We start from the raw sequence: 56,196 nt of genomic DNA, 5'->3' as shown, positions 1-56,196 counted from the left end.
GAAGAGCTGCTCCACCGGATCAGCAGGATCGGCCACGACAGGGCGCTGGAGATCCTTTCCGCCGCCTACGAGGCCGACGGCACCCCCACCGAGCGGCTCGCCGGCGCCGTACGGTCCTTCGTCCGCTGGCACGCCGGCCGCTACACCACGGCGCGGGTGGTGCAGTACGAACTGGACGCACTCGGCGAGGCCCACCGTGCCGAGATCATCGAGCTGCGGCGCGAGACGGACGCCGTGGTGCGCCGCCTCCTCGAAGAGGGCGTGGCGGCCGGCGAGTTCGAGGTGCCGGACGTGCCCGGCACCGCCGTCGCCGTGCTGTCGCTCTGCATCGACGTGGCCCGGTGGTTCAACACCCAGGGGAGGCGGACGCCGGACGAGGTCGGCGTGTTCTACGCCGACCTCGTCCTGCGGATGGTGGGCGCTCAGAAGAAGTAGCGGGACACGGACTCCGCCACGCACACCGGCTTGTCGCCGCCCTCGCGCTCGATGGTGACGAGGGCGGTCACCTGCACGCCGCCGCCCGCCTCCTCGACGCTCTGCAGCACGGCCGTGGCGCGCAGCCGCGAGCCGACCGGGACGGGCGCGGGGAAGCGCACCTTGTTGGTGCCGTAGTTGATGCCCATCTTCATGCCCTCGACCCGCAGCACCTGCGGCACCAGGGCCGGCAGCAGCGACAGCGTCAGATAGCCGTGGGCGATCGTCGTGCCGAAGGGGCCGCTCGCCGCGCGCTCCGGATCGATGTGAATCCACTGGTGGTCGCCGGTGGCGTCGGCGAAGAGGTCGATCCGCTTCTGGTCGACCTCCAGCCAGTCGCTGTGCCCGAGCTGCTCGCCGACCCCGGCGCGCAGCTCCTCGGGGGAGGTGAAGATCCTCGGCTCTGCCATGTCCCTGGTCCCTGCCTCTCACATCTGTCGAACGCCCAATGTCTAAGCGCTTGCTCAGAATGGTGGGCGTAGGCGCTCCTGTCAACGGACGGCCGCTAGGGTTCGAGGAGTGCCACAGATTCCTGAGAAGATCCACGAGCTCACGGTCGGCCAGCTCTCCGCGCGCAGTGGCGCGGCCGTGTCCGCCCTGCACTTCTACGAGTCCAAGGGCCTCATCAGCAGTCGCCGCACCGCGGGGAACCAGCGCCGTTACAGCAGGGACGCGCTGCGGCGCGTCGCCTTCGTACGGGCCGCACAGCGCGTGGGCATTCCGCTCGCCACCATCCGCGAGGCGCTCGCCGAGCTGCCGGAGGAGCGCACGCCCGACCGCGAGGACTGGGCCCGCCTGTCGGTGGCCTGGCGCGGCGAACTCGACGAGCGGATCAAACAGCTCGGCCGGCTCCGCGACCACCTGACCGACTGCATCGGCTGCGGCTGTCTGTCCCTGGAGACGTGTGTGCTCTCCAACCCGGACGATGTCTTCGGCGACCAACTGACCGGCTCCCGCCTGCTACCGGAACGACGCCGCGCGGGGCGGACCGGCACCTGAGCCGGGCGACGCCCGGCGGAACCGGGCCTCACGCCCGGGCGGTGCCTCCGCGGTCCGTGCGGGGTACGGACCGCGCCGGGCGCGGCGGACCGCGTCGCCTGCCGCCTGAAGGGCGATGGGACTCGGGGGCTGTGCCGGTGTCGTGCCGCGTGCGCCGGTTCGGTGGGATGTGCGGGCCGCGTCCGGCGGGATGGTGCGAGCGCGAACCGCGCCGTGTGTCGGTGGTGTCTTCGGCGGGCGGTGCCCGCCGCGCCCATGCCGTGCGGTGCCTGCGCGTCGGTCGGGCGTCGGACGTCGGCCGGGGCCGGGGCCGACGGCTTTCACCGCGGGGCCCGCCGGGAACGGGCCCGGCCCCGGGCGCGCGGGCCTTGCCTCACCGCCCGCCCCGCCCCGCCCCGCACCGGACCACGCCCGCTCCCGCCACCGCCGCCTACTCGAACTCCGTGCCGCCCTTGCGGGTCAGGTATGCCGGGCTCACCGCCTTGGCGATCGCCCGGCCGCCCACGACCGGGCTGTAGCGCTCCACCGCCGGGCGGATCACCACGCCCTCGCGCAGGTGCAGCTCGCGCCCCGAGACCGTCTCCCGGCCGGTCGCCAGGCGCAGCACCTCGTCGGTGTCGTACGGGCCCTCGTACAGCCGTGGTACCAGCGGCAGTTCGCCTGCCAGCAGCGCGGTCGCGTCCAGCCAGCGGAGCCGCCCGTCGATCTCCGCCGACACATCGAACACGGCGTACCCCAGGCCGTCCTCGGCGCGGGCGTTCGCCCCGTACGCGAGATCCTGCACCCCCGCCCCGTACACCTCGCCGAAGACGCCGACCCGGCTCGCACCCAGCTTCTCGGCCAGGCGCGCGGCGGCCGACGGCACGTCGTGCGTCAGGACGGCCCGCCAGTACAGGTTGCTCGGGTCCTGCCTGATGGCGAGGCCCTTGGCACCGAAGCCCTTGGACGAGACCTGCACTTTTCCGCCCTCAGCCGCGGAGTACGTCAACAGGCAGGCCGAGCCGTGCAGCTTCTCCGTCAGCACGACCGGCTCGCCGGGCTCGAAGATGCCCGGGTAGCGCTGCAGGTTCTCCATGTCCACCCACGGCAGCAGGTCCGGTGCCGCCTCCACGTCGCCGTTCATCCGGGGCGGGATCGGCGGCGCCCACTTGGTGATCGCGAGCCGCTCGGCGAAGTCCGTGCCGTCCGCGGCCGCCTGCGCCAGGTCCACGTCCGCGAGCGCACGCGGCCGGCAGACGATGCCCTGCGACAGCTCGCCGCGCAGCCGGACCGCCTTGACCCGGTTGGCCTCGCCGCCCGCGAGCCGGCCGGTCAGGCCGAGCTCGTCGATCAGCCCGGTCGGGAGCACGGCCTGCTCGGGGATGTAGAGGGCGGCGTCACCGGTGCGATAGACGCCCTTGGCGACGACGGCGCGGTACAGGCCCACTTGGGCCAGCTCCAGGGCGTCGGCGTTCGGGTGCTCGTGCACGGTCAGGACTTCGGCGGTGACGCGCAGCGTCGACATCAGGGCTCCTCGGTCGTGGTCCTACTCGCCCTCTACTGTCGGCCCCGTAATCCTGCTGGGCCACGGGATTTGGCCTCTGGTAGCGTCGGGATCTTCGGCCGGCGCGAGCCGCGAGCCGCGAGCCCTTGACGGGACGTGGCGCACATGGCCTCCCCAGCACTCACCGCGGCGGCGGACCGCGTTCGCACGGTCTTCGCAGGCATGGCCAGCCCTCACGAGACGGGCTGCGGCGGCTGTCATCTCCCCGAGGAGACGGCGCTGTTGCGCGTGGCCGACGCGGAACTGCCCGACGACGTCCCGCGGATGTACGCACACGAGGTGGACCGCGGGTCACCGACGCCGCGTGGGACGCAACACCGCCCGCGCGCCGACGGAAAGGTCCCGGGCCCCCGACCCGGAACCCCGTGTCCCTCACGCGACCGACGCGAGCTCCCGGGACCCCGCGCGCTTCGCCGCGGCCACCGCCTCCGGTGTCAGGACGGGTTGCGGCACCACGATCCCGCAGTCGGTGCAGACCGGGCCGAACCACGGCTCGTGCTCCAGGTCCTGGCGCCACACGATGTGCGTTCCCCTGCACACCGGGCAGGCATCCCCGGGTTCCGCCTCCAGCGCGCCGATCAGTCGGCGCAGCACCTCGTCCAGCGGCTCGGAGGGATGTGTGGCGGGGCTGTCGCAGCGGGCGACCCCGTTCCCGCCCCAGGTCCGGCGATGCCAGTCGTCGATGTGTCCGGGCCGCCGCAGCCCCTCGTGCTTCTCCCGTTTGCGGCGGTCCGCGAAGTTCTCCTCGTACGCGAGCCATACCGCCCGCGCCTGTTCCAACTCCTCAAGCGCGGCCACCAGCCGCGCCGGATCCGGGGCCCTGTCCTCGGGCTCGATGCTGTGCCTGGCGCACAGATGATCCCAAGTGGCCCTGTGCCCGTAAGGGGCGAACCTCTCCAGGCACTTGCGCAGTGAGTAGCGCCGCAGCGCCAAGTCACACCGCGCGTCACGCACCTGTCTCGCAAGACTTCGGAAACCGGCCATCGCGTCGACACCTCCGTCGCTGGTACATCGGCGTTGAAGAATGGACGTAGGAGTGCCCGTTTCGGCTCCATCCAAAATCGCGAGCGGTGATGTCGACCGGATCACGCCCCCGTTTCAGCGGCCGACACGGCCCGCCGCCAGTACCACCCGGGCCAGTTCCTCGTGGCAGATGTCGCTGTGCGCACCCGCAGGCGGGCCACCGCGGCGCACCACCTGCGCCGCGTCGACGCTGACGCATCCCGAGTCCGGCAGGCCGTCGCGCAGCGCCTCTTCCAGAGTCAGCCGCGGCGTGCCGTCGACGGCCTGTATGCCGTCGTGGCCCATCGCCCACCACCGCCGGTCGCTGCCCACGGCCGATACGGAGTCCCCGGCAAGGGCGGATGCCAGCGGGTAGAACACGCCGAGCGCGCTGTCGTGGCGTGAGTAGCAGGCCACGACCGGCCCGTCGACCCGCTCCTGCACGGCGGCGAGCGCGCCCGCGCTGTGCGGGGCGTGCGGCAGCCCACACGCGAACGCGTAGTGGGACAGGCCCCCTTGCAGCAGCGTCACCGACTTCACGTTGTCCGCGCCCTCCGGCAGACCACGCAGCGCGAAGGCCACCAGCCGTGCGCCCTGGCTGTGTCCGACGAGGTGCACCCGCAGCCGCGGCGCCGAGCGGGCCAGCCGGCCGAGCAGCGGGCCGAGCCCCAGCTCGCCGACCGTCCCCGCGCGGCGCTTCATCGCGTAGTAGGTCGTCTGCCGCAGCAACTCCTTGGCGCCCAGCCACGCGGAGCGCAGCCCGCCGCCGAACGGGATCGCGCCGTACAGCGAGCCGGACTCCGCGTCCAGCGCGGCGGCCAGCCTGCGGCACAGGGTGAGCGTGTCCTCGTACAGCACCGCGGGCGGGCTCTGCTCGTCGTGGGGCAGGTCCTCGGCGAAGCCCGTCTCCAGACCGCCCGGGGGCGCGGCCGCCAACTGCCGTGCCAGCATGCCGAACTCGGCGAACGCGGCACGTGACTCCGGCTGTTCGTCCAGCAGCAGCGCCAGTCTGTCCACGGTGTCGCGATGGCCGGGGAACAGCTCCGCGAGCACCGCACGCGTCGCCCCGTCCAGGCCCGGGCCCGACGGCTGAGCGCCCGCGGCCGGCGGCTCGACGTCGGGGATCGGCTCGTCCGAGAACCGCATGGAGGGCCAGACGACGCCCGCGTATCCCAGCCGTGCCTGCGGGGTCTGGGCCACCAGCTTGGGGAAGGGCGCGAAGAACGACGCGTAGAGCCGCCGGGCCGTCCCCGGAGAGTTGTTCCATCCGTGGGCGAACATCACCAGGTCCGTGACGTCCTGGTCCACGAGACCGCCGTACGGCCCCAGTACATCGCCGTCCGCGTCGAAAGTGATCTCCCCGTACGGCCGCACACCCGTCCCCGACATGCCTGTCCCTCCCCTTGGCCCCTGACCCCAGGATCCTGCGCAAGGGCAGAAACGGCCATACCCCGGGAGCGGTCAGAGCCTGTCGGCTGCCGCGACCCGGTGCAGATGGACCAGGAGGTCATACGACGTGACCAGGCGTACGGGTTCGGGCTCGGCCGGCCACGCGTTGCCGATGTCCCGCGTCGGACGGGTCACTCCCAGCCACTCGCGGGCCGCCCGGGGCGCGGTGCGCATGTCCAGGTAGTAGTCCTTCCGCGCCACCCGCCGCAGCGTGTCCTCATTGCTCCCGGGCTCGGGCGCGCCCACCGAGAAGGTGCGCAGCGGTTCGGCGGGGTCGGTGGTGTCGAGCGCGTTGAACGATCCCCGGCCGAAGGTGAAGCCGACACTGACGTAGGCGTCGCCGACCATCTCGCGCAGGAACGTGCCCTGGACCTTCGGGTACTGCTCCGGGCTGGTCGTCACGAGCCGGACGTGCCCGTTGTGGGCGGACACCAGCACTCGGTGTCCCGTGTGCCGCTGCCACCACACGGTGTTCTCGGCCATCACCTGGTCGCGGTAGCGCATGGCCGCACCCACCTGGGCCGGGTCGAACAGATCGTAGGAGAACTCGGTGCCGGTCTGGGCGATGGCCCGGGCGTGCTGGACCACCCAGGCGTGCCGTTCGCGGTCCGGCCCGGGCCGCTGCCGCTCCAGGAGCGCCAGCGCCCGCCGTACGTCTTCGGCCATGGCCTTCCGCTCGGGCAGCGGCCGGAACAGATACCTCTTGATGGCGTCGTGGACGCTGCCGGTGGGCCGGGACGCCTGATACAGCCGCTCGAACTCGGGCAGAAGCCTTGGGTAGTGCTCGCCCACATAGCCGGTCACCTCGTCGAAGAGGCGGGGTCCCGCGTAGGCGAGGTCATTGCCCATGAACTGGACGGGGCGGTGCGGATGACGGAGGTTGTACTGCCGCATCCAGCGGATCAGACCCAGGTACTCACGGGTGTGCCAGATCAGGTACGACTCCTGGAACTCCTCCCGCATGATCGTGCCCGGGTCACCCTTGCCGTGCAGCACGTAGTCGTTGAGCCGCAGGCCGGTGCTCCAGTTCGCCTCCAGGGCGTACGTGGTGAAGCCTTGTGCTCGACGAGGTGGCGGAACATCCGGTGCTTGGTGGTGAAGAACTCCGCGGAGCCGTGGGTGGCCTCGCCCGCGCCGACGATGGTCGCGGAGCCGACCATGCGCTCCAGCGGCCGCAGGTCCGCGAGCGGTTCGGCGCCTCGCGCGAGCGCGCGGACCGGATCGTCGGTGTGCTGCTGGGCCCGGGCGGGCGCGGTGACCGCCATGGCGGCGAGGGCCGGCAGGAGCAGCAGCAGATGCCGTAACGGAGGCCGTTCGAGGTGAGTCATGGATCAAGCGTGTCCGCGCGCCCGGGGGCACGGCCAGTCGGCCGGCCCCCGCTTCCCGGTGGGGCGAGCCCCGCCAACGACGATGCTCAGTACCGCAGATAGCGCCGCCGTACGGCGCGGAACGCGGCGAGTTCGTCCCGCCACGCCCCCACCACCTCGTCGGTGTCCGCGCCCGCGTCGATCAGTGTGCGCACCTTCGTGGATCCGGTCAGCTTGTCGATCCAGTTGTCGGCGCGCCAGGCGAAGCCGCTCCAGCTGCGCTTCGCCGTCACCAGCAGGGCGATGCCCGTGCGGACGGGGTCGTAGGACTCCCGGTCGTGGACGTGGAGTTGGACCCCGCCGACGGTTTTTCCCTGGAACTTGGAGAACGTCGGCGCGAAGTACGCCTCACGGAAGTGGACCCCCGGCAGGCGCAGTTCGTTCGCGGCCTCGGCCCAGCGGCGGTCGATGCCCTCGGCGCCCAGCAGTTCGAAGGGGCGGGTCGTGCCCCGGCCCTCGGACAGGTTCGTGCCCTCGAACAGGCAGGTGCCGGAGTAGACCAGGGCGGTGTCGGGCGTGGGCATGTTGGGGCTCGGCGGGACCCAGGGAAGCCCCGTTGCGTCGTAGAAGTCGGAGCGGCGCCAGCCCGTCATGGTCACGGTCGTCAGCTCGACCGGCCGGGCCAGGAACTCCCCGTTGAAGAGCAGGGCCAGCTCGGCGACGGTCATACCGTGCGCCTGTGAGATCGGCTCGCGGCCCACGAAGGTCGCGAACGCCTTGTCCAGAACGGGCCCGAGAGCCGCGCGGCCCGTCACCGGATTCGGCCGGTCGAGCACCACGAACCGCTTGCCCGCCAGCTCGGCGGCCTGCATGCAGTCGAAGAGGGTCCAGATGTAGGTGTAGAAGCGGGCTCCGGCGTCCTGGATGTCGAAGACGATCGTGTCGACGCCGGAGGCGCTGAAGATGTCGGCGAGCGGCCGGCCGCTCTTGAGATACGTGTCGTACACCGGCAGACCGGTCGCCGGGTCGTCGTAGCGGCCCTCGGAGCCGCCCGCCTGCGCCGTGCCGCGGAAGCCGTGCTCGGGTCCGAAGACCGCGACCAGGTTCACCTGGTCGTCGGCGTGCATGACGTCCACGATGTGGCGTACGTCGCGCGTGATGCCGGTCGGGTTGGTGACCACGCCGACCCGCTCGCCTGCGAGGAGGGCGTACCCGTCGGCGGCCAGCCGTTCGAAACCGGTGCGCGCCCGGCCGCGGCCCGTATGCGCGGCGGCGGGTGCCGCGGATGTCGCGGCCAGCGCCCCCACCGCGCCGCCGGCGGCCAGCAAACCCCGTCTGGACAGGCTCATCGAGCTACCTCCGTGATCGCTGTCTGTCATGACCACGCAGGCTAGCGCTCCTGACGCCCGCCGGGAACGACCCCGGCGCGACCATCGCGCCGCCCTCTTCCCCCGGCACATACCGACCGGTTAGTCTGCCCGCACGGCCGGGACGCTGCGAAAGGCGGAGCTTGATGAGTACGGTGCAGGGCGCACGGGTTGTTGTCACGGGCGCGGGCGGCGGAATCGGCGCCGCGCTTGCCCGCCGGTTCGCCGCCGAGGGTGCCCGGGTGGTGGTCAACGACATCGACGCGGGCAAGGCCAAGGCGGTCGCCGACGAGATCGGCGGCACCGCAGTGCCCGGCGACGCCTCGCTTGTCGTGGACGAGGCCCGTGACGCGCTCGACGGCGTCATCGACGTCTACTGCGCCAACGCCGGCCTCGCCTCGCCGGGCAACGCCTTCGCGGACGAGGACATCTGGGCCTCGGCCTGGGACGTCAACGTCATGGCGCACGTCCGGGCGAGCCGCGCCCTGCTGCCGGACTGGCTGGAGCGCGGCAGCGGCCGCTTCGTCTCCACCGTCTCCGCCGCCGGACTGCTCACCATGATCGGCGCCGCCCCCTACAGCGTCACCAAGCACGGAGCGCTCGCCTATGCCGAGTGGCTCTCCCTGACCTACCGCCACCGCGGCCTCAAGGTCCACGCCATCTGCCCGCAGGGCGTACGGACCGACATGCTCGCCGCCAGCGGATCAGCCGGCGACATCGTCCTCCAGCCGACCGCGATCGAGCCCGAGGACGTCGCCGAAGCCCTCTTCGACGCGATGGAGGCGGACCGCTTCCTCGTCCTGCCCCACCCCGAGGTCGCCGACTTCTACGCGGCGCGGGCCGGCGAGCCCGACCGCTGGCTCGAGGGCATGAACCACCTCCAGCGGAAGTGGGAGGAGACGCGCCGATGAGCTCCGTGTACGCCGCACAGCCGTGGCTCGGACAGCTGACCGACGCCCAGCGCGCCCCGGTGACCCCGGCCGCGACCGTCGTGCACTCCTTCCGTGCCGCCGTCGCCCGTGCCCCGGAACACCCCGCGCTCGCCTACTTCGACGGCCGGCTCAGCTACCGGGAGACCGACGCGCTCTCAGACTCCGTCGCCGCCCACCTCGCGGACCGCGGTGTGGCCCGCGGCGACCGCGTCGCGATCATGCTCCAGAACACCCCGCACTTCGTGCTCGCCCTGCTCGGCGCGTGGAAGGCCGGGGCGACCGTCGTCCCGCTGAACCCGATGTACAAGTCGGGCGAGGTCGCCCACGTCCTCGCCGACTCCGAGGTCGCGGCGCTGATCTGCTCCGACCGGGCGTGGGAGGCGTATCTGCGCGATTGCGCGGCGGCTTCGTCCGTGCGCATCGCGCTCACCGCCTGTGAGCTCGACCTCCAGACCCGTCACGACGAGCGGGTCCTCGCCTTCGAGCGGCTGCCGCAGGCGGCCGACGCCGACGACCTGCTCACGGTCGCCCGGAAGGGCCTCCCGGCACCCGCCGACCGTGAACTCGGCCCGGCCGACGTGGCGTTGATCAGCTACACCTCGGGCACCAGCGGCACCCCCAAGGGGGCGATGAACCTCCACGGCGGCATCACCTACAACGCCGAACGCCAGCGAACCGGTCATCCCGTCCCCGAGGGCGCCTGCTACTTCGCACTCGCGCCCCTGTTCCACATCACCGGCATGGTCTGCCAGCTCGCCGCCTGCGTCGCCAACGCGGGCACTCTCGCCCTCGCCTACCGCTTCGAGGCGGGCGTCGTCCTCGACGCCTTCACCGAGCACCGGCCGGCGTACACGGTCGGCCCCTCGACCGCCTTCATGGCACTGGCCGCCCATCCCTCCGCCACCCGCGAGCACTTCGCCTCCTTCGACGTGATCTCCTCGGGCGGAGCGCCGGTTCCGCCCGCGCTGGTGGAGAAGTTCCGCGCCGGGTTCGGCCCGTACATCCGCAACGGCTACGGGCTCACCGAGTGCACCGCGCCCTGCGCCTCCGTGCCCCCCGAGAAGGAGGCACCGGTCGACCCGGCCTCCGGCACCCTCTCCGTGGGCCTGCCGGGACCGGACACGATGGTGCGGATCATCGACGAGAACGGCGACGACGTGCCCCTCGGCGAGCAGGGCGAGATCGCGGTCCGCGGGCCCCAGGTGGTGCCCGGCTACTGGCGCATGCCGGAGGCGACGGCCGAGACGTTCCCCGACGGCGAGCTGCGCACCGGCGACATCGGCTTCATGGACGCCGACGGCTGGCTCTACGTCGTGGACCGCAAGAAGGACATGATCAACGCCTCCGGGTTCAAGGTCTGGCCGCGTGAGGTGGAGGACGTCCTCTACACGCACCCGGCGGTCCGTGAGGCGGCCGTCGTCGGCGTGCCCGACTCCTACCGCGGCGAGACCGTCAAGGCGTACGTCAGTCTCCGTCACGGGGCATCCGTCGGGCCCGACGAGCTCTCCGCCTACTGTGAGCAGCGGCTCGCCGCCTACAAATACCCCCGGGAAGTGGCGGTCCTGCCGGAGCTCCCGAAGACCACAAGTGGGAAGATCCTCAGACGGGAACTGCGTTCCCAGGTGTAGGACAAGGAAACTCTGCGGGAAAGGCGGGTGTCGGCGATGGCCAGGACGACGGACGGGGAGGCGACCCCCGTACCGCAGAGGCTGCTTGCCGCCGCCACCCGCCTGTTCGCCGAGCACGGTTACGACCGCACCTCGGTCCAGGAGATCGTGGAGGCGGCCGGCGTCACCAAGGGCGCGCTCTACCACTACTTCGGCTCCAAGGAGGACCTCCTGCAGGAGGTCTACGCGCGGGTGCTACGCGTCCAGCAGGAGCGGCTCGACGCCTTCGCGGACGCGGACGAGCCCGTGGAGGACCGGTTGCGCGGGGCCGCTGCGGACGTCGTCGTGACCACCATCGACAACCTGGACGACGCCGCCATCTTCTTCCGTTCCATGCACCACCTCAGCCCGGAGAAGCACAAGCAGGTGCGTGCCGAGCGGCGCCGCTACCACGAGCGGTTCCGGGCGCTGGTGGAGGAGGGACAGAAGAGCGGCGTCTTCTCCACGGCGACCCCGGCGGACCTTGTGGTGGACTACCACTTCGGTTCGGTGCACCACCTGTCGACGTGGTACCGCCCGGACGGGCCGATGACCAAGCAAGAGGTGGCGGACCACTTGGCGGACCTGCTGCTGAGGGCGCTGCGCCCGTAGCCCCCTGGGGGGCGCTGCGCCCGTGCGCCCCGCGCCCGCCGCCTCAATCGCCGCCGGGGCGTCTTGTCCGTGACGCTCCCGTTGGGGCACCGCGCCTCGATCGCTCGCTGGGCTGAGTTGCCTGGGGCGCTGGTGCCCGTGCGTCCGCCGCCTCAATCGCCGGCGATGTCCGGGCTCCGCCCGAGCCCCGCGCCCCAATCGTCGGCGGGCTGGATGTCCGGGCTCCACCTCAAGTCCGCGGCCGCACGCCCGCGGAGCTGAGGTTTCCGGGGCGCTGCGCCCGTGCCTCCGCCGGTCCACTCGTCGGCGGGGCTGTTGTTCAGGGGTGCTGCCCCTGTCCTTCGCCGGCCCAATCGCCATCGGGGGGGGCTGGATGTCTGGGCTCCGCCCGAGACCCCGCGGATCAGTCGCCGGTGGGGCTGAGGTTTCCGGGGCGCTGCGCCCGTGCCTCCGCCGGCCCACTCGGTCGGCGGGGCTGTTGTTCGGGCGTGCTGCCCCTGTCCTTCGCCGGCCCAATCGCCGTCCGCGGGGTTGGTTTTCCGGGCTCCGCCCCAAGCCCCGTGCCTCAAACGCCGACGGGGCTGAGTTGCCTGGGGCGCTGGCCCCCGTGCCCCACTCGCCGTCGGCGAGGCTGGGATCCGGGCTTCGCCCCGAGCCCGCGCCTCAGTCCCCGGTTGGGCTGAGTCGCCCGCTGCGCGGAGGCCTGGGGGCGGAGTCCCCAGTTACGGGGGAGGCCCCGCGCGCCCCCCGCCTCACACGTACTTCTTCAGCTCCCGCCTCGCCAGCGACCGCTGGTGCACCTCGTCCGGTCCGTCCGCCAGCTTCAGCGTCCGCGCCGCCGCCCACAGTTCCGCGAGCGGGAAGTCCTGGCTCACACCGCCCGCGCCGTGGACCTGCACCGCCTTGTCCAGGATGTCCACCACCGCGCGCGGTGTCGCGATCTTGATCGCCTGGATCTCGGTGTGCGCGCCCCGGTTGCCGACCGTGTCCATCAGCCACGCGGTCTTCAGCACCAGCAGCCGCAGCTGCTCCACCGTGACCCGCGCGTCAGCGATCCAGTTCTGCACGACGCCCTGCTGGGCGATCGCCTTGCCGAACGCCTCGCGGGACACCGCCCGGCGGCACATCAGCTCGATCGCGCGCTCGGCCATGCCGATCAGCCGCATGCAGTGGTGGATCCGGCCCGGCCCGAGCCGCGCCTGGGCGATGGCGAAGCCGCTGCCGACCTCGTCGATGAGGTTCGACGCGGGCACCCGGACGTCGGTGAAGACGACCTCGGCGTGGCCTCCGTGGGAGTGGTCCTCGTAGCCGTACACCTGCATGGCGCGCCGGACCTCGACGCCCGGGGTGTCGCGCGGGACCAGGATCATCGACTGCTGGCGGCGGATGTCTTCGCCGTCCGGGTCGGTCTTGCCCATCACGATGAAGATCTTGCAGTCCGGGTTCATCGCGCCGGAGATGTACCACTTGCGGCCGTTGACGACGTAGTCGTCGCCGTCGCGGTCGATCCGGGTCCGGATGTTCGTCGCGTCGGACGAGGCGACCTCGGGCTCCGTCATGGCGAAGGCGGAGCGGATCTCACCCGCGAGCAGCGGCTCCAGCCACTGCTTCTTCTGCTCGTCGTTCCCGAACTGCGCCAGGACCTCCATGTTCCCCGTGTCGGGGGCGGCGCAGTTCAGCGCGGTCGGCGCCAGGTGAGGGCTGCGGCCGGTGATCTCGGCGAGCGGCGCGTACTGCAGGTTCGTCAGGCCGGCGCCGTGCTCCGCGTCGGGCAGGAAGAGGTTCCACAGGCCCTGCTTGCGCGCCTCGGCCTTCAACTCCTCGACGATCGCCGGTGTGTCCCACGGGGACGCCAGCCGCGCGCGCTGCTCGTGCTCGATCTGCTCGGCCGGATAGACGTGTTCGTCCATGAACGCGAGCAGCTTGGCGCGAAGCTCTTCCGTGCGGGCGTCGAATGCGAAGTCCATGAGGTTCTCAGCCTTCCTGCAGAGTGGTGCGGCCGTGCTCGATGAAGAGGGGGACGAGATCGCCGATGCGGTCGAATCCGGCGCCCACGGTCTGGCCGAGGGTGTAGCGGTAGTGGATGCCCTCGAGGATCACGGCGAGCTTGAACCAGGCGAACGCCGTGTACCAGGCGATCGCCGACGCGTCCCGGCCGGAACGCGTCGCGTAGCGCTCGATCAGTTCCCCGGGAGAGGGATGGCCGGGGGCGCCCGCCGTGGTGCTGATGGGGGAGCCGGGCAGGTCCAGCCGGTGGCTGTACATCACCAGCAGGCCGAGGTCCGTCAGTGGATCGCCGAGCGTGGACATCTCCCAGTCCAGCACGGCCGTGATCCGGTCGTCCTCGCCGATCAGAACGTTGTCGAGGCGGTAGTCGCCGTGGATGACGGTGGCCGCGGGAGAGTCCGGCAGTGCGCGGCCGAGCGCGGCGTGCAGCTCGTCGATGCCGGGCAGCTCCCTGTTGCGCGAGGCGTCCAGCTGCTTGCCCCAGCGGCGCAGCTGCCGGTCGAGGAAGCCCTCGGGCCGCCCGAAGTCGCCGAGGCCGACCGCGTCGGGCTCGACGGCGTGCAGGTCGACGAGCGTGTCGACGAGCGAGAGCACCGCGTCACGAGTGCGGGCCGGGCCGAGAGCGGCGAGCTGGTCCGCCGTGCGGTAGGGCGTGCCCTCGACGAACTCCATCACGTAGAACGGCGACCCCATGACCGACTCGTCCTCGCACAGCAGCACCGGCCGGGGGACAGGGACCCCGGTCGGCGCGAGCGCGCTGATCACCCGGTGCTCGCGCTTCATGTCATGGGCGGTCGCCAGGACATGGCCCAGCGGCGGCCTGCGTACGACCCAGCGGCCGGTGCCGTCGGTGACCGCGTACGTGAGGTTGGAGCGGCCGCCCTGGATCAGTCGCGCGCTGAGCGGTCCGCTCACCAGCCCCGGCCGCTCGCGGTCGAGATGCCCGCGCAGCTGCTCGGGATCGAGGCCCTGTGGGGCTGGGCTCATGGTGCGCACCTCCGGAGGCGGTCCTGGTCGTCGTCCTGACGATCGCGTTCATGATGACCGACCAGTCGGTATGTCGTCCAGTGCGCCCGCTGAACCGATGCGTGGATCACATGCAAAGGCGCGCCCGGGCCGGGGCGCATACCCGGGCCGGGCGCGTCCGGCGAGGCCGGGGGCGCGGTCAGGCGTGGCAGGCCACCGCGATCCCGCCGTTCATCGCCTCCATGTCCGCGAAGACGACCGCGGGATCGAGCGGCGAGCCCTCCGGGAGTCCGTCGAGCTCGGCGTACGCCCGGTGCAGATTCGCCACCAGCCGCTCGCTCTCGCGTAGTTCCCCGAACGCGCCCAGATCGGCCCCGCGCGCGGTCTGCAGCGGGGTGAGTCCCTCGGCGTGCCCCTCCTCGGCCAGCTCGGCCACGAACCGGAGGTAGCGCTCGGTCGCGTCGTACGCCGACGGGTCGGTGATCGGGCCGTGCCCGGGGACGACCGTCTCCGCGTCGAGGGAGCGCAGCACGTCGAGTGCCCGCAGAGAACCGCTCAGCGACCCCATGGGGATGAACGGCGTGCCGCCCTGAAAGATCAGATCGCCCGTGAACACCACCTTCTGCCGGGGCAGATGCGCGACCGTGTCGCCCGGTGTGTGGGCGACACCGCCCGGGTGGATCAGCCGCACCTCGATGTGCCCGACGTGGACGGTGAGCCGGTCGCGGTAGGTCACGGTGGGCGCGGTGATCCGGATGTCGCCGAAATCGGTCTGCGGCCAGATCAGATGCAGTTGATGGCCCGCGGCCAGCACCTCGCGGCGACAGGCGTCGTGCCCGATCACCACGGCCTCGGGCAGGAACACCCCGTTGCCGTAGGTGTGGTCGCCGTGGTGGTGGGTGTTGACGACGGTGCGGGGGAGCGGCGCGCCGGTCGCCAGCAGCGCCTCCCGCAGGGCGCGGGCACGCCGCTCGGTGGCCGCCGTGTCGACGAGGAGGGTCGATTCCCCGTCGGTGACGAATCCCGCGTTGTTCAGGCACCAGCCCCCGTCGGGCTGGACGTAGGCGTGGACCTCTGGTGCGAGCTGGACGGTGTACGGCTCAGTGGCAGGCAACCCTGGACCCCCCTGTCGGACTGGTCGAAGTGACGTTCAGAGCCTGCCAGTGGGCGCCCGTCCGGGGAACAGTCGAACGTCGGTCAGTGATCGTCCCAGTGGCCGTCGTGCTCGGCGTGCCGGTGCCCGTCGTGGATGTAGTCGACGTGGTCCCCGTGCGCCACGGCGGGATGCCCGCAGTCGGCGCCGTGCCCATGGGTGTGGCCGCTGTGCGTGACGTGCTCGCCGGGCTCGCATTCGTCCCAGTGTCCGGAGTGCTCGCGGTGCAGATGTCCGTCGTGCGCGTAGTCGACGTGGTCGCCGTGCGGTACCTCGGTGTGTCCGCAGGACGGCCCGTGTGTGTGCTCGTGGGTGGGGTGCTCGTGGTGGAGGACGGTCATGGCGCTCCCCTTGAAGTCCGGTTTGCGGTGATCTGCACATTCCAGGCTAGTCGCCGCCCCCCGCCCGGGGCCGGACAACGGGCCGTACGAACGCGTCACCGAACCCGCCCGGGGCCGGACACCGCGCGCTCCGGGCCCTCAGGTCACGATCGCGACGGCGAACGCGGCCAGCGCCAGGACGCACCCCACCGCGGCGACCGCGCCCCGCAGCGACAGCGCGGGCGGCCGGGCGGCGTCCATCGCCCCGATGCGCCGGTGCGCCACCGCCAGGAAACCGAGCCACGCGGCGACGCTCAGTCCGGCCGCCGGCCATACGTCCCCCGTGGCCTGCCGGGCAGCGAGGACCGCCACTACCGTGCAGGCCAAGGTGGTCCGCCGCCACGCGAGGCGGGTCCGCTCAGGCTGCAGCCCCGGATCCCGCTCAGGGGCCGTCACACGTCGCCCCAGGAAACGACCACCACCATGGCAAGGGACACGACCGCGACCAGCAGCGCCAGCAGCGCCGGGAAGCGGGACACCGGCAGGTCCTCGCCCCGGCGCATCGCCCGCTCGCAGCGCACCCAGTGGTTCACGGCGCGCACGGCGCACGCTGCGCCCGTCCCGATCAGCGCGAGCGCGAGACCCGCCCGGACGCCCCAGCGCAGATCCGGCAGGAACTGGTCGACGGCGAAGCCGCCGCCGATGAGCGCCAGGGCCGTGCGGATCCATGCCAGGAACGTCCGCTCGTTGGCGAGCGAGAAGCGGTAGTCGGGCGTCTCGCCCTCCTCCCGTATCCGCCGGGGTGCGAACCAGAGGCGCAGGCTCTGTACGAAGTCGCTCACGCTCGGCACCCTACCCGCGGCGTCACGCCGCCCGGTGGGCCCTCAGCCGCTCGTACGCGGCGAGGCCGTCCGGCACCCACTCCCACTCGCGCAGGCGTGCCTCCAGCTCGGCGTCCGTGAGGAAGCCGTGCCAGGCGACCTCCTCCACCTGCGGATTCACCGGGAGGGTGCACCGCACCTCGTAGAGGTACGACCACCAGGTCTGCACGGGGTCGCCGGACCCCTCGTACAGGAACGTGAACAGCGGTACGGGGCGCGGCAGGCCGCTCACCCCGAGCTCCTCCTCGGCCTCGCGCAGCGCGGCGTCGTCGTACGTCTCACCCGCGCCCACGACACCGCCGACGAACATGTCGTACAGGGAGGGGAAGACGAGCTTGGTGGCGGTGCGCCGGTGCACGAAGACCCGCCCGTCCCCGTCCCGTGCGAGGACGAACACGCACCGGTGCCGCAGGCCCCGCGCGTACGCCTCGCCGCGCGGGGCCCGTCCGATCACCCGGTCCTGTTCGTCGACGATGTCGAGGATCTCTTCCGCGGGATTGTCTGCCGGAGCCATGGAGCCATCCAAGCACTGCGCGAGGCCGCACCGGTGCGGCGGGTGCGGCCTCGCGGGACGTCAGCGGAAGGTGGCCCGCGCCGTGCCGCCGGGAGGCAGACCGGAACGTAGCAGAGGAGGTGGCATGCATACGAGAGGTCGGAGGGGAAACGGAGGTTCCCACTCCGGGCGGCCGGGAGGAGGCCCTCCCGTACCGTCCGCCCACACCCGAGCCGACACGCCCCGGCCGACGGGAGGAGTGTGACGGAAGTCTGACGTACCGCGTGATCCCCTGGCCCCTGGGCCGGCGACGTGCTCGAATCGAAGGGTGACCACACACGAGGGGGACCCCGATCGCGCCCGGCCCGGCGAGGATGCCGACGGCACGACAGGCACGCCCGTCGGTCGCCGCCTGGTGCTCGGCATGCTCGGCCTCGGCGCCGCATCGGTCGCCGCCGCGCCCCAACTCCAGCGCGGGCTCGAATCGTTCCTCGGCTCCGCGGCCGACAGGGACCCCACCGGTCTCACCCAGTTGCTGCCCAACGGCGGAGGCTTCCGCTACTACTCGGTCGCCTCATCCGTCCCCCACCGGGACGGCGCCGATTACCGCCTCGCCGTCGACGGCCTCGTCGAACGCCCCGCCACCTACACCCTCGCCGGCCTTCGGGCCCTCCCGCAGACCCGGATCGTTCGCGATGTGCAGTGCGTGACCGGCTGGCGTGTGCCCGACACACCGTTCGAAGGCGTGCGGCTGTCGCTGCTGCTGGAGGCTGCCGGGGTCCGCCCGGAGGGCAGGGCCGTCCGGTTCACCTGCTTCGACGGCACGTACAGCGAGAGCCTCACCCTCCCGCAGGCCCGCCGCGACGACGTGCTGGTCGCCCTGCGTATGCAGGACAAGCCGCTCAGTCATGCACACGGCGGCCCCGCCCGCCTCTATGTCGCGCCGATGTACTTCTACAAGTCGGCGAAATGGCTCTCCGGGATCACCGTCACCTCGCGTGTACGACCCGGTTACTGGGAGGAGCGCGGCTATGACGTCGACGCCTGGGTCGGCCGGTCCAACGGCCGCAGCGACACCCCCACCGGCTGAACCACCCGTCCGCGTACGCCGGTTCAGCCGCGCCGAGCGCTGGGTGCACCGCACCACCGCCGCGCTGATGCTCACCTGCGTCGTGACCGCCGCCGCCCTGTACGTGCCGCAGATCGCCGAACTCGTCGGCCGCCGCCACCTCGTGGTCACCGTCCATGAGTGGGCGGGGGTTCTGCTCCCGGTGCCGTTCCTGTTCGGCCTCGCCTCGCCCGCGTTCCGCGCGGACCTGCGCCGGCTGAACCGCTTCGGCCCGCACGACCGCACCTGGCTGCGTGCCGTACGCCGCCGGGACCACCGGCCCGCGTCCCGCCCGGCGGGGAAGTTCAACGCCGGACAGAAGATCTACGCGGCCTGGATCGCGGGCGCGATCCTGGTCATGCTCGGCACCGGACTTCTGATGGGGTTCACCGATCTCGCCCCGCTGGTGTGGCGCACCGGCGCGACGTTCGTGCACGACTGGCTTTCGCTGGCGGTCGGGATCGCACTGGCCGGACACATCGCGATGGCGCTCGCCGACCCGGAGGCACGCCGAGGCATGCGCACCGGGTCGGTCGAGCGCCGGTGGGCCCGCGACCACCACTCCAGGTGGCTGAAGGACGAGTGACATCGCGGTAACGGCTCAGGCGGCGTCCGGAGTGGTTGTCCCCGTCCGAGGTGGGGGCCGGTTCACGATCCCGCGGTCCGTTCCAGTCCAGTCCACCGGATTGTGTTCTGGGGTGCTCCGGCACCTCGCACGTCGCGATCAGGAACCACCTGCCGTTCCGGCACACCAGGTCCGACTCGCCTCGCCGATACCGGGTGAGCATTTTGAGCTGGTCCGGGCTGCCAGTGAACCTACCGCCCAGACCTCGCTCGGAAGACGACCGGTTTCGAACGGCCACGCTGCGTCCGTAATCGTGTCCGTACGCTCAACAGGTCAACAGGTCAACAGGTCAGCACGTCACCCGCAGGAGTGACTCTCGCCGAGTCGGCGCAGCGCGGCGAGAGCCCGCTCAGTGACCTCTTCCGGGGTGCCGCCGACATCGACGGCGACGCCCGGCTCGTCCCGCTCGAGCGGCTGCAGGGTGGCGAACTGTGATTCCAGCAGCTCGGTCGGCATGAAGTGGCCCTTGCGCTCATGCATTCGCAGTTCGATCAGCTCACGGTCGCCAGTGAGGTGGAGGAAGACGGCATCCGGGGCGGCGGACCTCAGCCTGTCACGGTAGACCCGCTTGAGCGCGGAGCTGGAGACCACTCCGCCGAGGCCCGCCCTGCCCTGCGCCCACTGCCCGATCGCGTCGAGCCAGGGCTCCCGGTCCGAGTCGTTCAACGGGACACCGGCCGACATCTTGGCGATATTGGGCTCGGGGTGGAAGTCGTCGCCCTCGGCGTAGGGAACGTCGAGCTGTTCGGCGAGCAGGCGCCCGATTGTGGTCTTGCCGGTCCCTGCCGCGCCCATCACCACAACCACGTGGGGGGTGCTCATGGGTGCCTCGCTGTCTTCATCGGCATTGCGTCAATGAAACCGATGAAGTACGACGTATTCAAGATCCTGAGATTTGGGCGTCACGCTTTTGTCCCGGGCATCCGTACCCGCTCCCCATGACCACAGAAGGCCGAGGGCTTCACACACAGGCGGCCACCAGCTTCAGGGCTGCCTCCAGCACGACATCGCCTTCGACCGGATCGTGCTCAATGCCTCGGGCAACGAGATGTTCGCCCGGCTCGGCGACGTCGTCGCCGAGGTCCTGGCCGGCCGGACCCCCCCACCATGTGATGTCCGACGACCCCGACCCGGCGGCCGTGACGCTCCATGCGCGGCTCGCCGAAGCCGTTCGCGAAGGCGATGCGCCCCGGGCGGGGAACCTGACGAGAGAGATCGCCGCGGGGGCGCTGGAAGAGCTGGATGGGCTGGCTGCCTGAGCCCGTGGCATCCTTGCTTCACCTTGTCGAAACCTCTGAAATACCTCAGATATGTATCTGAGTGAGGTTGGCCACTGCCAGAATCCCAGGGTTGCCCTGACCATGAGCCATTGAGGCCCCCTGGGCTTCGAGGCCATGCCCCGGCGACCGCCCTCCCCACCAGGGAAGGCCGCCGGCAGTTCGGCCGGGTACCGCACATCCCCTCACGAAGGCGAACACCTCAATGCTTGACCGCACCATGGCTGCGGCCGATACGCCTGTCGCCGCCGCGACGGGCGCCCCCCACGTAGACGCCGGTGACGCCGGGTACCGCAAGGACCTCAAATCGCGTCACATCAACATGATCGCCATCGGCGGCGCCATCGGTACGGGGCTCTTCCTCGGCGCCGGCGGCCGTATGGCCAACGCGGGTCCGTCCCTCTTCATCGCGTACGCGGTCTGTGGCGTCTTCGCCTTCTTCGTCGTCCGCGCGCTCGGCGAGCTGGTGCTCTACCGGCCCTCCTCCGGTGCCTTCGTCTCCTATGCCCGTGAGTTCATGGGCGAGAAGGGCGCCTACACGGCCGGCTGGCTGTACTTCCTCAACTGGTCGACGACCGCCATCGCCGACATCACCGCGGCCGCGACCTACGCCCACTTCTGGGCCATGTTCAGCGACGTCCCGCAGTGGGTCCTCGCCCTGATCGCGCTCGCCGTCGTCCTCGCCGCCAACCTCATCTCGGTGAAGTACTTCGGCGAGATGGAGTTCTGGTTCGCGATCATCAAGGTCGCCGCGCTCGTCGTCTTCATGCTCGTCGGCATCTTCCTCGTCGTGACCTCGCACGACATCGGCGGCCACACCCCGGGCCTCGCGACCATCGGCGACAACGGCGGCATCTTCCCCAGCGGCGTCATGCCCATGCTGCTGCTGATCCAGGGCGTCGTCTTCGCCTACGCCTCCGTCGAGCTGTGCGGTGTCGCCGCCGGCGAGACCGAGAACCCCGAGAAGATCATGCCGAAGGCGATCAACTCGATCATGTGGCGTGTCGGTCTCTTCTACGTCGGCTCGGTCGTGCTGCTCGCTCTGCTGCTGCCGTACACCGCGTACTCCGGCGACGAGAGCCCCTTCGTCACCGTCTTCGACAAGCTCGGCATCCCGGGCGCGGCCGGCGTCATGAACCTCGTCGTCCTCACCGCGGCCCTGTCCAGCCTGAACTCGGGCCTGTACTCGACCGGCCGCATCCTGCGCTCCATGTCGATGTCCGGTTCCGCGCCGAAGTTCACCGGCGTGATGAACAAGGGTGGTGTGCCCTACGGCGGCATCCTGCTCACCGCGGCCTTCGGCGTGCTCGGCGTCGTCCTGAACTACGTCATGCCCGGCGACGCCTTCGAGCTCGTGCTGAACTTCGCCTCCATCGGCATCATCGGCACCTGGGCCATGATCATGGTCTGCTCACTGCTGTTCTGGCACCGTTCCAAGGACGGCCGGGTCACCCGCCCCGGCTACCAGCTGCCCTGGGCGCCCTACACCCAGCTCGTCACGCTGTTCTTCCTCGCCTCCGTCCTCGTACTGATGTGGATGGACGGCGGCATCAGCCGCACCACCGTCAACTGCCTGCCGCTGATCGCGGCCGCGCTGGTCGGCGGCTGGTACCTGGTGCGCAAGCGCGCGGGCAGCATTGCCGCCGAGCGCTAGGTCGTGCCCGCAAGTGAAGGCCGGGCCCCGCGGGACATCCCGCGGGGCCCGGCCTTCGCCGTGCCTCAGCCGTGGTGGCCGCCGTGGCCCGCGCCGTGGTCGAACATCAGCGCCTCCTTGGGCATGACCACGAACGGGCGCATCATGCCCATGTCCTCGTGCTCCAGCAGATGGCAGTGGTACATGAACCGCCCGTGTGCCCCGTCGAACCGGCCCATCACCTTCACCAGCTCCGCCTCCGCGACCCGGAAGACGTCCTTCCAGCCCTGCTCGTTCGCCGGTACCCCGAGCGTGCGGTCCGGGTCGGGCGCGACCGGCGTCCGCGTACCGCCGAGCTCCGGGTCGAAGCCGTCCACCCGGTACGCCTCCCGGCTCATGACCTGGAAGTCGGCGAGGTGGATGTGCATCGGGTGCACGGGCGCGCCCAGGTTGAGGAACGACCACTGCTCGTACGATCCCTCGCCGATCGTGAAGCCGAGCGCGTCGTTGAACGTCCGTGAGGTGCGCCGGTAGGTCCGCACCGTGCCGTCCGGGCCCCGGAGCTGGATCACCCCCTCCGCCGGCACCCGGACGCCGGAGTCCTTCACCTCCGTCATCTCCCAGATCTCCGGATGACCACCGCCGCCGACCGTCTGTGGCGGCGTCAGCACGATCAGCCGGTGCCCGTGGTCGACCAGAGCATGGTCGAACCGGCGGAACGACCCGGACAGCACCGGCGGCAGTACGAACGGATCCGGCTCGCACGTCTCACGCACCCGGAACTCCATCACCTGCGGATACGGCACACTGTCGGCCAGGTCCGGCACGCCCGCAGGCGCGTTGCGCCCCTTGTTCACCAGCCGCACCCGACGTCCGGCCAGCGCCCGGAAGTCGATCAGCAGGTCGAACCGCTCCGCGGGGGCGATGGTCAGCGGCTGCCCGCCGGGGAAGTCCACCGGCACGGGCCGCGGCAGCAGCCCTCCGTCGCTGCCGATCTGCCGCACCACGCCGGGCACCGGACGGTCGTGCTCGTCCACCAGCACCAGGTTGTAGATCCGGGCGTTGGAGGCGTTCACCAGCCGGAAGCGGTACCAGGCGTCGTCCACGTCGAGGTGCGGCCAGATCGTCCCGTTGACCGTGGAGTACGGCCCGAAGAACGGCAGCGACACCGGCTTGCCCGTCTCCGGATGGCTCGCGATCAGCACTGATGTCTTGTGCAGCAGGCGGCCGTTCAGCCGCCCGTCCTCGTCCGTGTCGAGGTTGCGGTCGGCGAGGATCAGCGGCACCTCACGCGCGCCGGACGGCAGCCCCAGCGCGTCCTCCTCGTCGTCGCGGACGAGGTACGTGCCCACCAGACCGGCGTAGACGTTCCACCGGGTGATGTTCATGGCGTGGTCGTGGTACCACCACTGAGCCGCGTGATGGTCGTTCGGGTACTCCGACAGCTGTGCGTCCCCGTAGGTGACGGCGTTGTCCGCCCAGCCGTCGTTGCCGCCGCCGGTCTGCGCGCCGTGCAGATGCGTCACCGACCACGCGGGCAGGGCCGCCACGTTCTCGTCCGGCTTCACGCCCTCGCGCCCCGGCCGGTTGTGCGGCAGCGGCTGTCCCGCGGGCGTGGGGCCGACCTCCACCGCGGTGACCGGATAGGCACTGCCCGGCGGGATGCGGTTGGTCCAGGCGATCCTGATCCGCTGCCCGCGCCGCACCTCGATGGTGGGCCCCGGGACGCTGCCCTCGTACCCCCACATCAGCGTCGGCGGCAGCTGGGAGTGCATCCGCACCCAGGTGGGGCGCAGCGCGATCTCGATCTCCTGACGGACATCGGCCACGTCGGGCCGCAGCACCGGCGGAATCGTCAGCGGATCGGCGTAGGGCGTCAGCGCGCCGGGCCGGCCGGGACGGCGCCCGGCCTCCTCCATCGCTTCGGCAGCGGCGGCGCGCTCGATGATCTCGGTCAAGGTTTTCTCCCCCGTACAGCTCTTCTGCGCGGAACCCCTCCTGCACCCGGTAGGACTCCGTCCCTCCCTCCGTAGTTGCCGTATCCGTGTCCTCTGGCCGAAATCGTCCTCTTGGACGGCGTCTTCGGCATACCGTTCGAGCCATCGCGGCGCGCCGCCGTGACAGCCGCGGCGGTGAAGACGCCACGTCGAGGAAGGGCGGGTCCAGCGATGCCCCAGCAGGTGCAAGGCGTGATCGCACCCGGGAAGAACGAGCCGGTGCGGGTCGAGACGATCACCGTCCCCGACCCTGGGCCGGGCGAGGCGGTCGTGAAGGTGCAGGCATGCGGCGTCTGCCACACCGATCTGCACTACAAGCAGGGCGGGATCAACGACGAGTTCCCCTTCCTGCTCGGCCACGAGGCGGCCGGCGTCGTCGAGTCGGTCGGCGACGGCGTCACCGACGTCGCGCCGGGCGACTTCGTGATCCTCAACTGGCGGGCCGTGTGCGGCCGGTGCCGCGCCTGCCTGCGCGGCAGGCCCTGGTACTGCTTCGACACGCACAACGCCGGGCAGCGGATGACGCTCACCGCCTCCGGCACCGAGCTGTCACCCGCCCTGGGCATCGGCGCCTTCGCCGAGAAGACCCTCGTCGCCGCCGGCCAGTGCACCAAGGTCGACCCCGCTGTGTCCCCGGCCGTGGCCGGACTGCTCGGCTGCGGCGTCATGGCGGGCATCGGTGCGGCCGTCAACACGGGCGCCGTCGGCCGCGGCGACACGGTCGCCGTCATCGGCTGCGGCGGCGTCGGTGACGCGGCCGTCGTCGGCGCACGGCTCGCGGGCGCAGCGAAGATCATCGCGGTCGACATCGACGACCGCAAGCTGGAGACCGCGCGGACGATGGGCGCCACCCACACCGTCAACTCGCGCTCCGCGGACCCGGTCGAGGCGATCCGCGAACTCACCGGCGGTTTCGGCGCGGACGTCGTGATCGAGGCCGTCGGCCGCCCGGAGACGTACCGGCAGGCCTTCTACGCCCGTGACCTGGCCGGCACGGTCGTCCTCGTCGGTGTACCCACCCCCGACATGATGCTGGAACTGCCCCTGCTGGACGTCTTCGGCCGCGGCGGCGCCCTCAAGTCGTCCTGGTACGGCGACTGCCTGCCCTCCCGGGACTTCCCCATGCTCATCGACCTGCACCAGCAGGGCCGCATCGACCTCGGGGCGTTCGTCACCGAGACCATCGCCATCGGCGACATCGAGGCCGCCTTCGCCCGGATGCACGAGGGCGATGTCCTGCGTTCGGTCGTCCTGCTGTGATCACCAGGCGGACAGCCGCAGCCGGCTCTCGAAACGGCACGGCTCACCCGACATCGGGTCGGTGAATTCCAGGCTGCGGGCGAGGAGCTGAAGCGGACGCGAGTAGTCCTCGGGCCCCGGGCCCAGCACCTGTGGATAGACCGGGTCGTACAGGAGGGGCAGGCCCAGGGAATTCATGTGGACCCGCAGTTGATGCGTGCGGCCGGTGGCCGGCAGCAGCCGGTACCGGCCGAGCGTGCCGCGCACCTCCATCAGCTCGATCCGGCTCTCGCTGTTCGGCTCGCCCGGCACCTCCCGGGCGGCGAGCACGCCGCGCTCCTTCTCGATCCGGCTGCGTACGGTGCGGGGCAGGGCGACCCCCGGGTCGTACGGCGCGATCGCCTCGTACTCCTTGCGCACCCGCCGGTCCCGGAACAGCGTCTGGTAGGCGCCGCGGTCCCCGGGCCGCACGACGAACAGCACCAGCCCCGCGGTCAGCCGGTCGAGCCGGTGCGCGGGCTGGAGCTCGGTCAGCCCCAGCTCCCTGCGCAGGCGGGCGAGCGCGGTCTCGGTGATGTGGCTGCCGCGCGGGACCGTGGCGAGGAAGTGCGGCTTGTCGGCGATCACGACGCGCTCGTCGCGGTGCACGATGCCGACCTCGAAGGGGACCCGTTCCTCGGCGGCGAAATCCCGGTGGAAGAACAGATACCGCCCGGCCTCGTAGGGCTCGTCGGCCGTGACGGGGCCGTCCGCCGAGACGACACGGCCCTGATCGAGCATGGCGTCGACCTGCTCGGCGCCGATGGCGTTGGCGTACCGCTCCACGAGATGGTCCCGCACGGTGGCCCACAGCCCGTCCGGATCGGCGGGCAGCCGCAGCCGCACCGGGTCGATGCCGTCGCGCTGCGGGAGGGGCGACGGCGGTGCCTTGTGTCTGCGTCTCACCGACGAGACTGTATGCCCACGCAGGACCTGCGGTGCGGCCCGGCCGACCTGGCGCCACGGCACCCGGAAGAGCCTCATGGCACCCCGGAAAAACAAAGATCCCCACGGCGGACCGTGGGGATCTTGCTGGTGTCCGAGGGGGGACTTGAACCCCCACGCCCGATAAAGGGCACTAGCACCTCAAGCTAGCGCGTCTGCCATTCCGCCACCCGGACAAGGTGTCTGTCTCTCGGCCCTAGGCCGTTCCGACGTGGAAAACCATAGCAAACATTCGGCCCCCCTCGATCACACCCCTGGCCCAGTGAACGCCCCATGACGTCCGGAGCCGCCCTTGGGCAATGAGCACCGGGGCGGGAGGATGAGGACGGACCAGCAGCAGCGACAGTGGGAGGAATCAGCGTGAGCGAGTCCAACACGGGCCCGGCCGTCTCTGGGGAGGACGAGGTCGTCGACCTCTGTCGTGAGCTGATCCGGATCGACACCAGCAACTACGGCGACCACTCGGGACCCGGCGAGCGCGCCGCGGCCGAGTACGTCGCCGAGAAGCTCGCCGAGGTCGGCCTGGAGCCGCAGATCTTCGAGTCGCACAAGGGCAGGGCCTCCACCGTGGCCCGCATCGAGGGAGAGGACCCCTCCCGGCCCGCGCTGCTCATCCACGGTCACACCGACGTCGTCCCCGCCAACGCCACCGACTGGACGCACCACCCGTTCTCGGGCGAGATCGCCGACGGATGCGTCTGGGGCCGGGGCGCGGTGGACATGAAGGACATGGACGCGATGACGCTGGCGGTCGTACGCGACAGGCTGCGCAGCGGTCGCAAGCCGCCGCGCGACATCGTGCTGGCGTTCCTCGCCGACGAGGAGGCCGGCGGCACGTACGGCGCCCGCCACCTGGTCGACAAGCACCCCGGCCTGTTCGAGGGCGTCACCGAGGCCATCGGCGAGGTCGGCGGCTTCTCCTTCACCGTCAACGAGAATCTGCGCCTCTATCTGGTCGAGACGGCGCAGAAGGGCATGCACTGGATGCGCCTGACCGTCGAGGGCACGGCGGGCCACGGCTCGATGACCAACAACGACAACGCCATCACCGAACTGTGCGAGGCCGTCGGGCGGCTCGGCCGCCACCACTGGCCGGTCAGGATGACCAAGACCGTCCGCTCCTTCCTCGACGAGCTGTCCGACGCGCTCGGCACCCCGCTCGACCCCGAGGACATGGACGCCACGCTCGCGAAGCTCGGCGGCATCGCCAAGATGGTCGGGGCCACCCTGCGCAACTCGGCCGCCCCCACCATGCTCGGCGCCGGCTACAAGGTGAACGTCATCCCCGGCCAGGCGACCGCGCACGTCGACGGGCGCTTCCTGCCCGGTTACGAGGAGGAGTTCCTCGCCGACCTGGACCGGCTGCTCGGCCCCCGGGTCCGGCGGGAGGACGTCCACGGCGACAAGGCGCTGGAGACCAGCTTCGACGGTGCCCTCGTGGACGCCATGCAGGTGGCACTCAAGGCCGAGGATCCGATCGCCCGTGCCGTGCCGTACATGCTGTCCGGAGGCACCGACGCCAAGTCCTTCGACGACCTCGGCATCCGCTGCTTCGGCTTCGCGCCGCTGAAGCTGCCGCCGGAGCTGGACTTCGCGGGCATGTTCCACGGGGTCGACGAGCGGGTTCCCGTCGACGGCCTGAAGTTCGGCGTCCGTGTGCTCGACCGATTCCTCGACCACTGCTGAATGCCCCGGAACCGGGTCGATCGAGGGACGCTGCCATTAATCGTCAGCATGTGCACTCCTGACCGGAAAGAGTGAATGGGGGTTTCGGCTCGTAGCCCCCCTGCTTCCTCCTCGTTACAGGTGATGCGGTCCGCGGCTGGGATCGTATTTGCCAACAAGGAGGAATGATGATCAAGAAGGTCGTCGCTGCTGCGGCTGCCACCGGTGGTCTGGTGCTGGCGGGTGCGGGGGTGGCCATGGCCGACGCCGGCACCCAGGGCACTGCCACCGACTCCCCGGGCGTGCTCTCGGGCAACGTCGTCCAGGCGCCCGTCCACGTGCCGTTGAACCTGTGTGGCAACACGGTCGACGTCATCGGGCTGCTGAGCCCCGCCTTCGGCAACACCTGCGCCAACGCGTGACGTTCTGACCCGACCCGAGAGGTCCGGGTTCGATCCGGGCGGCTCCCGAGTGCGCACGCACTCCGGAGCCGCCCGATGCTTCCACCCCGGGGAAACACGCCGGGGCATTCCTGAAAGCTGGAAGGCAGGGCATCAAGACATGCGACAGGTCACGCGTAAAGGCCTGATCACCGTGGCGGCCGCGGGCGGCGTGCTCGCGCTCGGCGGGGGCTACGCACAAGCGGAATCAGGCGCCACCGGTGCGGCTTCGAATTCGCCCGGCATTCTGTCCGGGAATTCGGTCCAGGCACCCGTGCACGCCCCGGTGAACCTCTGCGGGAACACCGTGGACGTCATCGGACTCCTCAATCCCTCCATGGGCAACACCTGCACCAATGCGTCCGGGTCGGGCTCCGGGTCGGCCGGCCAAGCGGGCGGCTCGCAAGCCGAAGGCGACGCGAGCAACTCTCCCGGTGTGGCCTCGGGCAACCAGGTCCAGGCGCCGGTCGACCTTCCCGTCAACGCCTGCGGGAACAGCGTCACCATCGGCGGGCTGCTCAACCCGTCGTTCGGCAATGACTGCGGGAGCGGGACGGGCGGATCGACGACGCCCGATACTCCGGACAACCCCGATACTCCGGACAACCCGGGGACCCCGGACAACCCGGGGACTCCGGACAACCCCGGGACCCCCGACAACCCGGGGACTCCGGACAACCCTGGGACCCCGGACACCCCCGGCACTCCGACCAACCCGGGGACCCCGGAGACCCCCACGGTGCCCGGCACCCCCAGCACGCCCGAGACGCCGGACGGCCGGAACACTCCGCTGACCCCGGACTCGAACACCCCCGGTGCGCAGATCGTCACACCGTCCACGGGCGGCGAGCTGGCGGAGACCGGAGTCGACGCGCTCGGCCTGCTCGCGCCGGCCGGGGCCGGCCTGCTGCTCGGCGGTGCCCTGCTCTACCGCCGCGCGCGAGCGGCGGCATAAGCCGGCACAGTTCCGGTGCACGGAAGGAGCGGGCCCTCGCGATCGGGGGGCCCGCTCCTTTCCCGGTGAGCTCGGCCGTGCGAGCTCACCAGGTGGCGCGTACCTGGCGGATGATGCGCCGGCGCAACCGCACGCGGCGGCTCCCGTCCCGGTGCAGCGTCAATCGGTCCAACTCCCAGTGTCCGTACTCGGCATGGTCGGTCAGCAGACGGGTCGCGTCCTTGCGGGAGACCCCGCGCGGGACGTACACGTCGACAAATTCGTATTCCGGCATCGCATCTATTGTGCGTGCAGCGGCCCGGTACGGATAGCGTCTGCACTATGTCTGATGCTGCGCAGCCCACCGCTGCCGAGGTACGTGCCGCCGCAGAGGCGGTCAAAGCCGCACTGGACCGCCACCTCGAGGCGGTCGAGAACCGCACGGGAGAGGACGACCCGGCCGTCTATGACGCCTTCAACGCGCTCGCCGCGGCGGCGGAGGCGTACGACGAGCGGCTCTACGACCGCTACGACGAGGTGACACCCTTCGAGATCCCGGGGGCGGACGACTCACTGCCGCCGTACGCGGGCCCTGAGCAGCCGAACGCCGTCAGCGTGCTGATCCGGCGCGACTACGCCGTGGTCGAGTCACAGCGGTTGCTCGCCCAGGCGCAGCGCATCGCCGATCTCGACCCCGACGCGGCGGACCGGCCCGAGAACGCGCCGATCGTCGGCGCGAGCGTGCACGCGGCGCTCGGCGTGCTCTTCGGAGAGTTCGAACCGGACGAGATCGCCTCTCGGCACAAGGAGTTCGGCCTTGCGGAGGGGGACTCCACACTCTGGGTGTCCGCCGCGGACGAACTGCCAGAACCGGGCGAGTGGCTCAGCGCCCCCTTCGACCAGGCCGACCCCGAGCGGGTCGTCTGCCGCTTCGACGTCAGCTCGGTCTTCGACGAGGAGGACCTCGTGGAGGATCTGGAGGACCTCGACGAGGAGTCGTGACGGCCACCGGCCCCGGCAGGCCGGTCGCCCGACACTGAGCGGCTTCGCGCCGCCGCCCCGCCGGCGCCGCTGCGCCCGCACTGACGCTGCCCGGCAGGCCCGATGCGGGCCCGGCAGGCCGATGCGGCCCTGGACGATGCCATCGCGTCGTCCAGGGCCGCGGCCGGTCCTAGGGCGCGGGCCGCGGCGTGGGCGCCAGCAGACCCTCCAGCAGCGAACGCAGCCGGGTGGCGCGCTCCGTACCCGGGACCTCGCCCACGGCACGGGCGAGCGCCTGGTCGACGCCGTGCACCACGGACAGATGGCGCTCGGCGCGACCGAACGCGGTGTAGACCCACGGCCGGCTCAGCACCTGCGCTGCGTCCCCCGGCAGCACCACGACCACGGCCGGCCAGCGCATGCCGGCGGCCTGGTGCGCCGTGAGGGCCCAGCCGTGGCGGACCGCCGACTCGACCCGCTCCCTGGGCACGACGGTCCGCGTGCCCTCGCAGTCCAGCTGCAGACCGTCCGCGTCCGCCGAGACCACGGTGCCGGTCAGCGTCCGGCCGAGTGCCGGAGCGTAGGCGACACGGTCGCCCGGGTCGAAGCCGCCGAACCGGCCGGGGCCGGGGTTCAGCCGCTGCTTGAGCGCCGCGTTGAGCGCGCGGGAGCCGGCCGAGCCGCCGTGCCCGACCGTGATCACCTGGGTCCGTTCGGCCGGTACGCCGATCGCCCGAGGCACCGAGTCGGCGACGAGCTGCACGGTGCGGTGGACGGCCTCGCCGGCGTCCCGCACCGGCACGATGACGATCTCCTTGTCCGGCGCCGGCACCTGGGCCAGCTCGCCTACGCCGATGCCGGACACCAGCTCGCCGAGCGGACCAGGGTCGGGCGTCCGCGAGGCGATCTGCGGACACACCCGGGCGGCCATGACGTCCCCGAACACCCGGCCCGCACCGGCCGACCCCAGCACCGCGGGGTCACCGCTGAGCACGAGGCGGCTGCCGTCGGGCATCGACTCGACCAGCATCGCGGCGGTCTCCACGTCGAGCTGCGGCGCGTCGAGGACGACCAGGACATCGAGTGCCAGAGCGCCGTCCTCGTCCCGGCCGGGCCCGGCCGCGCCCGAGAGCAGCGCCGCAACCGTGACGGCACCGGCTTCGGCGCCGAGCCTGCGAGTGCCGTTCTCGGAGTGCGTGGCCACGACCGCGCGCAGACCGATCTCACGGGCCCGTGCCGCGAGAGCGACCGGCTCGGCGCGGGCCGCCTCGCCGCCGGTGTGCACGACGAGCCCGTGCGCACCCGTGGCCCGGACCAGTTCGGGGCCCTCCCAGTCGTCGGCGGGGCCGGTCCTGACGAGCCGGGCCAGCCCGTCGGCCAGGCTCTCCTCGGCCATGGCGTACCGGTCGAGCCCGAGAAGCACGGTGACCGGCTCCGTGGCCTCCTCCTCGGCCAGGCCCTCCTGGAAGACCAGTACGGCTCCGTCGGCGACGGCCTGCTGGACGGCCTCGTCGGGATCCGGGACCTTCCACTCGGCCAGCGCGGCGCGCACCGCGGACGCGTTCTGGGCGGTGTGCCCCTGGAGCGCCGCGCGCTCCAGCAGCCAGCTCACGAGCGCCGACGTACGCCGCTCGTCGGCGGGTCCGCACTCGTCGCCGAGCAGGGCCCGTGCGAAGCCGTCCGCCTGCTCGGGCCGGACGCCCGGCACGGACAGCAGTTGCCAGGGGTTGTCCGCGAGCAGATCCGCGGCGGACTCCCCGAGGACCTCGCCGACCTGACCGGCGAGGGCCTCGGGCGCACCGCCCCTGGCGAGCACGGCCCGCACGGCGGCCACGATCTCGGGCGAGACCTCCGGCGCGCGCGCCGGGGCCCGTACGGGGGCGGTGGGCGCGGCCGTCGGCGCGGGCCGCCGGGGCTCGGCCGGCGCCGCGTCGAAGAACGCCGTCCCCGGGGCGTCGCCGCTCTCCACGGCCCGCACGGCGGCGAGCAGGTCCGCCGCCTTCCCGCTGAGCTTGGCCCCGCTCTCGATGGGCCCGCCCCGCTCGGACTTCCGCTGCTCGATCCGCTCCCGCAGCTCCCGCTGCGCGGCGATCTCGGCCTCCGCCTCACTGCTTTCGGGGGTGGCCCCGTCCCGCCCGTCTGCGGCCGCTGCCCCGTCGCCGGCGGTGCCCTCCCTGTCGTCGCCGGCTGCGCCGTCCACCCCGTGGCCGCCGTCCGCCGGTCCAGGGGCCTGTGCCCCTTCGGCGTCGTCGCCCGCATTGCCTGCGGTGCCGTGGCCGCCGTCCGCCGGAGGGTCCTCCGGCCCCTGCGCCTCGCCTGCCGGGCCCTGGCCGTCGCGCCCGTGCGCCGAACCGTCCGCCGGGCCGTGGTCGTCGCCGTCCCCGTCCGTCTCCCCTTCGGCGGCTGCGTCGTCCACTCCGTGGTCGGCATCCTTCGGGACGGGGTCTGCGATCTCCGGCCCCCCGGCGTCGTCGCCAGTGGCGGCTGTCGAGCCAGGTGTCGGCGCGCCCGCGCCACCCGCGTTCGTCCCGGGCGCCGCGCCCGCCGGGCGGTCCTGGTCCGCCGCGTCGGGGGCTGCGTCGTCCGCTCTGTGGCCGCCGTCCGCCGGAGGGCCCTCCGGCCCCTGCGCCTCGCCTGCCGGGCCCTGGCCGTCGCGCGCGTGCGCCGAACCGTCCGCCGGGCCGTGCGCCTGCGCCCGCGCGGCGTCGCCGCTCGCCGCGGCCGCCCCGTGCGCCGGGCCCTTGGCCTCACGCGCGTGCGCCGAGCCGTCCGCCGGGGCCGAGGGGTGCGGGCCCGCGGCGTCGGCGGGTGGGGCGGCGGGTGGGGAGCCGGGGGGCGTCCCGGGGGTGGGCGCGGTCACAGCGTGCTCCAGTCCTGGTCGGGATAGCGGTGCACGGGCGCCGACACGTCGTCCAGCGCCTGGCAGATCTCGTCAGGAAGACTAAGCGCCTCCACCGACAACGCCGCCGTGAGCTGCTGCGCGGTGCGCGCGCCCACGATCGGGGCCACCACGCCCGGCCGGTCCCGCACCCACGCCAGCGCCACCTCCAGCGGCGTCGCCGCCAGACCGTCGGCCGCCGTCGCCACCGCGTCCACGATGTGGCTCGCCGCCTCGTCGAGGTACGGCTCGACGAACGGCGCCATGTGCTGCGACGCGCCACGGGAGTCGGCGGGCGTGGCCGTGCGGTACTTGCCGGTGAGCACGCCCCGCCCCAGCGGGGACGACGGCAGCAGCCCCACGCCGAGGTCCAGCGCCGCCGGCAGCACTTCCCGCTCCACTCCGCGCTGCAGCAGCGAGTACTCCATCTGCGTGCTCGCCAGCCGCGTCCGCACCCCGGGCACCGACATCTGCCAGGTCGCGGCCTTGGCCAGCTGCCAGCCGCAGAAGTTGGACACCCCCGCATACCGCGCCCGGCCGCTCGCGACCGCGATGTCGAGCGCCTGGAGCGTCTCGTCCAGCGGCGTTCCGGGGTCGAAGGCGTGGACCTGCCAGAGGTCCACGTAGTCCGTCCCCAGCCGCTCCAGCGACGCGTCGAGCGCGGCCAGCAGATGCCCGCGCGATCCGTCGAAGCGCCGGTCCGGGTCGGGCACGCTGCCCGCCTTCGTGGCTATGACCAGCTCCCGGCGCGGCACGAGCCGCTCGACCAGCCGGCCCAGGAGATACTCCGCGTCCCCTCCGCCGTACACATCGGCCGTGTCGACGAGTGTCCCGCCCGCCTCCCAGAAGACCTTCAACAGGTCGGCGGCGTCGTGCTCGTCGGTGTCCCTGCCCCACGTCAGGGTGCCGAGTCCGATGCGGGACACGCGCAGGCCGGTGCGGCCGAGATGCCTCTGCTCCATGGGCGCTGAGATTAGTGGCCACGCGCCCACGCCGAGAGAGCCTGTGGACAACGTCCCCTGCCGGATCCCCGGTCCCCGCGCTAAAGTCCCGGGAACAGGCGTTACTGATCAGTAAGAGGGAGCGGTTATGCGGCTCGGCATCAACCTCGGCTACTGGGGTGCGGGGATGGACGGCGACAACCTCGCCGTCGCGCAGGAGGCCGACAGGCTCGGCTACGACGTCTGCTGGGCCGCGGAGGCGTACGGCTCCGACGCCCCCACGGTGCTCAGCTGGGTCGCCGCCCAGACCGAGCGCATCGACGTCGGTTCCGCGATCCTCCAGATTCCTGCCCGCCAGCCCGCCATGACCGCGATGACCGCCGCGACCCTGGACTCGCTGTCCGGCGGCCGTTTCCGTCTCGGCCTCGGAGTGTCCGGCCCGCAGGTCTCGGAGGGCTGGTACGGCGTCAAGTTCGACAAGCCCCTCGCCCGCACGCGCGAATACGTCGAGATCGTCCGCAAGGCGATGGCCCGCGAGCGTCTGACGTACGAGGGCGAGCACTGGACGCTCCCGCTCCCCGACGGGCCGGGCAAGCCGATCAAGCTCACCGTCCACCCGCAGCGCGAGCACATCCCGGTGTACATCGCGGCGATCGGCCCCAAGAACCTGGAGCAGACGGGCGAGATCGCCGACGGCGCCCTGCTGATCTTCCCCTCCGCGGACCATCTGGAGGAGACCGCGGTCAAGCACCTCCGCGCGGGCCGCGAGAGGGCCGGCAGGACGATGGACGGCTTCGACGTCTGTCCGACGCTGCCGCTCGCGATCGGCGACGACGTCACCGGACTCGCCGACATGTTCCGCCCGTACACCGCGCTGTACGTCGGCGGCATGGGCAGCCGGAAGCAGAACTTCTACAACCAGCTCGCCCAGCGCATGGGGTACGAGAAGGAGGCCGCCGAGATCCAGGACAAGTACCTGTCCGGCGACAAGTCGGGCGCGGCCGCGGCGGTGCCGCACCAGTTGATCGACCAGACGACGCTGCTCGGGTCCGTCGAGCGGATCGCCGACCGGATGGCCGCCTACGCCGCGGCCGGCGTCACCACCCTCACCCTGTCCCCGGCCGGCTTCACGCTCGACGAGCGGATCGCCGCGCTGCGCGCAGGCACCGAGGCCCTGGAGCTGTCCGGCGTCGCCTGACGAGGAGGTCTGCGGCCGTGGTGGGGGCTCGGGGGTCTTCCCCGCCACGGCCGTCACGCGGTACAACGCGCGACCCGCGCGGCGGTTACTCCCGTGGGGCCGCGTGCCGTGCCGTCCGTTCGGACGAGTCGGGTGCGCCACCTGTTGCCACTTCCGGCGTCCCGCCTTTGACTCGTTCTTTGCGGAGGCCTTCACGGAGGTGGCACACGCATGCTCTCGGCCCGAAGCATTTTTCAGGAAATCATCGACAGCGATGACGCCTACCGGCTGTTCTGCTCCATCGCGGCCAGCGGCGAGACCCAGGGCGGCTGGGAGAACGCGCGCATCGCCGCCCTCGTCCCCGCGAGCATGCGCCATCTGGTGCCCAAGATCACCCGGCACGGCGCGGACGAGGACAAGCACGGCCGCATCTTCAACGCGCTGCTCAAGAAGCGGCAGCTGGATCCCGTCCCGGTGCCGCCCGAGACGGACTACACGATGCTCCTGGAGAAGTCGGGCATCGGTCTCGCCCACGACAAGCTGCGCCGCGACGAGCCGCTCACCGAAGAGGACATCGTCGTCTACCTCTCGCACAGCAGGGTCACCGAGCAGCGGGCCGCCGACCAGATGATCATGCTCGTCAAGCACTTCGCCGACCACCCCGAGGTCGGCAAGGCCATCAGGATGATCTCCGCCGACGAGGGCAACCATCTGGCCTACTGTCACGAGGAGTTGCTCCGCCTTGCCGCGGCCGGGCACGGACGCCTGATCCAGCGCGTGCTGCGGGAGAGCTCACTCAGTGAGATCAAGGTCTACCGCGACGTCAGCCTGGCGGTGATGGGCCACATGGGCCGGCTTCTGGGGTGGCCGAAGGCCAAGTCCGCGGCGCTCGCCGCGGGCATCCAGGGGATGTACGCGTACGAGCGGCTCGTCGGATGGCGCCGCATGGTCTCGCTCACGATGCCGGAGCGGCGCGGCGTACTCGACGGCCCGCCCACCCCCGCGCCCGCGATCTGAGGACCGCCGAGCCCGTACTTGCCGTGTGATTGCTGAGGCGAGGCGCCTGCCCTGCCGTCCGAGTGGCCGCCGCGCCCGCTCCTACAGCCAGCCCCGGTGCTTGAACAGCCGGTACAGCCCAACGACCGCGGCCGCCATCAGCAGCACGACCGCCGGGTACCCCCCCACCCAGTTGAGCTCCGGCATGTGATCGAAGTTCATTCCGTAGATCCCCGCGACCATCGTCGGGACCGCCGCCATCGCAGCCCACGCGGAGATCTTGCGCATGTCGTCGTTCTGCCGCACTCCCATCTGTGCGAGGTGGGCGGACAGGATGTCCGACAGCAGCCGGTCCAACCCCTCCACCTGCTCGTTCGCCCGGGTGAGATGGTCGCTGACGTCCCGGAAGAACGGCTGCGCCTGCTCATGGACGAAGGGCACGCCGGCTCCCGCGAGCCGGGCCATCGGTGCCGCCAGCGGACCGGCCGCCCTGCGGAACTCCAGCACCTGCCGCTTGAAGGTGTAGATCCGCGCCGCCGTGTTCTTGGCGTCCTTGCCACCGGGCGCGAAGACCTCCGCCTCCATCTCCTCCAGGTCCACCTGCAACTCGGCGGCCACGTCGATGTAGTGGTCGACGACCGCGTCGCTGATCGCGTAGAGCACCGCGGTCGGTCCCTGCCGCAGGACGGCGGGCTCCGCCTCCAGCCGTTCGCGTACGCTGCGCAGCGGGGCGCCCTCACCGTGGCGGACCGTGACCACGAACGAGTCCCCTATGAACACCATCAGTTCACCGGTGCTGACGGCATCGCTCTCCGGCTCGTAGACCACCGGCTTCAACACCACGAACAGTGAGTCGTCGTACACCTCCAGCTTCGGCCGCTGATGTGCCTTGAGCGCGTCCTCCACGGCCAGCGGATGCAGCGAGAACTCGTCGGTTACATGGTCGAACTCGTCCGCCGTCGGCTCGTGCAGACCGATCCACAAAAAGGCGTCACCGGTGGCCCGTGCCTCGTCCAGGGCGTCGGAGAAGTCCGACGGGCCCTCGGTGCGGCGTCCGTCACGGTAAATGGCGCAGTCCACAATCACGGCGCGCATTCTTCCCTGCCCACGCCCCGGGCACACCCCCGGTATGGCGCGGGACGGCCGTAGGCTTGCCGACATGGCCACGCTCATCCTCGTACGCCACGGACGTTCCACCGCCAACACCGCCGGGGTGCTCGCCGGCCGGACGCCCGGCGTCCACCTCGACGAACGCGGCGTCGCCCAGGCCGCGCGGCTGCCGGCCCGCCTCGCCGGGGTACCGCTCGCCGTCGCCGTCTCCAGCCCGCTGGAGCGCTGCCGCGAGACGCTGCAGCCGCTGCTCGACGCGCGGCCCTCGCTCACACTGGAGACCGACCCCCGCATCGGCGAGTGCGACTACGGCGACTGGTCGGGCCGCAAACTCGCCGAACTCACCGACGAGCCGCTGATGGAGGTCGTGCAGCAGCACCCGTCCGCAGCCGCCTTCCCCGGCGGCGAGTCGATGCGCGCCATGCAGGCCCGCGCCGTCGACGCCGTCCGCGAGTGGAACGCGCGCATCGAGCAGGAGCACGGCGAGAGCGCCGTCTATGCGATGTGCTCGCACGGGGACATCATCAAGTCCCTGGTCGCCGACGCCCTCGGGATGCATCTCGACCTCTTCCAGCGGATCCATGTGGAGCCGTGCTCGGTCACCGCGATCCGCTACACCCGAACCCGCCCTTTCCTGCTGCGCCTCGGCGACACAGGGGACTTCGGCTCCCTCGTGCCACGGGCGAGTGGGGAGGAGGAGAGCGAGGAGAGCGGGCGCGCGGTCGTCGGGGGCGGCGCGGGCGCACCGTGATCGCGTGGAGCAGTAGGGTGGACGGGCCGAAAGACCGATCCGAAGACCGATCCCAAGGGAGACAGGACGTGTCCCGTCAGGTGTTCCTCTACGACCCGCCGGAGCGTTTTGTGGCCGGCACGGTCGGGTTGCCTGGACGCCGTACGTTCTTCCTGCAGGCTTCCGCCGCAGGGCGCGTCACCAGCGTCGCTCTGGAGAAGACTCAGGTCGCCGCGCTGGCCGAGCGGATCGACGAGCTTCTGGACGAGGTGGTGCGTCGCACCGGGGGCAACGCGCCCGTGCCGGCCATGGCCCCTGCGGATGTCGCCGACACCGCGCCGCTCGACATCCCGGTCGAGGAGGAGTTCCGTGTCGGCACGATGGCGCTGGCATGGGACGGCGAGGAACAGCGCATGATCGTCGAGGCACAGGCGCTGGTCGAGCTGGATGCGGACTCCGAGGAAGACCTCGCGGAGGCAGAGGAGCGGCTGCTCCAGGACGAGGAGAACGGCCCCCCGATGCTGCGCGTCCGGCTCACCGGCGCCCAGGCCAGGGCGTTCGCCAAGCGCGCGCTGGACGTGGTGAACGCCGGCCGCCCGCCGTGCCCGCTGTGCAGCCTGCCGCTCGATCCGGAAGGACACGTATGCCCGCGCCAGAACGGATACCGACGGGGCGCGTGAGCGCGGGCGACGTGCTCACGCTCCTGACGAAGGGTGAGCTCACCGTCCGCGGCCAGGTGCGCGAGGCGTCCAACGCGGTGCTCTTCTGCTCCGTGGCGTACGAGGGCGACGAGGTCCACTGCGTCTACAAGCCGATCGCCGGCGAACGCCCGCTGTGGGACTTCCCCGACGGCACCCTCGCCCAGCGCGAAGTGGCGGCGTACGAGCTCTCCGAAGCCACCGGCTGGGGGCTTGTGCCGCCCACCGTGCTCCGTGACGGGCCCTACGGCCAGGGCATGGTCCAGCTGTGGATCGAGGCCGACCCCGAGGCCGCGCTGCTCGCGCTCGTCGAGGACGAGGAGCCGGGGGAGGGCTGGAAGGCGGTCGGCTTCGCCGACGTCGGCGAAGGGCGCACGGCCCTGCTCGTCCACGCCGACGACGCGCGGCTTCGCCGCCTTGCCGTGCTCGACGCGGTGATCAACAACGGTGACCGCAAGGGCGGCCATCTGCTGCCTACGGCCGACGGGGCGCTGTACGCCATCGACCACGGTGTCACGTTCAACGCCGAGGACAAGCTGCGAACGCTCCTGTGGGGCTGGGCAGGGGAGCCGCTGCCCGAGGAGGCGACCCGGGCGCTCGCGTCGGTGGCCGCCGCACTCGTGGACGGGGCGGCGCTCGCTGCCCGTCTGGCCGAATTGCTCACTCCCGCCGAGGTCGCCGCCGTAAGGGACCGTGTGGCGGCCCTGCTGAGCTCCGGGACCCATCCCCTGCCGTCGGGCGAGTGGCCTGCGATTCCCTGGCCGCCCGTGTAGAAGCCCCGGCAGGCACACCTCGGGTTCGATCGCAAGGGTGCCCAACCGGCCAAGAGCAGTGATCCGGTTCGTATGCGGAACATGCGTCCGGTTAGGCTCGTGGCATGCATGCCTGGCCCGCTTCTGAGGTCCCCGCCCTGCCCGGCAAGGGCCGCGACCTCCGGATCCACGACACCGCGACCGACGGTCTGGTGACCCTTGACCCCGGTCCCGTCGCCCGTATCTACGTCTGCGGCATCACACCGTACGACGCGACCCACCTGGGTCACGCGGCGACCTACAACGCGTTCGACCTTGTGCAGCGCGTGTGGCTCGACACCAAGCGGCAGGTTCACTACGTCCAGAACGTGACGGACGTCGACGATCCGCTGCTCGAGCGCGCGATCCGCGACGGGCACGACTGGACCGAGCTCGCCGAGCGCGAAACGGCGCTGTTCCGCGAGGACATGACCGCGCTGCGGATGCTTCCCCCGCAGCACTACATCGGTGCCGTCGAGGCGATACCGGGCATCGTTCCGCTGGTGGAACGGCTCAGGGACGCCGGCGCCGCCTATGAACTCGAAGGCGACATCTACTTCTCCGTGGAGGCGGACCCGCACTTCGGCGAGGTCTCCCGCCTCGACGCCGAGGCGATGCGCCTGCTGTCCGCGGAGCGCGGCGGCGACCCGGACCGCCCGGGCAAGAAGAACCCCCTCGACCCCATGCTGTGGATGGCCGCCCGAAAGGGCGAGCCCAGCTGGGACGGCGCCAGTCTCGGTCGCGGCAGGCCCGGCTGGCACATCGAGTGCGTGGCCATCGCCCTGGACCACCTCGGCATGGGCTTCGACGTGCAGGGCGGCGGCTCCGACCTCGCCTTCCCGCACCACGAGATGGGCGCCTCGCACGCGCAGGCGCTCACCGGCGAGCACCCCTTCGCCAAGGCCTACGTCCACGCGGGCATGGTGGCCCTCCACGGCGAGAAGATGTCCAAATCCAAGGGCAACCTCGTCTTCGTCTCCGCGCTGCGCCGTGACGGCGTCGACCCCGCCGCGATCCGGCTCGCCCTGCTCTCGCACCACTACCGGGCCGACTGGGAGTGGACGGACAGCGTGCTGCGGGACGCGGTCGAGCGGCTCGGGCGCTGGCGCGCGGCCGTCTCGCGGCCCGACGGCCCGTCCGCGGACACCCTGGTCGAGGAGATCCGCGAGGCGCTCGCGAACGACCTCGACGCCCCCGCCGCGCTGGCCGCGGTGGACCGCTGGGCAGCACGCCAGCAGTCCGAGGGCGGCACGGACGAAGGCGCTCCCGGGCTGGCGTCCCGCGCTGTCGACGCTCTGCTGGGCGTCGCGCTGTAAGGCCCTCGGCCGTGCAGCCCCAGCTCCACCGGCTGCCGGTCGACGACACCGAGTACGACGTGGTGGCCGTCGACCGGGTGTGAGCGGCGCAACGCGCAGCGGGGTGGCACCGGCCCGGTGCCACCCCGCTGCGCGTGTCCCTCAGTCCTCGGACGACCCCGTCGCCTCGCCGTCGTCGTCCTCACGGTCCGCCTCCGGCGGCTCGGCACCGGGCTCCGCGGGCCCCGGCTCCGACCGGGGCGGCGCCGGCGGGCGGGTGCGCCCGCTGGAGGTGTCGCGCAGGTACGAGCTGCCCTCGCCCCCGTCGGTGGCGTGGCCGGAGCCGGGGCCACCGTCGCGCCGCCGCAGATAGCGCTCGAACTCGCGGGCGATGGCCTCGCCGGACGCCTCGGGCAGCTCGGCGGTGTCCCGCGCCTCCTCCAGCGTCTGCACGTACTCGGCCACCTCGCTGTCCTCGGCGGCCAGTTGGTCCACGCCCAGCTGCCAGGCCCGTGCGTCCTCGGGGAGTTCGCCCAGGGGGATGCGCAGGTCGATCAGGTCCTCCAGGCGGTTCAGCAGCGCCAGCGTGGCCTTGGGGTTGGGCGGCTGGGACACGTAGTGCGGGACCGCGGCCCACAGGCTCACCGCCGGCACGCCGGCGTGGGTGCACGCCTCCTGGAGGATGCCCACGATGCCGGTCGGCCCTTCGTAGCGCGTCTCCTCCAGGTCCATCGTCCGCGCCAGCTCCGGGTCGGAGGTGATGCCGCTGACAGGGACCGGCCGCGTGTGCGGGGTGTCGCCGAGCAGCGCGCCGAGGATCACGACCATCTCGACGCCGAGCTCGTGGGCGAACCCCAGGATCTCGTTGCAGAACGAACGCCAGCGCATGGACGGTTCGATGCCCCGGACCAGGACCAGGTCGCGCGGCTTGTCGCCGCCGATGCGGACGACGGAGAGCCGGGTGGTGGGCCAGGTGATCTTCCGTACGCCGCTGTCCAGCCACACCGTGGGCCGGTTGACCTGGAAGTCGTAGTAGTCCTCGGCGTCGAGCGCCGCGAACACCTCGCCCTTCCATTCCCGGTCCAGGTGAGCGACCGCGGTGGAGGCGGCGTCGCCGGCGTCGTTCCAGCCCTCGAACGCGGCCACCATGACCGGGTCGATCAGCTCGGGTACCCCCTCGAGCTCGATCACCCAGGCCTCCTTCCGAAGTTCCCTTTAGTACGTCCCAACCTTACGGCTTACCGGGTGCCCGCCCGCAGCCCCCTTGCACGCCCGGGTGAACTTCTCGGAACGGGGCAGATGCCGGGGAGTGCGAACATCAGGCCACTTATTCATCCGAGCTGTGCGCCGGAAATCGTGCCCCGACCGTGGACTGCGTCGTCATGGCAACGCTATACGTCCGATGTTCATGGGAGGTCCGATGTTTTTCTCGCCATAGGGCAGGCCGGGGCCGTCGACTTCGTGGAGATCGACGCCGCCCGCGTCGCGGGCTCAACGAGAAATCAAGGCGCCGGCCCCCGGTGGGGAAGCGCGCTACAGCGTCGACCGCAGCCGCTGCTCCACGCCCGCCACATGCACCATCGCCCACGACCGCGCCGCCTCCGCGTCGCGATCCCGCAGGGCCGACAGGATCGCGCGGTGTTCATGGAGCGTGCGGCTCACCGCGTCCTCCTGGGTCAGGCCGCGCCAGATGCCGGCCCGGGTCGTGGGGCCGGACAGGCCGTCCAGCAGGGAGCACAGCACCGCGTTCCCCGAGGACTGGACGATGCCGCGGTGGAACTCCAGGTCCGCCGCGACCAGTTCTTCCACCGACGGCTGCGGCCCCAGCGCGTCCAACTGCTCGCCGAGGGCGTCCAGTTCGGCCTCGCTGATCCGCGCCGCCGCCATTGCTGTGGCCGCCGGCTCCAGAATGCGCCGCACCGCGAGGAACTCCAGCACCGTGTCGTCCCGGTGGAAGTCGACGACGAAGCTCAGTGCTTCCAGGAGCAGTTGCGGGTCGAGGCTCGTCACATACGTGCCGTCGCCCTGTCGCACGTCGAGGATGCGGATCAGGGAGAGCGCCCGCACCGCCTCGCGCAGCGAGTTCCGCGACAGGCCCAGCTCCGCGGCCAGCTCGCTCTCCTTGGGGAGCCGGTCGCCCGGGCGGAGCGCGCCGGAGACGATCATCCCCTTGATCTTCTGGATGGCCTCGTCGGTGACAGCCACGGGGACCTCCATACCTCCGATGTATAGACCGATTATGCCGCCTGCGACCATCCTTGGGCACGGCCTCTCCCCGCCCGGTCGTCCGCCGGTCGGCAGGGCCGTCGCCAGAAGGTGACGAAGTCCGCTGCCTCCCTGTCCCGCGCCTCACCGTTGGGGGAAGGAAACCTCATGACGACTGTGGCCGCCGCGCCTGCCTCCTCCTCGACAGCCGCGCGGCTGGAGCGACTTCCTCACTCGCGCTGGCACGTCAAAGTCCGGTTCCTGATCGGAGCCGTCACGTTCTTCGAGGCGTTCGACCAACTGCTGGCCGCCTCCGCGCTCCCCGCCCTGAGGAGCGAGTGGCACCTGACGACGGGACAGGCCACCGTCGCGCTGACGGCGTCCTCGGTCGGCATGCTCATCGGCGCGCTCGTGGCCGGCTGGCTCGGCGACCGGATCGGGCGCGTGCGCACGGTCGCCCTCGGAGTCGCCGTGACGGGTCTCGCCTCACTGGCCGTCGCCTTCGCCGGCGGCGTCGAGATCTTCTCGCTGTTCCGCTTCGTCCAGGGCATCGGCATCGGCGGCGTCGTCCCCGTGGCCGCCACGTACATCAACGAGATCGCACGCTCCGACAGGCGCGGCCGGTTCGTGCTCCTGTACGAGGCGGTCTTCCCGGCCGGCCTGGCGACGGCCACCCTCGTCGCCGTGTGGGTGGTGCCCCATCTCGGCTGGCGTGCGATGTTCCTCATCGGCACCGTGCCCGTCCTGTTCGCCGCACTGCTGCCGCGGCACGTGGCCGAGTCCCCGCGCTGGCTGCTCGCCCGGGGCCGCGTGGAGGAGGCGGAGCGGGCCATGGCACGCATCGAGGCCGAGGTCGTTCACGCCACGCGGGGGCCGCTGCCCGCCCCGGTGCTCGCCGTGCAGGCCGAGGAGTCCTCGCAGGGGCGCCTTCGTGAACTGTTCGCGGGCCGCTACCTGCGCCGGACGGCGGTCGTCTCCGTGCTCTGGTTCGTCGCGTACTACGTCAACCACGGCATCTCCACCTGGCTGCCGTCCCTCTACACCCAGAACTTCGGCCTCGACCTGTCCACCGCCCTCGGCTACACCCTGCTGAGCAACGTCACCGGGCTGCTCGGCACGCTCCTCGTCGCGCTGGTGATCGACCGGACGGGTCGCAGACCGGCCCTCGTCGCCGCGCTGGGCGGCAGCACGGTCGTCCTCGGAACGCTGGCCCTGGCCGGCGGCACCTCCGGCTCCCAGGTCGCGCTCTTCGCGTCGGGCACGACCTTCTTCCTCTACGCGGTCAACACCGGGCTCTACCTGTACTCGCCCGAGCTCTACCCGACCCGCAACCGTGCCAAGGGCGCCGCGTTCGGCGGTCTGTGGAACCGCCTCGGGGTCATCCTCGGCCCGGTCACCGTGGGAGCGATCCTCGGCGCGGGCGGCAGCCTGAGCCTGATCTTCGCGCAGTTCGCCGCTGTTGCGGCGGTGGGCGCGGTCGTCGCCCTGCTCGCCGTCGAGACCAAGGGCAGAACGCTGGAGGAGCTCAACTCCTGACAGCGGCAGGGGCGGCGCACCTCAGGTGCGCCGCCCCCACATGTGCCGTGTGGCTACTTCTTGCCGAGGACGTCCTCGACCCTTCCGCGGATCTCGTCCGTCGCGAGTCCCCGGATCGTGAGCGTCGTACGGCGGCGCAGCACGTCGTCCGCCGTCTCGGCCCACTCGTGGTCACGCGCGTACACGACCTGCGCCCAGATCTCCGGGGCGTCCGGGTGGATGCGTTCGGCCAGCGCCGGGTCCTCGCTCGCCATACGGGCTATGTCGAACGACAGCGAGCCGTAGTGCGTGGCGAGGTGGCGGGCGGTGTCGGCCGCCATGCGCGGGCCGGGCGTACCGCCGTCGACGAGGAGACGGTGCGCGACGGCGTTCGGGTTGGCGATGCCGGGCAGCGGCAGCTTCTTCGGCAGCTGCGCGATCGGCTCCATGTCCTCCGCGAGCGGCCTGCCCGGCAGCTCGGCCAGCTTGTTCATCACCGTGCGGCCGATGTGGCGGAAGGTCGTCCACTTGCCGCCGGCCACCGACAGCATGCCGCCGCTGCCCTCGGTGACGACGGTCTCCCGCTTGGCCTTGGACGTGTCGCCGGGGCCGCCCGGCAGGACGCGCAGACCGGCGAAGGAGTACGTGATCAGATCGCGCGACAGCTGCTGGTCGCGGATCGAGAACGCGGCCTCGTCCAGGATCTGGGTGACGTCCTTCTCGTTGACCGCGACGTCCGCCGGGTCGCCCTCGAACTCCTCGTCCGTCGTACCGAGCAGCAGCATGTCCTCCCAGGGCAGGGCGAACGTGATGCGGTACTTGTCGATCGGAGTGGCGAGCGCGGCCTTCCACGGGGAGGTGCGCTTGAGGACCAGGTGCGCGCCCTTCGACAGACGGATGGAGGGAGCCGCGTTCGGGTCCTCCATCCGGCGCAGGTGGTCGACCCACGGGCCGGTCGCGTTGAGCACCAGGCGGGCGTCGACGCCGAACTCGGTGCCGTTGGTGCGGTCCTTGAGCTCCGCGCCGGTGACCCGGCCACGGGTGAAGCGAAGCCCGGTGACCTCGGCGTGGTTGAGGACGGTCGCCCCGGCCTCGACGGCCGCACGGACCGTCATCAGCGCCATGCGCGCGTCGTTCATCTGGTCGTCGCCGTAGACCGCGACGGCCTTGAGGTTGTCGGTGCGCAGTTCGGGCACGTCCGCCGCGGCCTTCGCCGGGCCGAGCAGGTGGCCGACGCCGTCACCGAACGCGGAGAGCGCGGAGTAGGCGAAGACACCGGCCCCGAGCTTGGCGGCACCGTGCGGGCCGCCCTTGTAGACGGGCAGGTAGAAGGTGAGCGGGTTCGCCAGGTGCGGCGCCACCTGGCGGGAGACCGCACGCCGCTCGAAGTGGTTCTCCGCGACCAGCTTCACCGCGCCGGTCTGCAGGTAGCGCAGACCGCCGTGGAGCAGCTTGGAGGAGGCGGAGGAGGTGGCGCCGGCGAAGTCGCCGGCGTCCACCAGAGCCACCCGCAGCCCGGACTGCGCCGCATGCCAGGCGGTGGAGATGCCCAGGATGCCGCCGCCGATCACCAGGAGGTCGTACGTCGCCGTGGAGAGCTGCTCCCGGGTCTCGGCGCGGCTCGCTGCCTTGAAGGAGGACACCGTCGAGCCGGAGGCCGGGTGCGTCCCGTGGTCAGGGACGCTCTGCAGGGTGGTCATCATTGCTCCTCGTCAGTTTTCCTCGTCGAGCCAGCCCATGGTCCGCTCCACGGCCTTGAGCCAGCTCTTGTACTCGCTGTCACGCTTGTCAGCGTCCATGCGGGGGGTCCACTCGGCGGCCCTGCGCCAGTTGGCGCGCAGCGCGTCGGTGTCCGGCCAGAAGCCGACGGCCAGGCCGGCGGCGTAGGCGGCGCCGAGGCAGGTCGTCTCGGCGACCATCGGGCGCACCACAGGGGCGTCCAGGAAGTCCGAGAGGGTCTGCATCAGCAGGTTGTTGGAGGTCATGCCGCCGTCGACCTTGAGCGCGGTGAGCTCGACGCCGGAGTCCTTCGTCATGGCGTCGGTGATCTCACGGGTCTGCCAGGCGGTGGCCTCGAGAACGGCGCGCGCGATGTGCGCCTTGGTGACGTACCGGGTCAGTCCGGCGATCACACCGCGAGCGTCGGAGCGCCAGTACGGGGCGAACAGACCGGAGAAGGCCGGCACGAAGTAGGCACCGCCGTTGTCCTCGACCGAGGAGGCGAGGGTCTCGATCTCGGCGGCGGAGTTGATCAGGCCCATCTGGTCGCGCATCCACTGCACCAGCGAACCGGTGACGGCGATCGAGCCCTCCAGGGCGTACACCGCCTTCTGGTCGCCGATGCGGTATCCGACGGTGGTCAGCAGGCCGTTGTAGGAGTTGACGGGCTCGTTACCGGTGTTCATCAGCATGAAGGTGCCGGTGCCGTACGTGGACTTGGCCTCGCCCTGCGAGAAGCAGGTCTGGCCGAACAGGGCCGCCTGCTGGTCGCCCAGCGCGGAGGCGACCGGGATGCCGTCCAGTGCGCCGCCCTTGGCGAGGCCGTAGACCTCGGCGGAGGAGCGGATCTCCGGCAGGATCGCCGCCGGCACCTCCATGGACTGAAGGATCTTCTCGTCCCACTCCATGGTGTGCAGGTTCATCAGCATGGTGCGGGAGGCGTTGGTGACGTCGGTGACGTGCACACCGCCGTCGACTCCACCCGTCAGGTTCCAGATGACCCAGGAGTCCATGGTGCCGAAGAGGATCTCGCCGCGCTCGGCGCGCTCCCGCAGCCCCTCGACGTTGTCGAGCAGCCAGCGGGCCTTCGGCCCGGCGAAGTACGAGGCCAGCGGCAGGCCGGTCTCACGGCGGAAGCGGTCCTGGCCCACGTTGCGGCCGAGGTCCTTGCACAGGGCGTCGGTGCGGGTGTCCTGCCAGACGATGGCGTTGTGGACAGGTTCGCCGGTGTTCTTGTCCCACAGCAGCGTCGTCTCGCGCTGGTTGGTGATGCCGATGGCCTTGACGTCGGCGGAGGTGATGCCGGCCTTGTCGATGGCTCCGGCCACGACCTCCTGGACGTTGGTCCAGATCTCGGCGGCGTCGTGCTCCACCCAGCCCGGCTTGGGGAAGATCTGCTCGTGCTCCTTCTGGTCGACGGAGACGATGCGCCCGTCCTTGTCGAAGACGATGCAGCGGCTGGAGGTGGTGCCCTGGTCGATGGCCGCGATGAACGGGCCGGTGGTGTGTGCGTCGGTCACGGTGTGCTCCTGCTCAGGTCTCGGGGAATACGGCTCGTGCTGCTGATACGGCTCAGGCGAACGCGACGTTGTAGATACCCGCGGCGATGGCCGCACCGATCAGGGGACCGGCGACGGGGATCCAGGCGTAGCTCCAGTCGGAGCCGCCCTTGTTCGGGAGCGGGAGCAGCGCGTGCACGATGCGCGGGCCGAGGTCACGGGCGGGGTTGATGGCGTAGCCGGTGGGGCCGCCGAGCGAGAGACCGATGCCGACGACGGCGAGGGCGACGATCAGTCCGCCGATCGGGCCGAGGCCCTTGCCGCTGTTGTTGAGGCCCTGGGTGAGCACGGCAAGGACAAGCACTATCGTGCCGATGATCTCGGTGGCGAGGTTCTGCCAGACGCTGCGGACCTCGGGGCCGGTGGAGAAGACGCCGAGGACAGGGCCGGCCTTGGCGGCGCTCCCGTCGTGCGGCCCCTCGATTGCCTTCTCGGCCGGGTCGGTCACGATCTCGGGGTCGGTCAGGTGCGCCTGGAACTGGCCGTAGTAGGCGATCCAGACCAGGGTGGCGCCGATCATGGCGCCGAGCAGCTGTCCGGCGATGTAGACCGGGACGTTGCCCCAGTCGTTGTCCTTGATCGCGATGCCGAGGGTGACGGCCGGGTTGAGGTGGGCGCCCGAGAGGGCACCCGTCATGTAGACCGCGGTCATGACCGCGAATCCCCACCCGAAGGTGATGGCCAGCCAGCCGGCGTTCTGCGCCTTCGAGCGCTTGAGTACGACGGCGGCGACCACGCCGCCACCGAGCAGGATGAGTACGGCGGTACCGATGATCTCGCCGATGAAGATGTCGGAGTTGGACACCCGCGACTCCTTTGTCCTTCGTCCAGGGGAAGGCGAACCCCGGGTCCCTCCGGTGGTCCGCGCCCTCAGGTGAGGGCGTTTTCCGGCCTGGCGTTGTCACACCCTAGCGTTTATTGCCGTTTGGTGTTCGACAATGCCGACCGGTGAACGGCAGTTTTGTCCCCCGTTAACACGACGTCAAGAGTTGGGTTGGCCGAAAACCGGATCGTTACCCGATGATGCGCGCAGGCGCTCAGAAGCGCCCGGCGCCGAGGTCGCGCGAGACCGCGCGGGCACAGTCCCGCACCGCGGCCACCAGCTCGGACCGCAGCTCGCCGGGGCCGTCGCAGACCCGCTCCACGGCGCCCGTGATGGCCACCGCGCCGACGGGCATGCGCCGCCGGTCGTGGATGGGGGCGGCCACCGCGGCCACGCCCTGCCAGGTCTCCTCCACGTCGGCCGCCCAGCCGCGGGCCCTTGTGTGGTCCAGTACGGTCTCGAAGGCGTCGGGCGCGGTCACCGTCTGCGGGGTGAACGCCTTGCGCTCGGCCTCGATCGCCTCGGTGTGGGCCACGGGGTCGTACGCCGCGAGCACCTTGCCCAGAGCCGTGGAGTGCAGCGGCTGCATGGCCCCGACCTCCAGCACCTGGCGGCTGTCGTCGGGCCGGAAGACATGGTGGACGATGAGGACGCCGTGCTGGTGCAGTACACCGAGATGCACGCTCTCGCCGCTGGAGCGCGCGAGGTCGTCGGTCCAGACGAGGGCGCGCGCCCGTAGTTCGTGCACGTCCAGGTAGCTGTTGCCGAGCCGCAGCAGTTCTGCTCCCAGCTGGTAACGGCCGGAGGCGGTGTCCTGCTCCACGAAGCCCTCTGCCTGAAGCGTGCGCAGTATGCCGTGGGCCGTTCCCTTGGCCAGGTCCAGTGAGGAAGCGATGTCCGACAGTCCCAGCCGGCGCTCGCCGCCCGCGAGCAGCCGCAGCATCGCCGCGGCGCGCTCCAGGGACTGAATGTTCTTCGCCATCGGATCGGCCCTTCTTCACTGCGGCTCGACGAGCTGGGTTCGACAAGCGGGATTCGACAATGCTGAACACTATCGGTCCATGCCGACCTAGGTCATCGCAGAGTGAGTATCCCCCCACCGGTCTACCGACCAAAACCCGGATGGTGCGGTTTCGTCCGCGTCGTGGGACACCTCCGCGCGGGAAGGGGCGCACGGCTACTCTGGCTGGGTGCGTCTTCCACCGGAAGTCGCAAAGCCGACAGCCGTCGCATCCCAGGGAGCACATTCCATGGCCTCGTCGCCGACCCCTTCCGCTGACAGCCGGACCCGAATCGACGCACTGCGCGACGCGCTCGCCACCCGCGTGGTGGTGGCCGACGGTGCGATGGGCACGATGCTCCAGGCCCAGGACCCGAGCCTTGAGGACTTCGAGAACCTCGAGGGCTGCAACGAGGTCCTCAACGTCACGCGACCCGACATCGTCCGCTCGGTCCACGAGGCCTACTTCGAGGTCGGCGTCGACTGCGTCGAGACGAACACCTTCGGCGCGAACCTCGCGGCGCTGGGGGAGTACGACATTCCCGAGCGCGTCTTCGAGCTGTCGGAGGCGGGCGCCCGCCTCGCCCGCGAGGTCGCGGACGAGTTCACGGCCTCGACCGGGCAGCAGCGCTGGGTACTGGGTTCCATGGGCCCGGGCACCAAGCTGCCGACCCTCGGCCACGCGCCCTACACGGCGCTGCGCGACGCGTACCAGCAGAACGCCGAGGGCATGATCGCCGGCGGCGCCGACGCCCTGCTCGTCGAGACGACCCAGGACCTGCTCCAGACCAAGGCAGCGATCCTCGGTGCCCGCCGCGCGCTGGACGCCACGGGCACCAGCCTGCCCCTGATCTGCTCCGTGACGGTCGAGACGACCGGCACCATGCTGCTCGGCTCGGAGATCGGCGCGGCGCTGACCGCGCTGGAGCCGCTGGGCATCGATATGATCGGCCTGAACTGCGCGACCGGGCCGGCCGAGATGAGCGAGCACCTGCGCTACCTCGCCCGCCACTCCCGCGTCCCGCTGTCCTGCATGCCGAACGCGGGGCTGCCGGTCCTCGGCAAGGATGGGGCCCACTACCCGCTGACGGCGCCCGAGCTCGCCGACGCCCAGGAGACGTTCGTCCGCGAGTACGGCCTTTCGCTGGTCGGCGGCTGCTGCGGTACGACGCCGGAGCATCTGCGCCAGGTTGTGGAGCGGGTGCGCGGCATGGAGCCGGGGGTCCGTGATCCGCGACCGGAGCCGGGTGCCGCGTCGCTGTACCAGACGGTGCCGTTCCGGCAGGACACCGCGTACATGGCGATCGGCGAGCGGACGAACGCGAACGGCTCGAAGAAGTTCCGTGAGGCGATGCTGGAAGGCCGCTGGGACGACTGTGTGGAGATGGCCCGCGACCAGATCCGCGAGGGCGCCCACATGCTCGACCTGTGTGTCGACTACGTCGGCCGGGACGGCGTGGCGGACATGGAGGAGCTGGCGGGCCGGTTCGCCACCGCGTCGACGCTGCCGATCGTGCTGGACTCCACCGAGGTCGACGTCATCCGGGCGGGCCTGGAGAAGCTGGGCGGGCGCGCCGTCATCAACTCCGTGAACTACGAGGACGGTGACGGTCCAAATTCGCGTTTCGCGAAGGTGACGCGCCTGGCCCAGGAGCACGGTGCCGCGCTGATCGCGCTGACGATCGACGAGGAGGGCCAGGCCCGCAGCGTCGAGCACAAGGTGGCGGTCGCCGAGCGGATCATCGCCGACCTGACCGGCAATTGGGGCATCCACGAGTCGGACATCCTCATCGACACGCTGACGTTCACGATCTGCACGGGCCAGGAGGAGTCCCGCAAGGATGGCGCCAACACCATCGAGGCCATCAGGGAACTGAAGAGGCGTCATCCCGAGGTGCAGACCACGCTCGGTCTGTCGAACATCTCCTTCGGTCTCAACCCGGCCGCCCGGATCCTGCTCAACTCCGTCTTCCTCGACGAGTGCGTGAAGGCGGGTCTGGACTCGGCGATCGTGCACGCCTCCAAGATCCTGCCGATCGCCCGCTTCGACGAGGAGCAGGTCACCACGGCGCTCGACCTGATCTACGACCGGCGCAGTGAGGGCTACGACCCGCTGCAGAAGCTGATGGCGCTGTTCGAGGGCGTCAACACCAAGTCGATGAAGGCCGGAAAGGCGGAGGAGCTGCTCGCCCTGCCCCTGGACGAGCGCCTCAAGAGGCGCATCATCGACGGCGAGAAGAACGGCCTCGAGGCGGACCTGGACGAGGCGCTGCGCGACCGGCCCGCTCTCGACATCGTCAACGACACGCTGCTGGACGGCATGAAGGTCGTCGGTGAACTCTTCGGGTCCGGCCAGATGCAGCTGCCGTTCGTGCTGCAGTCGGCCGAGGTGATGAAGACCGCGGTGGCCCACCTCGAACCGCACATGGAGAAGACCGACGACGAGGGCAAGGGCACCATCGTCCTGGCCACGGTGCGCGGCGACGTCCATGACATCGGCAAGAACCTGGTCGACATCATCCTGTCCAACAACGGCTACAACGTGGTCAATCTGGGCATCAAGCAGCCGGTCTCCGCGATCCTGGAGGCGGCGGAGGAGTACAGGGCCGACGTCATCGGCATGTCCGGCCTGCTCGTCAAGTCCACGGTGATCATGAAGGAGAACCTGGAGGAGCTCAACCAGCGCAAGATGGCCGCCGACTACCCCGTCATCCTCGGCGGCGCGGCCCTCACCCGGGCGTATGTCGAGCAGGACCTCCACGAGATCTACGAAGGCGAGGTCCGCTACGCCCGCGACGCCTTCGAGGGCCTGCGCCTGATGGACGCCCTCATCGCGGTCAAGCGCGGTGTGCCCGGTGCCGCCCTGCCCGAGCTCAAGCAGCGCCGGGTGCGTGCCACGACATCCGCGCTGGTGGAGGAGCCCGCCCAGGAAGGCGCGGTCCGCTCCGACGTGGCCACCGACAACCGGGTGCCCGAGCCGCCGTTCTGGGGCACTCGCGTCGTCAAGGGCATCCAGCTCAAGGAGTACGCCTCCTGGCTGGACGAGGGCGCACTCTTCAAGGGCCAGTGGGGGCTCAAGCAGGCCCGCACCGGCGACGGGCCCTCCTACGAGGAGCTCGTGGAGAGCGAGGGACGGCCGCGGCTGCGCGGCTGGCTGGACCAGCTGCACACGCAGAACCTGCTGGAGGCGGCCGTCGTCTACGGCTACTTCCCCTGCGTGTCCAAGGGCGACGACCTGATCCTGCTGAACGAGGACGGCTCCGAGCGGACCCGTTTCTCCTTCCCGCGCCAGCGCCGCGGCCGCAGGCTGTGCCTCGCGGACTTCTTCCGCCCCGAGGAGTCCGGTGAGACGGATGTCGTCGGCCTCCAGGTGGTCACCGTCGGCTCCCGGATCGGCGAGGAGACCGCCAAGCTCTTCGAGGCCGACTCCTACCGCGACTACCTCGAACTGCACGGGCTGTCCGTTCAGCTGGCCGAGGCCCTCGCCGAGTACTGGCACGCCCGCGTCCGCGCCGAGCTCGGTTTCGGCGGTGAGGACCCCGCGGACGTCGAGGACATGTTCGCCCTGAAGTACCGCGGCGCCCGGTTCTCCCTCGGCTACGGCGCCTGCCCCGATCTGGAGGACCGCGCCAAGATCGCGGAGCTGCTGCAGCCCGAGCGGATCGGCGTACAGCTGTCCGAGGAGTTCCAGCTGCACCCGGAGCAGTCCACGGACGCGATCGTCATTCACCACCCCGAGGCAAAGTATTTCAACGCACGCTGATCGGACGAGTCGTACACTGGTCGGTCCAGTGCAGGCCGGTCACCAGTTCTTGCGGGAGAGCCGCGGGGAAAGGTGGCCGGCCTGCTCGTCCCTTCCGGAGGTGTGCCGATGACCAGCACGGTCCCCGCGTCCTTGACCCGTATGGCCGATGGGGCGGCGCTCCAGGCCGTCTTCCTCGACATGGACGGCACACTCGTCGACACCGAGGGCTTCTGGTGGGACGCCGAGGTGGAGGTCTTCGCCGACCTCGGGCACCGGCTGGACGAGACGTGGCGCGACGTCGTGGTCGGCGGGCCCATGACCCGCAGTGCCGGGTACCTGATCGAGGCCACGGGCGCCGACATCAGCCTCGCCGAACTGACCGTGTTGCTCAACGACAAGTTCGAGGACCGGATCGCCCGCGGCGTGCCGATGATGCCCGGAGCGGAGCGGCTGCTGGCCGAGCTCGCCGCGCACAATGTGCCCACGGCGCTGGTCTCCGCCTCCCACCGCCGCATCATCGACCGCGTCCTCGCCTCGCTCGGCCCCCAGTACTTCGCGCTGTCGGTCGCCGGTGACGAGGTGCCGCGCACCAAGCCGCACCCCGACCCCTATCTGCTGGCCGCCCAGGGACTCGGCGCCGAGCCGATGAGATGCGCGGTCGTCGAGGACACGGCGACCGGAGTGGCCGCCGCCGAGGCGGCGGGCTGCCGGGTCGTCGCCGTGCCCTCGGTGGCGCCGATCCCGCCTGCCGCGGGCAGACTCGTCGTTCGGTCACTCGAAGAAGTCGACCTGCTTTTCCTGCGCACCCTCATCACATCACCGAACTGATGCGTATACGGTCCGTGTTTTTCGAATGAACGGAAACTCAGAGCAGTCGCCCGTGCTTTTTGGGTGACCGTTGGTATGACCGGTCAGTAATCGGCAAAGCGTTCCCGTGCGTGACGTTGATCACTGTGAGTGCTGTCTGCCGTTGAGCCGACGGGTGCCCGATGTCCCCTTCGACCGGGATCGGGCGTCCCGGCCTGTTCGGTTTGTCTTGTGAGTGCATGAATCCTCCGCGTCCCGATCGACTACGCGCAGACGCTCTGATCACTCAGCGATTACGCCCCAACTCGGTCCCGGTCACGCTTTCCTGGCGTCGCCGACTAATCTCATCGCGAGAACTTCGTCGCCTCACCCTCGTGTCCCGCCGCCCATCAAGCCGTCGGAAACACAGGACCGATCGCTCTGTATCCCCGGCCCGATCGAGCCGCCCCGACCGGGCGGAGATGGCGGAGTGACCGCCACAGATCGCTGTATCCCAGTGCCGGATGGATGAGGGAGTACGTCCACGATGAACGTCAAGACTTTGGTGCCGCTGGCCGCGATCGGCCTGCTCGCTCCTGTGCTCGTCGCCTGCGGCAGTACGGACGGCGGGTCGGGCGGCGGTGACGCCATTGTCGTGGGCACCACGGACCAGTTCGAAGCCAACGCCGACGCTCCCGCCCCGCTCGACCCGGCCTACGCCTACGACACCGGCGCGTGGAACGTCCTGCGCCAGACCTTCCAGACGCTGATGCACCCGCCGCGCGGCGGCGGTGAGCCCGTCCCGGACGCCGCCGAGTCCTGCACCTTCACGGACAACGCGAGCGAGAGCTACCGCTGCAAGCTTCGCAGCGGCCTGCAGTTCGCCGACGGCACCCCGGTGACCGCCGAGGACGTCAAGTTCTCCATCCAGCGTGTGCTCGACATCGACGCCGACAACGGCACCGCCGCCCTTCTGTCGAACATCGACACCATCGAGACCAAGGGCGACGACGAGATCATCTTCCACCTCGCCACGCCCGACGCCACCTTCCCGTACAAGCTCTCGACGCCGGTCGCCGCGATCGTCAGCCCCAAGCAGTACGACGGGAAGAAGCTCCGCGAGGGCTTCCAGGTCGACGGCAGCGGCCCGTACACCGCCAGGGCCGAGACGGACGGGGACCGCGTCTCCAAGATCGTCTTCACCAAGAACCCCCACTACAAGGGCGACATCAAGCTCCGCAACGACGAGGTCGAACTGCGGTCGTTCGCCGACGCCGACGCCATGGGCAAGGCGCTCGAGTCCGGTGACATCGACCTGATGACCCGTGCCATGTCCCCCGAGCAGATCGAGGAGCTGTCCGCCAGCCCCAAGGAGGGCATCACCCTCACCGAGGTCCCCGGCCTGGAGATCCGCTACCTCGCCTTCAACACCGACGACCCGTCGGTGAAGGACAAGGCCGTGCGCCAGGCCATGGCGGCCGTCATCGACCGCGGTCAGATCGCCGGCCAGGTCTACGGCTCCACCGCCGAGCCGCTCTACTCGCTGATCCCGACGAGCATCGCCGCGCACACCAACTCGTTCTACAACAAGTACGGCGAGCCGAGCCGCAAGAAGGCCGCGGCCATCCTGAGCGACGCGGGCATCGACACCCCCGTCAAGCTGGAGTTGAACTACACCACCGACAAGTACGGTGACGGCACGGCCAAGGAGTTCGAGGCGATCCGCGATCAGCTGAACGCCGGCAAGCTCTTCGATGTCACCGTCAAGGGCACCGAGTGGTCCAAGTTCCGCCCGGCGCAGAAGCGCGGCGACTACGCCGTGTACGGCCTCGGCTGGTTCCCCGACTTCCCGGACCCGGACAACTACACCGCTCCGTTCCTCGACGAGGGCAACTTCCTCAACTCGCCCTACGTGAGCGAAGAGGCGCGCAAGCTCATCCCGCAGTCGCGCCGTGAGGCGGACCGCACCGCGGCCTCGCCCGCCTTCAAGCGGATCCAGGAGATCGTCGCCAACGACGTGCCGGTGCTGCCGCTGTGGCAGGGCAAGCAGTACGTCGCCGCACGGGACGACATCACCGGCGTCGAGTGGGCGCTCAACACCAGCTCCGACCTTCAGCTGTGGGAGCTGGCCCGCGGCAGCGACGTCTGATCCGGAGCACGCGCACAGACACACGGACGGCCGGTGTCCGGCGGC

At 71.0% G+C, this 56,196-nt stretch carries 50 protein-coding genes, 1 tRNA gene and 1 pseudogene (1 of these 52 only partly in view); 25 read left to right on the top strand and 27 right to left on the bottom strand.

What is annotated here, in order from left to right:
• A protein-coding gene (locus J7E88_RS31090) for a TetR/AcrR family transcriptional regulator (protein WP_215186782.1) crosses the window boundary here: on the top strand, positions 1–435 show its 3' portion. It extends 192 nt beyond the left edge of the window; only the last 435 of its 627 coding nucleotides appear in the window; its start codon lies off the left edge, out of view; the stop codon is at positions 433–435.
• On the opposite strand, the gene J7E88_RS31085 is transcribed toward J7E88_RS31090, so the two are convergent.
• Positions 423–884 (bottom strand): MaoC family dehydratase, encoded by a 462-nt coding sequence (locus J7E88_RS31085; RefSeq protein ID WP_215186781.1) that lies wholly within the window; start codon positions 882–884, stop codon positions 423–425. The genes J7E88_RS31090 and J7E88_RS31085 overlap by 13 nt on opposite strands.
• A 109-nt stretch (positions 885–993) precedes the next feature.
• Between J7E88_RS31085 and soxR the strand changes: the two genes are divergently transcribed.
• Positions 994–1,473, top strand: a complete 480-nt coding sequence (gene soxR, locus J7E88_RS31080; RefSeq protein ID WP_215186780.1) for a redox-sensitive transcriptional activator SoxR — start codon at positions 994–996, stop codon at positions 1,471–1,473.
• Between the two features lie 430 nt (positions 1,474–1,903).
• On the opposite strand, the gene J7E88_RS31075 is transcribed toward soxR, so the two are convergent.
• From J7E88_RS31075 to J7E88_RS31060, 4 genes are all read right to left on the bottom strand, one after another.
• Positions 1,904–2,977: an RNA ligase (ATP) gene (locus tag J7E88_RS31075; protein WP_215186779.1), complete on the bottom strand. Its 1,074-nt coding sequence runs from the start codon at positions 2,975–2,977 to the stop codon at positions 1,904–1,906.
• A gap of 411 nt (positions 2,978–3,388) precedes the next feature.
• Complete coding sequence (locus J7E88_RS31070) at positions 3,389–4,000, bottom strand: hypothetical protein (protein ID WP_215186778.1); 612 nt, start codon at positions 3,998–4,000, stop codon at positions 3,389–3,391.
• A gap of 114 nt (positions 4,001–4,114) precedes the next feature.
• Complete coding sequence (locus J7E88_RS31065) at positions 4,115–5,407, bottom strand: serine-threonine protein kinase (RefSeq protein ID WP_215186777.1); 1,293 nt, start codon at positions 5,405–5,407, stop codon at positions 4,115–4,117.
• Between the two features lie 72 nt (positions 5,408–5,479).
• The gene (locus J7E88_RS31060; RefSeq protein ID WP_308307677.1) at positions 5,480–6,481 is read right to left on the bottom strand and encodes an erythromycin esterase family protein; all 1,002 of its coding nucleotides are present in this window, start codon (positions 6,479–6,481) and stop codon (positions 5,480–5,482) included.
• A gap of 44 nt (positions 6,482–6,525) precedes the next feature.
• On the opposite strand from J7E88_RS31060, the gene J7E88_RS37180 reads away from it, so the two are divergent.
• Complete coding sequence (locus tag J7E88_RS37180; RefSeq protein WP_308307680.1) at positions 6,526–6,771, top strand: hypothetical protein; 246 nt, start codon at positions 6,526–6,528, stop codon at positions 6,769–6,771.
• Between the two features lie 110 nt (positions 6,772–6,881).
• Here the strand turns inward: J7E88_RS37180 and J7E88_RS31055 are convergent, their stop codons facing one another.
• The gene (locus J7E88_RS31055) at positions 6,882–8,123 is read right to left on the bottom strand and encodes an exo-beta-N-acetylmuramidase NamZ domain-containing protein (RefSeq protein ID WP_215186776.1); all 1,242 of its coding nucleotides are present in this window, start codon (positions 8,121–8,123) and stop codon (positions 6,882–6,884) included.
• A gap of 164 nt (positions 8,124–8,287) precedes the next feature.
• Here J7E88_RS31055 and J7E88_RS31050 point away from each other — a divergent pair, with 164 nt between their 5' ends.
• The 3 genes from J7E88_RS31050 to J7E88_RS31040 are packed head-to-tail and all read left to right on the top strand — an operon-like array spanning position 8,288 to position 11,331.
• Positions 8,288–9,052 (top strand): SDR family oxidoreductase, encoded by a 765-nt coding sequence (locus J7E88_RS31050; RefSeq protein ID WP_215186775.1) that lies wholly within the window; start codon positions 8,288–8,290, stop codon positions 9,050–9,052.
• A complete protein-coding gene (locus tag J7E88_RS31045; RefSeq protein ID WP_215186774.1) occupies positions 9,049–10,701 on the top strand; it encodes an AMP-binding protein in 1,653 nt (550 codons plus the stop codon). Before J7E88_RS31050 ends, J7E88_RS31045 begins: the two co-directional genes overlap by 4 nt.
• Positions 10,702–10,737: 36 nt before the next feature.
• Positions 10,738–11,331 (top strand): TetR/AcrR family transcriptional regulator, encoded by a 594-nt coding sequence (locus J7E88_RS31040; protein WP_215186773.1) that lies wholly within the window; start codon positions 10,738–10,740, stop codon positions 11,329–11,331.
• Between the two features lie 752 nt (positions 11,332–12,083).
• Here the strand turns inward: J7E88_RS31040 and J7E88_RS31035 are convergent.
• The 7 genes from J7E88_RS31035 to J7E88_RS31005 all read right to left on the bottom strand — a co-directional run bounded on the left by J7E88_RS31035 (position 12,084) and on the right by J7E88_RS31005 (position 17,172).
• Complete coding sequence (locus J7E88_RS31035) at positions 12,084–13,298, bottom strand: acyl-CoA dehydrogenase family protein (protein WP_215186772.1); 1,215 nt, start codon at positions 13,296–13,298, stop codon at positions 12,084–12,086.
• Positions 13,299–13,305: 7 nt separating this feature from the next.
• A complete protein-coding gene (locus J7E88_RS31030; protein WP_215186771.1) occupies positions 13,306–14,325 on the bottom strand; it encodes a phosphotransferase family protein in 1,020 nt (339 codons plus the stop codon).
• 178 nt (positions 14,326–14,503) lie between these two features.
• A complete protein-coding gene (locus tag J7E88_RS31025; RefSeq protein ID WP_215186770.1) occupies positions 14,504–15,418 on the bottom strand; it encodes an MBL fold metallo-hydrolase in 915 nt (304 codons plus the stop codon).
• Positions 15,419–15,501: 83 nt separating this feature from the next.
• Positions 15,502–15,798: a hypothetical protein gene (locus J7E88_RS31020; RefSeq protein WP_215186769.1), complete on the bottom strand. Its 297-nt coding sequence runs from the start codon at positions 15,796–15,798 to the stop codon at positions 15,502–15,504.
• Positions 15,799–15,936: 138 nt separating this feature from the next.
• The gene (locus J7E88_RS31015) at positions 15,937–16,233 is read right to left on the bottom strand and encodes a DUF202 domain-containing protein (RefSeq protein WP_215186768.1); all 297 of its coding nucleotides are present in this window, start codon (positions 16,231–16,233) and stop codon (positions 15,937–15,939) included.
• Positions 16,230–16,619 carry a DUF202 domain-containing protein gene (locus J7E88_RS31010; RefSeq protein ID WP_215186767.1) on the bottom strand — a complete coding sequence of 130 codons (390 nt, stop codon included), beginning with the start codon at positions 16,617–16,619 and terminating at the stop codon, positions 16,230–16,232. Before J7E88_RS31010 ends, J7E88_RS31015 begins: the two co-directional genes overlap by 4 nt.
• Positions 16,620–16,641: 22 nt before the next feature.
• Entirely contained in the window at positions 16,642–17,172 is a 531-nt protein-coding gene (locus tag J7E88_RS31005; RefSeq protein WP_215186766.1) for an NUDIX hydrolase, read from the bottom strand.
• A 403-nt stretch (positions 17,173–17,575) separates the two neighbouring features.
• On the opposite strand from J7E88_RS31005, the gene J7E88_RS31000 reads away from it, so the two are divergent.
• Positions 17,576–18,241, top strand: coding sequence for a molybdopterin-dependent oxidoreductase (locus tag J7E88_RS31000; protein WP_215186859.1), 666 nt, complete (start codon positions 17,576–17,578; stop codon positions 18,239–18,241).
• Positions 18,183–18,845 carry a cytochrome b/b6 domain-containing protein gene (locus tag J7E88_RS30995; protein ID WP_215186765.1) on the top strand — a complete coding sequence of 221 codons (663 nt, stop codon included), beginning with the start codon at positions 18,183–18,185 and terminating at the stop codon, positions 18,843–18,845. Before J7E88_RS31000 ends, J7E88_RS30995 begins: the two co-directional genes overlap by 59 nt.
• A 336-nt stretch (positions 18,846–19,181) precedes the next feature.
• Here the strand turns inward: J7E88_RS30995 and J7E88_RS30990 are convergent, their stop codons facing one another.
• On the bottom strand, positions 19,182–19,706 hold the full coding sequence (locus J7E88_RS30990) for a gluconokinase (RefSeq protein WP_215186764.1): 525 nt from the start codon (positions 19,704–19,706) through the stop codon (positions 19,182–19,184).
• Between the two features lie 151 nt (positions 19,707–19,857).
• Between J7E88_RS30990 and J7E88_RS30985 the strand changes: the two are divergent.
• Together J7E88_RS30985 and J7E88_RS30980 are read left to right on the top strand one after the other, a co-directional pair.
• Positions 19,858–20,143: pseudogene (locus tag J7E88_RS30985) on the top strand (FCD domain-containing protein); the annotation flags it as partial.
• A gap of 223 nt (positions 20,144–20,366) precedes the next feature.
• Entirely contained in the window at positions 20,367–21,815 is a 1,449-nt protein-coding gene (locus J7E88_RS30980) for an amino acid permease (RefSeq protein ID WP_215186763.1), read from the top strand.
• A gap of 65 nt (positions 21,816–21,880) precedes the next feature.
• Here the strand turns inward: J7E88_RS30980 and phsA are convergent, their stop codons facing one another.
• Positions 21,881–23,713 carry an O-aminophenol oxidase PhsA gene (gene phsA / locus J7E88_RS30975; RefSeq protein WP_215186858.1) on the bottom strand — a complete coding sequence of 611 codons (1,833 nt, stop codon included), beginning with the start codon at positions 23,711–23,713 and terminating at the stop codon, positions 21,881–21,883.
• 249 nt (positions 23,714–23,962) lie between these two features.
• On the opposite strand from phsA, the gene J7E88_RS30970 reads away from it, so the two are divergent.
• Complete coding sequence (locus tag J7E88_RS30970) at positions 23,963–25,051, top strand: S-(hydroxymethyl)mycothiol dehydrogenase (RefSeq protein WP_215186762.1); 1,089 nt, start codon at positions 23,963–23,965, stop codon at positions 25,049–25,051.
• Here the strand turns inward: J7E88_RS30970 and J7E88_RS30965 are convergent, their stop codons facing one another.
• Complete coding sequence (locus tag J7E88_RS30965; protein ID WP_215186761.1) at positions 25,052–25,975, bottom strand: pseudouridine synthase; 924 nt, start codon at positions 25,973–25,975, stop codon at positions 25,052–25,054.
• A gap of 127 nt (positions 25,976–26,102) precedes the next feature.
• Positions 26,103–26,190: transfer RNA gene (locus J7E88_RS30960), tRNA-Leu, on the bottom strand.
• A 184-nt stretch (positions 26,191–26,374) separates the two neighbouring features.
• Here J7E88_RS30960 and J7E88_RS30955 point away from each other — a divergent pair.
• From J7E88_RS30955 to J7E88_RS30945, 3 genes are all read left to right on the top strand, one after another.
• Positions 26,375–27,700 (top strand): M20/M25/M40 family metallo-hydrolase, encoded by a 1,326-nt coding sequence (locus J7E88_RS30955; RefSeq protein ID WP_215186760.1) that lies wholly within the window; start codon positions 26,375–26,377, stop codon positions 27,698–27,700.
• A 167-nt stretch (positions 27,701–27,867) separates the two neighbouring features.
• Positions 27,868–28,101, top strand: coding sequence for a chaplin (locus tag J7E88_RS30950; protein ID WP_215186857.1), 234 nt, complete (start codon positions 27,868–27,870; stop codon positions 28,099–28,101).
• A gap of 139 nt (positions 28,102–28,240) precedes the next feature.
• Entirely contained in the window at positions 28,241–29,074 is an 834-nt protein-coding gene (locus J7E88_RS30945) for a chaplin (RefSeq protein WP_215186759.1), read from the top strand.
• Positions 29,075–29,159: 85 nt separating this feature from the next.
• Here J7E88_RS30945 and J7E88_RS30940 read toward each other — a convergent pair whose 3' ends face one another.
• Positions 29,160–29,348: a DUF5703 family protein gene (locus J7E88_RS30940; RefSeq protein WP_215186758.1), complete on the bottom strand. Its 189-nt coding sequence runs from the start codon at positions 29,346–29,348 to the stop codon at positions 29,160–29,162.
• 47 nt (positions 29,349–29,395) lie between these two features.
• Here J7E88_RS30940 and J7E88_RS30935 point away from each other — a divergent pair, with 47 nt between their 5' ends.
• Complete coding sequence (locus tag J7E88_RS30935; protein ID WP_215186757.1) at positions 29,396–30,055, top strand: hypothetical protein; 660 nt, start codon at positions 29,396–29,398, stop codon at positions 30,053–30,055.
• Positions 30,056–30,224: 169 nt separating this feature from the next.
• Here J7E88_RS30935 and J7E88_RS30930 read toward each other — a convergent pair whose 3' ends face one another.
• Positions 30,225–32,486, bottom strand: a complete 2,262-nt coding sequence (locus tag J7E88_RS30930; protein WP_215186856.1) for an ATP-dependent RecD-like DNA helicase — start codon at positions 32,484–32,486, stop codon at positions 30,225–30,227.
• 404 nt (positions 32,487–32,890) lie between these two features.
• Complete coding sequence (locus J7E88_RS30925; protein ID WP_215186756.1) at positions 32,891–33,874, bottom strand: aldo/keto reductase; 984 nt, start codon at positions 33,872–33,874, stop codon at positions 32,891–32,893.
• 127 nt (positions 33,875–34,001) lie between these two features.
• Here J7E88_RS30925 and J7E88_RS30920 point away from each other — a divergent pair, with 127 nt between their 5' ends.
• Both J7E88_RS30920 and J7E88_RS30915 read left to right on the top strand, forming a co-directional pair.
• The gene (locus J7E88_RS30920) at positions 34,002–35,051 is read left to right on the top strand and encodes an LLM class F420-dependent oxidoreductase (protein ID WP_215186755.1); all 1,050 of its coding nucleotides are present in this window, start codon (positions 34,002–34,004) and stop codon (positions 35,049–35,051) included.
• Positions 35,052–35,261: 210 nt separating this feature from the next.
• A complete protein-coding gene (locus J7E88_RS30915; protein WP_215186754.1) occupies positions 35,262–36,047 on the top strand; it encodes a ferritin-like domain-containing protein in 786 nt (261 codons plus the stop codon).
• Between the two features lie 81 nt (positions 36,048–36,128).
• Here J7E88_RS30915 and corA read toward each other — a convergent pair whose 3' ends face one another.
• Positions 36,129–37,121, bottom strand: a complete 993-nt coding sequence (gene corA, locus J7E88_RS30910) for a magnesium/cobalt transporter CorA (protein ID WP_215186753.1) — start codon at positions 37,119–37,121, stop codon at positions 36,129–36,131.
• Positions 37,122–37,185: 64 nt separating this feature from the next.
• On the opposite strand from corA, the gene J7E88_RS30905 reads away from it, so the two are divergent.
• The 4 genes from J7E88_RS30905 (at position 37,186) to mshC (ending at position 40,671) form a co-directional block, all read left to right on the top strand.
• Positions 37,186–37,887: a histidine phosphatase family protein gene (locus tag J7E88_RS30905; protein ID WP_215186752.1), complete on the top strand. Its 702-nt coding sequence runs from the start codon at positions 37,186–37,188 to the stop codon at positions 37,885–37,887.
• Between the two features lie 68 nt (positions 37,888–37,955).
• Complete coding sequence (locus J7E88_RS30900; RefSeq protein WP_215186751.1) at positions 37,956–38,546, top strand: DUF3090 domain-containing protein; 591 nt, start codon at positions 37,956–37,958, stop codon at positions 38,544–38,546.
• Positions 38,510–39,337 (top strand): SCO1664 family protein, encoded by an 828-nt coding sequence (locus J7E88_RS30895; RefSeq protein WP_215186750.1) that lies wholly within the window; start codon positions 38,510–38,512, stop codon positions 39,335–39,337. Before J7E88_RS30900 ends, J7E88_RS30895 begins: the two co-directional genes overlap by 37 nt.
• A gap of 104 nt (positions 39,338–39,441) precedes the next feature.
• Positions 39,442–40,671, top strand: coding sequence for a cysteine--1-D-myo-inosityl 2-amino-2-deoxy-alpha-D-glucopyranoside ligase (mshC, locus tag J7E88_RS30890; RefSeq protein ID WP_215186749.1), 1,230 nt, complete (start codon positions 39,442–39,444; stop codon positions 40,669–40,671).
• A 141-nt stretch (positions 40,672–40,812) separates the two neighbouring features.
• On the opposite strand, the gene J7E88_RS30885 is transcribed toward mshC, so the two are convergent.
• Positions 40,813–41,841 (bottom strand): PAC2 family protein, encoded by a 1,029-nt coding sequence (locus J7E88_RS30885; protein ID WP_215186748.1) that lies wholly within the window; start codon positions 41,839–41,841, stop codon positions 40,813–40,815.
• A gap of 342 nt (positions 41,842–42,183) precedes the next feature.
• Positions 42,184–42,855, bottom strand: a complete 672-nt coding sequence (locus tag J7E88_RS30880) for a FadR/GntR family transcriptional regulator (RefSeq protein WP_215186747.1) — start codon at positions 42,853–42,855, stop codon at positions 42,184–42,186.
• 168 nt (positions 42,856–43,023) lie between these two features.
• Here J7E88_RS30880 and J7E88_RS30875 point away from each other — a divergent pair, with 168 nt between their 5' ends.
• The gene (locus J7E88_RS30875) at positions 43,024–44,391 is read left to right on the top strand and encodes an MFS transporter (RefSeq protein WP_215186746.1); all 1,368 of its coding nucleotides are present in this window, start codon (positions 43,024–43,026) and stop codon (positions 44,389–44,391) included.
• Between the two features lie 53 nt (positions 44,392–44,444).
• Here the strand turns inward: J7E88_RS30875 and J7E88_RS30870 are convergent, their stop codons facing one another.
• The 4 genes from J7E88_RS30870 to J7E88_RS30855 all read right to left on the bottom strand — a co-directional run bounded on the left by J7E88_RS30870 (position 44,445) and on the right by J7E88_RS30855 (position 49,453).
• Positions 44,445–46,070: a glycerol-3-phosphate dehydrogenase/oxidase gene (locus tag J7E88_RS30870; protein WP_215186855.1), complete on the bottom strand. Its 1,626-nt coding sequence runs from the start codon at positions 46,068–46,070 to the stop codon at positions 44,445–44,447.
• Between the two features lie 12 nt (positions 46,071–46,082).
• Positions 46,083–47,609: a glycerol kinase GlpK gene (gene glpK / locus J7E88_RS30865; protein WP_215186745.1), complete on the bottom strand. Its 1,527-nt coding sequence runs from the start codon at positions 47,607–47,609 to the stop codon at positions 46,083–46,085.
• Positions 47,610–47,661: 52 nt separating this feature from the next.
• Positions 47,662–48,453: an MIP/aquaporin family protein gene (locus J7E88_RS30860; RefSeq protein WP_215186744.1), complete on the bottom strand. Its 792-nt coding sequence runs from the start codon at positions 48,451–48,453 to the stop codon at positions 47,662–47,664.
• Between the two features lie 232 nt (positions 48,454–48,685).
• A complete protein-coding gene (locus J7E88_RS30855; protein WP_215186743.1) occupies positions 48,686–49,453 on the bottom strand; it encodes an IclR family transcriptional regulator in 768 nt (255 codons plus the stop codon).
• Positions 49,454–49,721: 268 nt separating this feature from the next.
• Between J7E88_RS30855 and metH the strand changes: the two genes are divergently transcribed.
• The 3 genes from metH to J7E88_RS30840 all read left to right on the top strand — a co-directional run bounded on the left by metH (position 49,722) and on the right by J7E88_RS30840 (position 56,151).
• Positions 49,722–53,234 (top strand): methionine synthase, encoded by a 3,513-nt coding sequence (gene metH / locus J7E88_RS30850; RefSeq protein WP_215186742.1) that lies wholly within the window; start codon positions 49,722–49,724, stop codon positions 53,232–53,234.
• Positions 53,235–53,342: 108 nt separating this feature from the next.
• Positions 53,343–54,044, top strand: coding sequence for an HAD family phosphatase (locus J7E88_RS30845; protein WP_215186741.1), 702 nt, complete (start codon positions 53,343–53,345; stop codon positions 54,042–54,044).
• 505 nt (positions 54,045–54,549) lie between these two features.
• Positions 54,550–56,151 carry an ABC transporter substrate-binding protein gene (locus J7E88_RS30840; RefSeq protein ID WP_215186740.1) on the top strand — a complete coding sequence of 534 codons (1,602 nt, stop codon included), beginning with the start codon at positions 54,550–54,552 and terminating at the stop codon, positions 56,149–56,151.
• Positions 56,152–56,196: the final 45 nt, after the last annotated feature.

Source organism: Streptomyces sp. ISL-10 (assembly GCF_018614575.1).
Taxonomy (GTDB): Bacteria; Actinomycetota; Actinomycetes; order Streptomycetales; family Streptomycetaceae; genus Streptomyces.
The sequence above is the reverse complement of the archived record's forward strand: the minus strand, read 5'-3'. Positions and strand labels throughout refer to the sequence as shown.

What these genes read in the sequence shown, in the direction of transcription:
- J7E88_RS31085 (WP_215186781.1), bottom strand. Translation starts at nt 884, where the DNA reads ATGGCAGAGCCGAGGATCTTCACCTCCCCCGAGGAGCTGCGCGCCGGG.
- J7E88_RS31075 (WP_215186779.1), bottom strand. Translation starts at nt 2,977, where the DNA reads ATGTCGACGCTGCGCGTCACCGCCGAAGTCCTGACCGTGCACGAGCAC.
- J7E88_RS31070 (WP_215186778.1), bottom strand. Translation starts at nt 4,000, where the DNA reads ATGGCCGGTTTCCGAAGTCTTGCGAGACAGGTGCGTGACGCGCGGTGT.
- J7E88_RS31065 (WP_215186777.1), bottom strand. Translation starts at nt 5,407, where the DNA reads ATGTCGGGGACGGGTGTGCGGCCGTACGGGGAGATCACTTTCGACGCG.
- J7E88_RS31055 (WP_215186776.1), bottom strand. Translation starts at nt 8,123, where the DNA reads ATGAGCCTGTCCAGACGGGGTTTGCTGGCCGCCGGCGGCGCGGTGGGG.
- J7E88_RS31050 (WP_215186775.1), top strand. Translation starts at nt 8,288, where the DNA reads ATGAGTACGGTGCAGGGCGCACGGGTTGTTGTCACGGGCGCGGGCGGC.
- J7E88_RS31045 (WP_215186774.1), top strand. Translation starts at nt 9,049, where the DNA reads ATGAGCTCCGTGTACGCCGCACAGCCGTGGCTCGGACAGCTGACCGAC.
- J7E88_RS31040 (WP_215186773.1), top strand. Translation starts at nt 10,738, where the DNA reads ATGGCCAGGACGACGGACGGGGAGGCGACCCCCGTACCGCAGAGGCTG.
- J7E88_RS31035 (WP_215186772.1), bottom strand. Translation starts at nt 13,298, where the DNA reads ATGGACTTCGCATTCGACGCCCGCACGGAAGAGCTTCGCGCCAAGCTG.
- J7E88_RS31030 (WP_215186771.1), bottom strand. Translation starts at nt 14,325, where the DNA reads ATGAGCCCAGCCCCACAGGGCCTCGATCCCGAGCAGCTGCGCGGGCAT.
- J7E88_RS31020 (WP_215186769.1), bottom strand. Translation starts at nt 15,798, where the DNA reads ATGACCGTCCTCCACCACGAGCACCCCACCCACGAGCACACACACGGG.
- J7E88_RS31005 (WP_215186766.1), bottom strand. Translation starts at nt 17,172, where the DNA reads ATGGCTCCGGCAGACAATCCCGCGGAAGAGATCCTCGACATCGTCGAC.
- J7E88_RS31000 (WP_215186859.1), top strand. Translation starts at nt 17,576, where the DNA reads ATGCTCGGCCTCGGCGCCGCATCGGTCGCCGCCGCGCCCCAACTCCAG.
- J7E88_RS30995 (WP_215186765.1), top strand. Translation starts at nt 18,183, where the DNA reads ATGACGTCGACGCCTGGGTCGGCCGGTCCAACGGCCGCAGCGACACCC.
- J7E88_RS30990 (WP_215186764.1), bottom strand. Translation starts at nt 19,706, where the DNA reads ATGAGCACCCCCCACGTGGTTGTGGTGATGGGCGCGGCAGGGACCGGC.
- J7E88_RS30980 (WP_215186763.1), top strand. Translation starts at nt 20,367, where the DNA reads ATGCTTGACCGCACCATGGCTGCGGCCGATACGCCTGTCGCCGCCGCG.
- phsA (WP_215186858.1), bottom strand. Translation starts at nt 23,713, where the DNA reads ATGGAGGAGGCCGGGCGCCGTCCCGGCCGGCCCGGCGCGCTGACGCCC.
- J7E88_RS30970 (WP_215186762.1), top strand. Translation starts at nt 23,963, where the DNA reads ATGCCCCAGCAGGTGCAAGGCGTGATCGCACCCGGGAAGAACGAGCCG.
- J7E88_RS30950 (WP_215186857.1), top strand. Translation starts at nt 27,868, where the DNA reads ATGATCAAGAAGGTCGTCGCTGCTGCGGCTGCCACCGGTGGTCTGGTG.
- J7E88_RS30945 (WP_215186759.1), top strand. Translation starts at nt 28,241, where the DNA reads ATGCGACAGGTCACGCGTAAAGGCCTGATCACCGTGGCGGCCGCGGGC.
- J7E88_RS30940 (WP_215186758.1), bottom strand. Translation starts at nt 29,348, where the DNA reads ATGCCGGAATACGAATTTGTCGACGTGTACGTCCCGCGCGGGGTCTCC.
- J7E88_RS30935 (WP_215186757.1), top strand. Translation starts at nt 29,396, where the DNA reads ATGTCTGATGCTGCGCAGCCCACCGCTGCCGAGGTACGTGCCGCCGCA.
- J7E88_RS30925 (WP_215186756.1), bottom strand. Translation starts at nt 33,874, where the DNA reads ATGGAGCAGAGGCATCTCGGCCGCACCGGCCTGCGCGTGTCCCGCATC.
- J7E88_RS30920 (WP_215186755.1), top strand. Translation starts at nt 34,002, where the DNA reads ATGCGGCTCGGCATCAACCTCGGCTACTGGGGTGCGGGGATGGACGGC.
- J7E88_RS30915 (WP_215186754.1), top strand. Translation starts at nt 35,262, where the DNA reads ATGCTCTCGGCCCGAAGCATTTTTCAGGAAATCATCGACAGCGATGAC.
- corA (WP_215186753.1), bottom strand. Translation starts at nt 37,121, where the DNA reads ATGCGCGCCGTGATTGTGGACTGCGCCATTTACCGTGACGGACGCCGC.
- J7E88_RS30905 (WP_215186752.1), top strand. Translation starts at nt 37,186, where the DNA reads ATGGCCACGCTCATCCTCGTACGCCACGGACGTTCCACCGCCAACACC.
- J7E88_RS30895 (WP_215186750.1), top strand. Translation starts at nt 38,510, where the DNA reads ATGCCCGCGCCAGAACGGATACCGACGGGGCGCGTGAGCGCGGGCGAC.
- mshC (WP_215186749.1), top strand. Translation starts at nt 39,442, where the DNA reads ATGCATGCCTGGCCCGCTTCTGAGGTCCCCGCCCTGCCCGGCAAGGGC.
- J7E88_RS30875 (WP_215186746.1), top strand. Translation starts at nt 43,024, where the DNA reads ATGACGACTGTGGCCGCCGCGCCTGCCTCCTCCTCGACAGCCGCGCGG.
- J7E88_RS30870 (WP_215186855.1), bottom strand. Translation starts at nt 46,070, where the DNA reads ATGACCACCCTGCAGAGCGTCCCTGACCACGGGACGCACCCGGCCTCC.
- J7E88_RS30855 (WP_215186743.1), bottom strand. Translation starts at nt 49,453, where the DNA reads ATGGCGAAGAACATTCAGTCCCTGGAGCGCGCCGCGGCGATGCTGCGG.
- metH (WP_215186742.1), top strand. Translation starts at nt 49,722, where the DNA reads ATGGCCTCGTCGCCGACCCCTTCCGCTGACAGCCGGACCCGAATCGAC.
- J7E88_RS30845 (WP_215186741.1), top strand. Translation starts at nt 53,343, where the DNA reads ATGACCAGCACGGTCCCCGCGTCCTTGACCCGTATGGCCGATGGGGCG.
- J7E88_RS30840 (WP_215186740.1), top strand. Translation starts at nt 54,550, where the DNA reads ATGAACGTCAAGACTTTGGTGCCGCTGGCCGCGATCGGCCTGCTCGCT.